The organism is Aminobacter anthyllidis, assembly GCF_018555685.1.
GTDB lineage: Bacteria > Pseudomonadota > Alphaproteobacteria > Rhizobiales > Rhizobiaceae > Aminobacter > Aminobacter anthyllidis.
In genome coordinates, this window is the sequence record NZ_JAFLWW010000003.1 from 622,079 (window position 1) to 677,295 (window position 55,217).

The 55,217-nt window shown below is 63.6% G+C and carries 59 protein-coding genes (2 of these 59 running past the window's edge); 27 read left to right on the plus strand and 32 right to left on the minus strand.

Features of this window, described 5'->3' with window-relative positions; translation table 11 throughout:
• From carB to J1C56_RS12560, 3 genes are all read left to right on the plus strand, one after another.
• Window positions 1-107, plus strand: the 3' portion of a protein-coding gene (gene carB, locus J1C56_RS12550) for a carbamoyl-phosphate synthase large subunit (protein ID WP_214389544.1). 3,379 nt of this gene lie to the left of the window's left edge; 107 of the gene's 3,486 nt are visible here — the last part of the coding sequence; the start codon falls outside the window, past its left edge; it ends in the stop codon at window positions 105-107.
• A gap of 191 nt (window positions 108-298) precedes the next feature.
• Window positions 299-673: a hypothetical protein gene (locus tag J1C56_RS12555; protein WP_214389546.1), complete on the plus strand. Its 375-nt coding sequence runs from the start codon at window positions 299-301 to the stop codon at window positions 671-673.
• Between the two features lie 338 nt (window positions 674-1,011).
• The gene (locus tag J1C56_RS12560) at window positions 1,012-1,374 is read left to right on the plus strand and encodes a hypothetical protein (protein WP_246591325.1); all 363 of its coding nucleotides are present in this window, start codon (window positions 1,012-1,014) and stop codon (window positions 1,372-1,374) included.
• 24 nt (window positions 1,375-1,398) lie between these two features.
• Here the strand turns inward: J1C56_RS12560 and J1C56_RS12565 are convergent, their stop codons facing one another.
• From J1C56_RS12565 to J1C56_RS12585, 5 genes are all read right to left on the minus strand, one after another.
• Window positions 1,399-2,382, minus strand: coding sequence for a hypothetical protein (locus tag J1C56_RS12565; RefSeq protein WP_214389548.1), 984 nt, complete (start codon window positions 2,380-2,382; stop codon window positions 1,399-1,401).
• On the minus strand, window positions 2,360-3,040 hold the full coding sequence (locus J1C56_RS12570) for a 3'-5' exonuclease (protein ID WP_338001430.1): 681 nt from the start codon (window positions 3,038-3,040) through the stop codon (window positions 2,360-2,362). The genes J1C56_RS12565 and J1C56_RS12570 overlap by 23 nt, the downstream gene beginning before the upstream one ends.
• Window positions 3,041-3,968: 928 nt before the next feature.
• The gene (locus J1C56_RS12575; protein WP_246591326.1) at window positions 3,969-5,627 is read right to left on the minus strand and encodes a peroxidase family protein; all 1,659 of its coding nucleotides are present in this window, start codon (window positions 5,625-5,627) and stop codon (window positions 3,969-3,971) included.
• Window positions 5,628-5,736: 109 nt separating this feature from the next.
• On the minus strand, window positions 5,737-6,225 hold the full coding sequence (locus J1C56_RS12580) for a GNAT family N-acetyltransferase (protein ID WP_420797383.1): 489 nt from the start codon (window positions 6,223-6,225) through the stop codon (window positions 5,737-5,739).
• Between the two features lie 2 nt (window positions 6,226-6,227).
• Window positions 6,228-7,250 carry a lytic transglycosylase domain-containing protein gene (locus tag J1C56_RS12585; protein WP_214389552.1) on the minus strand — a complete coding sequence of 341 codons (1,023 nt, stop codon included), beginning with the start codon at window positions 7,248-7,250 and terminating at the stop codon, window positions 6,228-6,230.
• 172 nt (window positions 7,251-7,422) lie between these two features.
• On the opposite strand from J1C56_RS12585, the gene J1C56_RS12590 reads away from it, so the two are divergent.
• Window positions 7,423-8,004, plus strand: coding sequence for a methylated-DNA--[protein]-cysteine S-methyltransferase (locus tag J1C56_RS12590; protein ID WP_214389554.1), 582 nt, complete (start codon window positions 7,423-7,425; stop codon window positions 8,002-8,004).
• An 89-nt stretch (window positions 8,005-8,093) separates the two neighbouring features.
• Here J1C56_RS12590 and J1C56_RS12595 read toward each other — a convergent pair whose 3' ends face one another.
• On the minus strand, window positions 8,094-8,420 hold the full coding sequence (locus J1C56_RS12595) for a hypothetical protein (protein ID WP_214389556.1): 327 nt from the start codon (window positions 8,418-8,420) through the stop codon (window positions 8,094-8,096).
• Window positions 8,421-8,743: 323 nt separating this feature from the next.
• Between J1C56_RS12595 and J1C56_RS12600 the strand changes: the two genes are divergently transcribed.
• Window positions 8,744-8,953, plus strand: coding sequence for a cold-shock protein (locus J1C56_RS12600; protein WP_109575191.1), 210 nt, complete (start codon window positions 8,744-8,746; stop codon window positions 8,951-8,953).
• A 300-nt stretch (window positions 8,954-9,253) separates the two neighbouring features.
• On the opposite strand, the gene J1C56_RS12605 is transcribed toward J1C56_RS12600, so the two are convergent.
• The 3 genes from J1C56_RS12605 to J1C56_RS12615 form a co-directional block, all read right to left on the minus strand.
• Window positions 9,254-9,865 (minus strand): glutathione S-transferase family protein, encoded by a 612-nt coding sequence (locus J1C56_RS12605; RefSeq protein WP_214389558.1) that lies wholly within the window; start codon window positions 9,863-9,865, stop codon window positions 9,254-9,256.
• 103 nt (window positions 9,866-9,968) lie between these two features.
• On the minus strand, window positions 9,969-10,805 hold the full coding sequence (locus J1C56_RS12610) for an EAL domain-containing protein (RefSeq protein WP_214389560.1): 837 nt from the start codon (window positions 10,803-10,805) through the stop codon (window positions 9,969-9,971).
• The gene (locus J1C56_RS12615) at window positions 10,798-11,709 is read right to left on the minus strand and encodes an EAL domain-containing protein (protein WP_214389562.1); all 912 of its coding nucleotides are present in this window, start codon (window positions 11,707-11,709) and stop codon (window positions 10,798-10,800) included. The genes J1C56_RS12610 and J1C56_RS12615 overlap by 8 nt, the downstream gene beginning before the upstream one ends.
• A 283-nt stretch (window positions 11,710-11,992) precedes the next feature.
• Here J1C56_RS12615 and J1C56_RS12620 point away from each other — a divergent pair, with 283 nt between their 5' ends.
• The 4 genes from J1C56_RS12620 (at window position 11,993) to J1C56_RS12635 (ending at window position 16,310) form a co-directional block, all read left to right on the plus strand.
• Window positions 11,993-13,195, plus strand: a complete 1,203-nt coding sequence (locus tag J1C56_RS12620; RefSeq protein ID WP_214389564.1) for a pyridoxal phosphate-dependent aminotransferase — start codon at window positions 11,993-11,995, stop codon at window positions 13,193-13,195.
• Between the two features lie 264 nt (window positions 13,196-13,459).
• Entirely contained in the window at window positions 13,460-13,807 is a 348-nt protein-coding gene (locus J1C56_RS12625) for a hypothetical protein (RefSeq protein ID WP_214389566.1), read from the plus strand.
• A 119-nt stretch (window positions 13,808-13,926) separates the two neighbouring features.
• Window positions 13,927-14,097: a type II toxin-antitoxin system antitoxin gene (locus tag J1C56_RS12630; protein ID WP_018428911.1), complete on the plus strand. Its 171-nt coding sequence runs from the start codon at window positions 13,927-13,929 to the stop codon at window positions 14,095-14,097.
• A 326-nt stretch (window positions 14,098-14,423) separates the two neighbouring features.
• Window positions 14,424-16,310: an MFS transporter gene (locus J1C56_RS12635; protein WP_214389568.1), complete on the plus strand. Its 1,887-nt coding sequence runs from the start codon at window positions 14,424-14,426 to the stop codon at window positions 16,308-16,310.
• A 73-nt stretch (window positions 16,311-16,383) separates the two neighbouring features.
• Here the strand turns inward: J1C56_RS12635 and J1C56_RS12640 are convergent, their stop codons facing one another.
• Window positions 16,384-17,277 (minus strand): NAD(P)/FAD-dependent oxidoreductase, encoded by an 894-nt coding sequence (locus J1C56_RS12640; RefSeq protein ID WP_214389570.1) that lies wholly within the window; start codon window positions 17,275-17,277, stop codon window positions 16,384-16,386.
• 187 nt (window positions 17,278-17,464) lie between these two features.
• Here J1C56_RS12640 and J1C56_RS12645 point away from each other — a divergent pair, with 187 nt between their 5' ends.
• The gene (locus J1C56_RS12645) at window positions 17,465-17,911 is read left to right on the plus strand and encodes an Rrf2 family transcriptional regulator (RefSeq protein ID WP_214389572.1); all 447 of its coding nucleotides are present in this window, start codon (window positions 17,465-17,467) and stop codon (window positions 17,909-17,911) included.
• A gap of 131 nt (window positions 17,912-18,042) precedes the next feature.
• Here J1C56_RS12645 and J1C56_RS12650 read toward each other — a convergent pair whose 3' ends face one another.
• Together J1C56_RS12650 and J1C56_RS12655 are read right to left on the minus strand one after the other, a co-directional pair.
• Window positions 18,043-18,489 (minus strand): DEAD/DEAH box helicase family protein, encoded by a 447-nt coding sequence (locus tag J1C56_RS12650; protein WP_214389574.1) that lies wholly within the window; start codon window positions 18,487-18,489, stop codon window positions 18,043-18,045.
• Between the two features lie 272 nt (window positions 18,490-18,761).
• Complete coding sequence (locus tag J1C56_RS12655; RefSeq protein WP_214389584.1) at window positions 18,762-20,255, minus strand: MFS transporter; 1,494 nt, start codon at window positions 20,253-20,255, stop codon at window positions 18,762-18,764.
• Between the two features lie 96 nt (window positions 20,256-20,351).
• Between J1C56_RS12655 and J1C56_RS12660 the strand changes: the two genes are divergently transcribed.
• Entirely contained in the window at window positions 20,352-21,017 is a 666-nt protein-coding gene (locus J1C56_RS12660) for a winged helix-turn-helix transcriptional regulator (RefSeq protein ID WP_214389586.1), read from the plus strand.
• A gap of 116 nt (window positions 21,018-21,133) precedes the next feature.
• Entirely contained in the window at window positions 21,134-22,048 is a 915-nt protein-coding gene (locus tag J1C56_RS12665) for a pyridoxal-phosphate dependent enzyme (RefSeq protein ID WP_214389587.1), read from the plus strand.
• Window positions 22,049-22,111: 63 nt separating this feature from the next.
• Here the strand turns inward: J1C56_RS12665 and arsK are convergent, their stop codons facing one another.
• Window positions 22,112-23,299 carry an arsenite efflux MFS transporter ArsK gene (gene arsK, locus J1C56_RS12670; protein WP_214389589.1) on the minus strand — a complete coding sequence of 396 codons (1,188 nt, stop codon included), beginning with the start codon at window positions 23,297-23,299 and terminating at the stop codon, window positions 22,112-22,114.
• Window positions 23,300-23,599: 300 nt separating this feature from the next.
• Window positions 23,600-25,189: an ABC transporter substrate-binding protein gene (locus tag J1C56_RS12675; RefSeq protein WP_214389591.1), complete on the minus strand. Its 1,590-nt coding sequence runs from the start codon at window positions 25,187-25,189 to the stop codon at window positions 23,600-23,602.
• Window positions 25,190-25,486: 297 nt separating this feature from the next.
• On the opposite strand from J1C56_RS12675, the gene J1C56_RS12680 reads away from it, so the two are divergent.
• Both J1C56_RS12680 and msrP read left to right on the plus strand, forming a co-directional pair.
• Complete coding sequence (locus J1C56_RS12680; protein ID WP_214389592.1) at window positions 25,487-27,538, plus strand: elongation factor G; 2,052 nt, start codon at window positions 25,487-25,489, stop codon at window positions 27,536-27,538.
• 293 nt (window positions 27,539-27,831) lie between these two features.
• Complete coding sequence (gene msrP / locus J1C56_RS12685; RefSeq protein ID WP_214389600.1) at window positions 27,832-28,791, plus strand: protein-methionine-sulfoxide reductase catalytic subunit MsrP; 960 nt, start codon at window positions 27,832-27,834, stop codon at window positions 28,789-28,791.
• Between the two features lie 36 nt (window positions 28,792-28,827).
• On the opposite strand, the gene J1C56_RS12690 is transcribed toward msrP, so the two are convergent.
• Window positions 28,828-29,259 (minus strand): GFA family protein, encoded by a 432-nt coding sequence (locus J1C56_RS12690; RefSeq protein WP_214389602.1) that lies wholly within the window; start codon window positions 29,257-29,259, stop codon window positions 28,828-28,830.
• A 792-nt stretch (window positions 29,260-30,051) separates the two neighbouring features.
• On the opposite strand from J1C56_RS12690, the gene J1C56_RS12695 reads away from it, so the two are divergent.
• Window positions 30,052-30,561 (plus strand): methyltransferase family protein, encoded by a 510-nt coding sequence (locus J1C56_RS12695; protein ID WP_214389604.1) that lies wholly within the window; start codon window positions 30,052-30,054, stop codon window positions 30,559-30,561.
• Window positions 30,562-30,567: 6 nt separating this feature from the next.
• Here J1C56_RS12695 and J1C56_RS12700 read toward each other — a convergent pair whose 3' ends face one another.
• The 5 genes from J1C56_RS12700 to trxB form a co-directional block, all read right to left on the minus strand.
• A complete protein-coding gene (locus J1C56_RS12700) occupies window positions 30,568-30,984 on the minus strand; it encodes a GFA family protein (RefSeq protein ID WP_214389606.1) in 417 nt (138 codons plus the stop codon).
• 29 nt (window positions 30,985-31,013) lie between these two features.
• Entirely contained in the window at window positions 31,014-31,478 is a 465-nt protein-coding gene (locus tag J1C56_RS12705) for an SRPBCC family protein (RefSeq protein WP_214389615.1), read from the minus strand.
• A gap of 2 nt (window positions 31,479-31,480) precedes the next feature.
• Window positions 31,481-31,795 (minus strand): ArsR/SmtB family transcription factor, encoded by a 315-nt coding sequence (locus J1C56_RS12710; RefSeq protein ID WP_214389617.1) that lies wholly within the window; start codon window positions 31,793-31,795, stop codon window positions 31,481-31,483.
• Between the two features lie 314 nt (window positions 31,796-32,109).
• On the minus strand, window positions 32,110-33,006 hold the full coding sequence (locus J1C56_RS12715) for a LysR family transcriptional regulator (protein ID WP_214389618.1): 897 nt from the start codon (window positions 33,004-33,006) through the stop codon (window positions 32,110-32,112).
• A gap of 32 nt (window positions 33,007-33,038) precedes the next feature.
• Complete coding sequence (gene trxB / locus J1C56_RS12720; protein WP_214389620.1) at window positions 33,039-34,013, minus strand: thioredoxin-disulfide reductase; 975 nt, start codon at window positions 34,011-34,013, stop codon at window positions 33,039-33,041.
• Between the two features lie 253 nt (window positions 34,014-34,266).
• On the opposite strand from trxB, the gene J1C56_RS12725 reads away from it, so the two are divergent.
• Window positions 34,267-34,737, plus strand: coding sequence for an Lrp/AsnC family transcriptional regulator (locus J1C56_RS12725; RefSeq protein ID WP_214389622.1), 471 nt, complete (start codon window positions 34,267-34,269; stop codon window positions 34,735-34,737).
• 20 nt (window positions 34,738-34,757) lie between these two features.
• Here the strand turns inward: J1C56_RS12725 and J1C56_RS12730 are convergent, their stop codons facing one another.
• The 5 genes from J1C56_RS12730 to greA form a co-directional block, all read right to left on the minus strand.
• Window positions 34,758-35,549 (minus strand): glycosyltransferase family 25 protein, encoded by a 792-nt coding sequence (locus J1C56_RS12730; protein WP_214389624.1) that lies wholly within the window; start codon window positions 35,547-35,549, stop codon window positions 34,758-34,760.
• A gap of 45 nt (window positions 35,550-35,594) precedes the next feature.
• Complete coding sequence (locus J1C56_RS12735; protein WP_214389626.1) at window positions 35,595-36,377, minus strand: glycosyltransferase family 25 protein; 783 nt, start codon at window positions 36,375-36,377, stop codon at window positions 35,595-35,597.
• Between the two features lie 12 nt (window positions 36,378-36,389).
• On the minus strand, window positions 36,390-37,289 hold the full coding sequence (locus tag J1C56_RS12740) for a glycosyltransferase family 25 protein (RefSeq protein WP_214389628.1): 900 nt from the start codon (window positions 37,287-37,289) through the stop codon (window positions 36,390-36,392).
• 259 nt (window positions 37,290-37,548) lie between these two features.
• Complete coding sequence (locus tag J1C56_RS12745; protein ID WP_246591328.1) at window positions 37,549-38,634, minus strand: glycosyltransferase family 4 protein; 1,086 nt, start codon at window positions 38,632-38,634, stop codon at window positions 37,549-37,551.
• 43 nt (window positions 38,635-38,677) lie between these two features.
• Window positions 38,678-39,151 (minus strand): transcription elongation factor GreA, encoded by a 474-nt coding sequence (gene greA / locus J1C56_RS12750; protein WP_214389630.1) that lies wholly within the window; start codon window positions 39,149-39,151, stop codon window positions 38,678-38,680.
• A 285-nt stretch (window positions 39,152-39,436) separates the two neighbouring features.
• Between greA and J1C56_RS12755 the strand changes: the two genes are divergently transcribed.
• Window positions 39,437-40,570, plus strand: a complete 1,134-nt coding sequence (locus tag J1C56_RS12755) for a PQQ-dependent sugar dehydrogenase (RefSeq protein WP_214389633.1) — start codon at window positions 39,437-39,439, stop codon at window positions 40,568-40,570.
• A gap of 81 nt (window positions 40,571-40,651) precedes the next feature.
• Here the strand turns inward: J1C56_RS12755 and msrA are convergent, their stop codons facing one another.
• The 4 genes from msrA to J1C56_RS12775 all read right to left on the minus strand — a co-directional run bounded on the left by msrA (window position 40,652) and on the right by J1C56_RS12775 (window position 42,968).
• Complete coding sequence (msrA, locus tag J1C56_RS12760; RefSeq protein ID WP_214389635.1) at window positions 40,652-41,158, minus strand: peptide-methionine (S)-S-oxide reductase MsrA; 507 nt, start codon at window positions 41,156-41,158, stop codon at window positions 40,652-40,654.
• A 147-nt stretch (window positions 41,159-41,305) separates the two neighbouring features.
• On the minus strand, window positions 41,306-41,842 hold the full coding sequence (locus J1C56_RS12765; protein ID WP_214389636.1) for a tetratricopeptide repeat protein: 537 nt from the start codon (window positions 41,840-41,842) through the stop codon (window positions 41,306-41,308).
• A gap of 126 nt (window positions 41,843-41,968) precedes the next feature.
• Entirely contained in the window at window positions 41,969-42,556 is a 588-nt protein-coding gene (locus tag J1C56_RS12770; protein ID WP_214389638.1) for a tetratricopeptide repeat protein, read from the minus strand.
• A 61-nt stretch (window positions 42,557-42,617) separates the two neighbouring features.
• Window positions 42,618-42,968 (minus strand): DMT family protein, encoded by a 351-nt coding sequence (locus J1C56_RS12775; protein ID WP_184766911.1) that lies wholly within the window; start codon window positions 42,966-42,968, stop codon window positions 42,618-42,620.
• Window positions 42,969-43,120: 152 nt separating this feature from the next.
• On the opposite strand from J1C56_RS12775, the gene J1C56_RS12780 reads away from it, so the two are divergent.
• From J1C56_RS12780 to J1C56_RS12800, 5 genes are all read left to right on the plus strand, one after another.
• A complete protein-coding gene (locus J1C56_RS12780; protein WP_214389640.1) occupies window positions 43,121-43,546 on the plus strand; it encodes a DUF3775 domain-containing protein in 426 nt (141 codons plus the stop codon).
• Window positions 43,547-43,651: 105 nt separating this feature from the next.
• Window positions 43,652-44,608: an extensin-like domain-containing protein gene (locus J1C56_RS12785; RefSeq protein WP_214389641.1), complete on the plus strand. Its 957-nt coding sequence runs from the start codon at window positions 43,652-43,654 to the stop codon at window positions 44,606-44,608.
• A gap of 122 nt (window positions 44,609-44,730) precedes the next feature.
• On the plus strand, window positions 44,731-45,732 hold the full coding sequence (locus J1C56_RS12790) for an extensin-like domain-containing protein (protein ID WP_246591329.1): 1,002 nt from the start codon (window positions 44,731-44,733) through the stop codon (window positions 45,730-45,732).
• Between the two features lie 137 nt (window positions 45,733-45,869).
• The gene (locus J1C56_RS12795) at window positions 45,870-46,574 is read left to right on the plus strand and encodes an LssY C-terminal domain-containing protein (protein WP_214389643.1); all 705 of its coding nucleotides are present in this window, start codon (window positions 45,870-45,872) and stop codon (window positions 46,572-46,574) included.
• A gap of 95 nt (window positions 46,575-46,669) precedes the next feature.
• Complete coding sequence (locus tag J1C56_RS12800; protein ID WP_214389645.1) at window positions 46,670-47,980, plus strand: hemolysin family protein; 1,311 nt, start codon at window positions 46,670-46,672, stop codon at window positions 47,978-47,980.
• Between the two features lie 67 nt (window positions 47,981-48,047).
• Here the strand turns inward: J1C56_RS12800 and J1C56_RS12805 are convergent, their stop codons facing one another.
• Window positions 48,048-48,653 carry an NADPH-dependent FMN reductase gene (locus J1C56_RS12805; protein ID WP_214389646.1) on the minus strand — a complete coding sequence of 202 codons (606 nt, stop codon included), beginning with the start codon at window positions 48,651-48,653 and terminating at the stop codon, window positions 48,048-48,050.
• A 102-nt stretch (window positions 48,654-48,755) separates the two neighbouring features.
• Between J1C56_RS12805 and J1C56_RS12810 the strand changes: the two genes are divergently transcribed.
• On the plus strand, window positions 48,756-49,124 hold the full coding sequence (locus J1C56_RS12810) for a winged helix-turn-helix transcriptional regulator (RefSeq protein ID WP_214389648.1): 369 nt from the start codon (window positions 48,756-48,758) through the stop codon (window positions 49,122-49,124).
• Window positions 49,125-49,569: 445 nt separating this feature from the next.
• On the opposite strand, the gene J1C56_RS12815 is transcribed toward J1C56_RS12810, so the two are convergent.
• Complete coding sequence (locus J1C56_RS12815) at window positions 49,570-49,962, minus strand: acyl-CoA thioesterase (protein ID WP_184766904.1); 393 nt, start codon at window positions 49,960-49,962, stop codon at window positions 49,570-49,572.
• A 181-nt stretch (window positions 49,963-50,143) separates the two neighbouring features.
• Here J1C56_RS12815 and J1C56_RS12820 point away from each other — a divergent pair, with 181 nt between their 5' ends.
• From J1C56_RS12820 to J1C56_RS12835, 4 genes are all read left to right on the plus strand, one after another.
• A complete protein-coding gene (locus J1C56_RS12820; protein WP_214390266.1) occupies window positions 50,144-51,760 on the plus strand; it encodes a GMC family oxidoreductase in 1,617 nt (538 codons plus the stop codon).
• A 178-nt stretch (window positions 51,761-51,938) separates the two neighbouring features.
• A complete protein-coding gene (locus J1C56_RS12825; RefSeq protein WP_214389650.1) occupies window positions 51,939-53,150 on the plus strand; it encodes a mandelate racemase/muconate lactonizing enzyme family protein in 1,212 nt (403 codons plus the stop codon).
• Between the two features lie 8 nt (window positions 53,151-53,158).
• On the plus strand, window positions 53,159-54,070 hold the full coding sequence (locus J1C56_RS12830) for an NAD(P)-dependent oxidoreductase (RefSeq protein ID WP_214389653.1): 912 nt from the start codon (window positions 53,159-53,161) through the stop codon (window positions 54,068-54,070).
• A gap of 111 nt (window positions 54,071-54,181) precedes the next feature.
• Entirely contained in the window at window positions 54,182-54,403 is a 222-nt protein-coding gene (locus tag J1C56_RS12835; protein WP_214389655.1) for a DUF6500 family protein, read from the plus strand.
• A 266-nt stretch (window positions 54,404-54,669) separates the two neighbouring features.
• Here the strand turns inward: J1C56_RS12835 and J1C56_RS12840 are convergent, their stop codons facing one another.
• A protein-coding gene (locus J1C56_RS12840; RefSeq protein ID WP_214389664.1) for a diacylglycerol/lipid kinase family protein crosses the window boundary here: on the minus strand, window positions 54,670-55,217 show its 3' portion. The gene runs 391 nt beyond the window's last position; only the last 548 of its 939 coding nucleotides appear in the window; its start codon lies beyond the right edge, outside the window; the stop codon is at window positions 54,670-54,672.

Here is a 55,217-nt window from a genome sequence, read left to right on the forward strand (position 1 = left end):
TGCCCTACTACACCACGCTCTCAGGTGCCGCCGCCGTCGCCGAAGCCATCGCCGCCCTCAAGGCCGGCTCGCTCGAAGTCCGTCCGCTGCAGGACTACTTCAAGTAAGGGCTAGCTTTCTTCTCCCCGTTTACGGGGAGAAGATGCCGGCAGGCAGATGAGGGGCAGCGCCAACCTCGCCTGCGCACACCATCGCAAACCCAGCGCGGAGAAAAACGCATGTTTTTCTCCAACACCCACCTTCCCACACGCATAGAGTGCAGCTAAATCTTCCTCATTCACTTGGGGGAGTTTGGGGAATGAAACTGAAAACCGTGCAACTGGCACTGGCATCGGTGCTGGCAGGACTTCTGGTTGCGGCCGTGCCCGTCGCGGCAGTCGCCAAGGACAAGGGCTCGCTGGCCGGCCAAGCCGGCAAGAAGCGCTATCCGCTCCAATTCCAGCAGACCGAAGGGCCTTGCCAGAAGGCCTACAAGGAATATGTCGCGGCTTCCGGCCACTCGGCCTACGCGCAGACGCATCTGGGCGCCGTCGAAGCCTTCTACTGCGGCGTCTCCCTCAACGGGCCAACCGCGCAGGCGACCGAAAAGCAGGCGCTGGAAAGATGCAACTCGGTCGGCAAGAAGTACAAGCTCAAGACAACCGGCAAGTGCGCCATCTACGCTTCGAAGTGAGGCAGCGCTAAACTTACCCTCCCCCTTGTGGGGAGGGTCGATCCGCAAGGCGGATCGGGGTGGGGGTGCCCCGAGGCAGCGCACGGTCCCCGATCGTTGCTGACTGGCGCTGCGCCAGTCCCTGCCGGCTGCTGCAAGAACCACGAGTCGATCCGGGAAACCATCGCCACCAAGCCCGCCGCCCTCGTCATCCCGCGCCCATCCCGCTACCCTGCCCACTACAGCGCCGCGCGTCCTTTAGGACGCGCAAAGGACGCTGTAGCAGTTTGAATCCGTGCATGATCCTTTCCAAAAATCGATTCCGATTCTCGGGGTCATGCACCAGCAGGAACCGCCGCATGCCCATCGCCTACGACCCGTTCGACGAAATCCGCCGCGAGGCGTCGGGCACAAGCCTGATCCCGCCGCAGGTGGTCGCCGACAACGCCGCCAAAGGTCTGGCGCTCAGAAAACAATTCGGGCGCGGCGGCACCGAGATCGGCGTCGGCCGCGCCGAGGAGCTTGTCGCCCGCACGGAACTTTCACCCCACACCATCAAGCGCATGGTCAGCTACTTCGCCCGCCACGAAGTCGACAAGCGCGGCAAGAACTACGGCAACCAGCAGAACCCCTCCGCCGGCTACATCGCCTGGCTGCTCTGGGGCGGCGACGAAGGGCGGGAATGGGCGCTGGAGATGAGGGGGCGGATAGACGGGAATTAGATCACATCACGTCCACTCAGCTACTTATACCAGTATAAGCCGATGAAATCTGTTACCATTTCCAATGGAGCCTATTGCCTCAAACATCGTCTCGCCGAAATCATACGCGCTCCGGAAGAATTTTTCGTCGATGGTTCGGTCTAGTATCTTCTGCACCAGGTCCGCTTCAGGAACATCCGTCATCATCAGAAAATCCTCATACTGCGCAATAAGCTTCCCTACGACAACATGCGATGCAGCAAAATCCTTTTGGCCAACGATCCACTCCAAACGCTCAATTGGCGTCATCAGGATCATATCCTTCGCGTCTCTTGGCGAAACAGCCCCAATTCTGCCGAAAATTGCCAAGAGATGCAAAATAGCGGAGTAACAAGTTAGTATCCTACTATGTTTAAGCTTATAGTTCTTTAGTTTTCTCTTGGCCTTCTTTTCCTCAGGTTGCTTTTCAGTTCTCGCCTCATAGTTGACGCAGAGTGTTCTCCAAAGCCTCAATATGTCGTTCACTAGGAACGCTGGCACAAAATCCTCTTTGTGATCCTCATAGTCTCCCCAGTAGGCGGATATTACTCTGTCTATCGTTTCCGAATGTATTTCCGGACCAACGATCGGCCTGCTCTCCAAGAGAAGGAGAAGTCGGGCCGTGAATGTATTTGTCAAATCGTCTTCAGGCTTTCCAAGCGTATCAACAAGGTCATGAACAGTATAATGTATAAGATACTTTCCCTCCCCATCAAACTCAGGAAGACCAAGCTTACGAATTGAGGATATCAAATCAGCTTTAATACAAATTTCATCAAGGCGCCCCAAAAGACTCCCGCCTTTTCCATCATCCTGGCCGACTATATATAGATCAAGATCACTATTCTTTCCGGCTTCCACGCGACCAAATGACCCCGTAGCATAGATGCACGCCCGATCTTCGGCGAGAGCCTTAGCATCTATTAGGCTGGACTGAAGTTCAGCGACGCGCTGCGTCGTGTACTGCCTACGTCGCTCTATTTCCCCCACCACGTCCCTCCCATTCAAATATATTCGCAAAAATCTCCGCCTGTTCGATGGCATCGTCTACTGCGTGATGAGTGTGCGCACGCGCAGAAACGAGATTAGAAGGCAATCTAGAACGACCAGATTGAGAAATCGGAAGGCCCGATTTGACGGCCAACGCGGTCTTTATGTCATAGCAACGCGAGTAATCAAAGGGGGACCCATCTCTAGAAAAACGAACAAAATACCAATACAGCCAAGTCCAATCGAAACTCAATGGATAGGCAACGAGGACTGGGTTTGCGTCACCAGATAGATCTTTGACCCACTTAAAGGCCTGGTCCATCACGACACTTGGCAACTCTCCTTCTAACAACAGGCGTCCGCGATCCAACCCGTTTATACGCAAGGCCTCTTCCTCATAGTCCTCGGAAATAGGCCGAAGCTCCCTATAAAATACCTTGTCGTACTCCTTTGGCCGATCGAAACGCGCGCCGTCATAGGTTCCGGCAAAAACCAAAGCAAATGAGAGTATGGAAAACGGCCCAGGTATGGGCCCATCGGTTTCAACATCCGCAGAAAAGTACACATCTGTCCGGCTGGCGCGCTCCGAACGTTTTGGTCCGAGAGGACCAAGCAACTGATTCATGTTGTGATGAGATGTAGGGTTCAATTCATTCACTCAATGGTCCCCCTCTTTGTACCGTGGAATGCGCACGCCAGCCAACAAATACGTCTGCCCTCCCTCTCAAATGGACAAGCGTCCCGTCTCTGTGGGCGAACTCGATACACAAGACTCGGTATTTCGCGACATTGGCATCTCGCTTACCGAGATGCACGCGATATCCGGCCCACGCACCAAAGGCCGCGATTTCACACTGGCATGTTGCAGTTTGAACACCTGTGCGACGACGAGCAAGCAACCATTGTCACCATCTGTCAGCAATCCGCGTGGATAGACCCACCCCGCTTTTCCACGCCCCGAAAACCTCCCGTACAATCCATGCCAGTTCCTCCCGCGGGAACGCCGGTCGCGACGGTGGCATGCGGGGAGGAACCGGCGCCTCCGACCATGGGCTAACGTGGCCCGCGGTCCGGGGAGGTTCCGTCCAAGGGTTCCCCTCCGGGCACTACGGTCCGGGTGCGCTGGACGAGCGCTAGGGCGGGCAAGGGCGCCAATGCCCCGGCTCCAGGAAGCGGAACGGACGGGAACGGAAATCGCCGGCGGGACGCGAGGTTCGCGCCACATACTCACATTCGGCAGGCCCGGCCCTCGCGCCCCGCTTCCCGGATTTTCTCCCTGACCAGGGAGTGCTCTTTGACAATGGCCAGGCGCGAAAGCGAGCGTGGCCGTGAACAAGCTTGGCGCCCACACCGACGCCGTCATCCCGGAAACCGGAGCGCAGCGGAGGTTATCCGGGACCCATTGGCTGGACCATCGCCTGATACGGCCGGGTCCTCGTCTTGGCAGACTTCAAGAATGCAACCGCGAACCCACACCACGGCCGCGCTAATCAATGGGTCCCGGGTCTCGCTGCGCTCGCCCGGGATGACGAGCTCGCCCTGCCGCAAGGCCGGCGCTCACCGGACACAAGAAGCCCCGCATCCCCTCAATCGCCGACCGGGTTCAGCGGATCGGCCACGCCGTTCGGGTCACCGGCCGCCGCCACGAACTTCAACAGGTCGGTCATGAAGAACGTACCCGGCGTGGCCGCCGGCAGATGCGGCTTCCAGCCGGGCTGCGACAAATAGGAGGCCGCGTCGCCCTGGACGATGCCGATGAAGGTCTCGGCGATGATGCGCGCGCCCACCGGCCCGAGCTTTTTGCCGCCGCCACGGATGCTGGCTTCCTTGAGGATGTAATACCACAGCGGCGTCTTGTCGTGGAAACCAAGGCTCTTCGCCACCGGTCCGTCGGGCCCGTCGGCGGCGATCTCGGCCGCCGAGATCGGGTCGAAGGCGATCTTCTCGCGCATCAGGGCGGCGACGTCCTGGCCCGAAGGCAGGCCGATCTGCACCCCGCGCCTGAGGTTGCGGAAGGCGAGGCTCGCCTTCTCAGGTGTGTCGGAGCCGGGCAGCCTGCCAAGCTCGCTCGCCAGCAGCGCGTCGAGCCGGCGCGAATGGTTGAACTCGGCCTTGATCGCCGGCGGCGCCGGCAGGTCGAAATAGCGCCGCCAGTCGATCGCCCAGTTGCTCGGGAAGGTGCCCTGACCCGGCGTGCCGCTGTCGAGCCCGCCCGACAGATTGGTGAAGCGGAAGAAGAAGTTGAACGTGCCTTCCGCCAGATGCGGATCGGGCGAGCGGAAGATGCGGTTATGGTTGTAGCGCGGCCGCACCATCGAATGGCCGAGCCGGTAGGCGGCACCCGAGAACTCCCACGGCATGAAGGGCTTGGTCTTGAAGCGGTAGAACTTGCGGCCCTCGTGCAGGATCCTGGCGACGATGCCCGTCTCGGTCAGCCGCTCGACCCAGTCATGCAGCACCATCCACTGGTAGTGCCAGCGCACGGTCTTGCTCGCCTCGTTGAACAGCTCGTTGTCGGGCACCGTGCCCCTGAGATGTTCCACCACCGCGTTGTGGAACTTGAGGAAGGCAAGGTGCAGCTGCGCGACGATCAAATTCTCGTCGTTGCGGTGGTCGCCGATCAGCGCCACACCTTGGGCATTGCGCGGCAGGTCGTGGCCAACCAGCTGCTTGACCTGGCTGCCCGCCGGCTTGTCGACATTCTCGCGCGTGGCTTCCGCCGTCCCGAGCAGAAGTTTCGGCGTGTCGACCATCTCGCCGCTGGAATTCGGCGCCCGTTCGAACAGGAAGCGGTGCGGTCCGGGCCCCGCGCCATAGACGCAGTCGAGATCGAGCCCCGGCGTGCGGAAGTTGCGCGTCATCTCCGGGTCGGCCTGCGCATCGGCCAGCGGCGTCAGGTCGAGCGTGATGTCGTGGTCGACGAACTGGCCGAGATAGGTGAAGCCGGCCGGAATGGCGGGATTGTCGAGCGCGGCCTGGCCGGGATCATTCGCGGCAAGGTCGGGTTCGACCATCGCCTTGGCCAGCTCGAACAGCGGCGCGTCATCCGCCTTCAGCCCCTTGCCGCGCAATTCGCCGAACATGAAGTCGAAGAAGGCCTCGCCCTTGGCGCCACCGACCGCAAGCGGCGCGAAGCCCTCGGCGCCAGCGCCCTGCTGGGCCGCGGCGATGGCGGCGTTTTCCGCCACCACCTGGCGGCTGACGAAACCGTGTCCGATACGTTGCCTGAGATTCGGCCCGGCCATGCTGATCCCTCCCCTTGGCTGCGTGAAGGAGACAGCGTAACGCCGTTCATGTATTCATGCAATCTAAAATAGAATATTCAAAGTCAATTCTATTTTTGGTTGCATCCAATTACCCACCCCAATCGACCTCGCTCATGCCGAGCCTGACATAGAGCCGGACAGCGGCGGCGTTGTCGATCAGGTTGGTCTTGAGGTCGATGTGGCTCACGCCCCGCGCGGCGAAGGTGGCAAAGATGTGCCACAGCAATGCTTCGGCGATACCCTTGCCGCGAAAGGCGGGGGCGACGGCAAGGTCTTTCAGGAAGCCGCTGGTCCAGCTCAGGGCGGCCCCGGCCAGCCGGCCCTCGCCGTCGAAGACCAGGAAGCAAAGTTCGGGATCGAAATCAGCATCGGCAGACAGCCTCGACCACCACTGGTCGAACGGGCCGTTCATGCCGTCGTCGAAGACGCGTTCCAGCAGATCGTAAAGTGCAACTGCGTCGGAGGCCTGGAACGTCCGCATCGCAAATCCGGCGGGCCAGCGCGGCGGCTGCAGGTCACCGGGCAACACCCTGCGCAGACGGACGTCGTTCTCCCCCTGCGGCGACGGCATCGGCAAGTCTAGCCGCGATGGCGGGCGCGGTCGCGGCCCAACCCGGTCTCGTCGAGCAGGCCCTTGCGCTTGGCGTGGTAATAGTAGCCGCTCTGGTAGAGCTTGTCGGCCTGGTCCTCGTTGCCGTCGGCCACCATCCAGGCGCCGCGCAGGTATTTGACCGCGTATTTCAAATTGGTCTCGGCATCGAACAGGCCGCGCGCCGGGCCGTCATAGCCCATGCCGCGCGCTGTCGCGTGCTTGATCTGCATCAGGCCCCAATGGCCCCTGTTATAGGCCAGCGGATTGAAGGTGCTTTCGCGGTTGACCACGCGCCGCACCAGCCGTTCGGGCACCTCGTAGAGGGCCGCGTATTTCGAGATCAGCTCGTCGATCTTGCCGCGCGACGCAAGCGCCGGGCTGTCGGGCGCGGCATAGGACGAGGTGGCAAAGCTTTCGGGCGCGACATTGCCCAGCGACGCGACCTGGTAGCTCGCCGGCACCGGCGCGCTGGCCGGCAGGGCATGGTCGGCGATCGTCGGCGCGGATGGGAATTCGCCGGTCAGCTTCGGCGCTCCGGCAACAACGACGACATCGCCACCAGCCATCGGCACCGACATCGGGTCGACCGGTGTCTTGGCCAGAGCCGGAGTTGCAGGTACGGCGGCAGCAACGGCGACAATCTTGGTGGCATCCGCAGCAGGCACCGTCGGCGCAGCGGCCACAGTCACGGCAGCGGCTTCGCCTGCCGGCACAGTGGCGTCAGCTGCAACCGCGACATCCAAAGCCTCGGCTGTGGGGGCAGCAGCAGCCAGCACGGCTGTCGCCGCCGACGTTTCGGCGGAAGCGTATGAAGTGGGGACCACCGCCACGGTTTCAGGCAGCGTGAGGTCGGCAACGGTGGATGATGCAAGGGCCGTGTCGGCACTCAAGGCGACGTCGGCACCCGTCGAGAGATCGGTGCTGAGGGCCGCTGTGTTGGTCTGGCAGCCCGACAGCAGCGCCGTCGCCAATACCGCCGAGATCAGCAGGTGGGTCTTTATCGCCGGCAAATGCACACTCTGTTAATGATTTCGTCCCGCCCGAAACTCTCTACAACAACGTATGAGCCCGGGCAATCCACAGGCAGATGCGGTTTTCGGGTGGCATGCGGTCGCAGATCATGGCAAATTGTTCCCTCTTTGTACCGAATTCACGCCTGCCGCGAGGACGAAAGGAACGGTCATGGACGCCTCTATCTCTTACCCCCTGCCCGCTCATGCCGTATTCGAAACCGCGCTCGGTTTCATGGCGCTGGCGTGGAGCGACAACGGCCTGACCCGGCTTTGCCTGCCCGAGAAAACCCATGCCGCCGCCGAGCGCCGGTTGCTGCGCCTTGCCGGTCACGGCGTGGTGGCAGGCGATCGCACGCCGCCGTTATGGATCACCAACCTGATCGCCGACATCAGGCGTTATGCCGATGGCGCAGACGTCGACTTCTCCGAAGTGCCGGTCGATCTTGCCGGCGTCGACGATTTCCGCCGCGACATCTACGCCGCCGCCAGAAACCTTCACTATGGGGAAACCACCACCTATGGCGGACTGGCGGAAAAAGCCGGCCGCAAGGGACTTTTCCGCGAAACCGGCTCGGCACTGGGCGCCAACCCGATTCCCCTTGTCATCCCGTGCCACCGCATCCTGGCCGCTGGCGGCAAGATCGGCGGCTTCTCGGCAACGGGCGGCTCGAACATGAAGGAAAAGATGCTGGTGCTCGAAGGCGTGCGCGTCGGCCCGCCTCAAACCACCCAGGCGTCGTTCGGGTTCTGACAGCGATCGAATCGCTGCTGCCGACATGGCGCAGCAGAGCCATATGTCGTGCTCTGGCGCGCCGGACCGTTCAACCTCTCAGAGTGAGTTCAGTGGCGCAGCGGAAACAGCCGGCGCTTGAAGAAGTCGCGCTCGATTCGCTTGCAGTTATAGACCGGGCAGGACCGCGCGTCGGCGGTGGGCACATACGCCCGCTGCGCCTCTTCGCCGGCCGAGCAGAAATGGTCGTTGGCGACATAGCGGTCGTAGCGCGGCACGCCCGACGTCGGCGATGTCCAGCGCAGGATCACCGCCCCCTGGTTGCGCACCACGCTCTGCGTCTGGGCGCAGCTCATTTTCGTCGATACATAGCGCGAGGCGGCCTGCGCATCGGCGGCCAGCAGTGTCAGGCACGCGGCAAGCAATATGGCTCTCATGATGACCTCCCGAACTTCGTACGCCGGTTGAACGTTACAGCGCCTTGCCTAGCATCGCCTGCAATGCCGCGGCGCCACGCAATATAACACCCTGCGCCCGCCATGGTTGCATGGCAATTGGGGCCGGTTTCAGGCATCCACTATTTGGAAGGGCTTGCACTTGGCGCCGATTGCCCTTATATCGGGCACGTTGATATTTCGGCCGACAGATCCGTGCCCCGCGACACTCTCGCGTTTGCAGACGTCTCTCCCCAAAATCTCGATACAACGACTGGGCATGCTCGCTTGGTCAAGAATAACTGCAAACGACAAGGATATTCAAAATGGCAACTGGCACCGTTAAGTGGTTTAACGCAACCAAGGGCTTCGGCTTCATTCAGCCCGACGCCGGTGGCGCGGACGTTTTCGTCCACATCTCCGCTGTTGAGCGTTCGGGCATGGGCTCGCTGGCTGACGGCCAGAAGGTTAGCTTCGAGATCGAGCAGGACCGTCGTACGGGCCGCTCGTCTGCCGGAGCTTTGAAGGCAGTCTGATTTAAGGCGCGCGGGAGCGAAAGCTCCGATTGCGTTGCAAGTCACGCATGTACTGGCGGCCGCGCGACAAGCGCGCCGGAACCAGGACCCGGAAGGACGATGCGGCAGATTGCCGTGAGCCTCGGGTCCATGGAACCAGGATCAGCTGCTGACAGCGGAAGGCGGGGTTACACCCCGCCTTTTTCTTTTTGCGCTTAGGCACGATATGGCGACAAAGTTATCTCGACGCTGAGCGCGACATAAGAAAAAGGCCCGAAGATCGATCCGATCTTCGGGCCTTTTGCATTCATAGGCGCAATTTCAGGGCAGCCAGGTGAGCGGCACATGCCCCTCATCGGCCGTCACCCGGGCAAGCCAGGCTTTGACGTCAGGAAACGCGTCCAGGTCATAGCCACCGACTGTCGCATCATGGGTGTAGGCATAGAGAGCTATGTCGGCGACACTCATCGCATCGCCCGCCAGGAACGGCGTCTTCGCAAGTTGCACCTGCATCACGCCGAGCGCCTTGTTGCCGCCCTCGAGCAGCGCTTGCATGCGCTCCGGCGTCGCCTGGGCGGCGCGCTCGGGGTAGAGAAACATCGTCCGCCGAACGGCAACGAAGGGTTCGTGGCTGTATTGTTCGAAGAACAGCCATTGATAGACCAATGCCCGCTGGTAGGCGTCGGTTGGCAGCAGCCGGGTCCCCTCGGCCAGATGCAGCAGGATCGCATTGGACTCGGCAAGGAAGCGGCCATCCTCGAGTTCGAGCAGTGGCACCTTGCCGTTGGCGTTCTTGGCGAGGTAGGCGGCCGTGCGTGTCGAGCCGTCGCGCGAGCTGGTTTCAACATGCCGGAACGCCCGGCCGAGCTTGGCCATCAAAAGCCGCGGCTTGTAGCTGTTGCCGCTGTCGCTCATTCCATAGATCGTGATCATCGCGTTCACCCCGTTTGGCCAGCGATTATCGTTTTCGGGGCGAGTCGATCCAGCGAATTGTTCTGGTGCGAGGCATCAGCTTTCGTGATGTTTCGCCTTGATGTCAGCCGAACAGCGGCACCACCACGCATTCGCCGCGGCGATATTGCGATGTCTCGCGCGGCCCTTCGGCGAAGATGCTGCCGACCAGCTTTGCCGGTTCGAGCAGGTCGCCCTGCAACAGGTCGACACCGGCACCAAGGGCGATCTCCAGACGGCTCTCATTGTCGATGCCCTCGACAAGCACGTCCGCACCAAGCGTCTTGAGTTCCGAAACCACTGGGCGCAGCAACCGCCCGGTCGCGGCATCGGCGCAGAAACGTTCAAACGAGGCACGATCAAGCCTGACAATGTCAGGCAGCACGCGCTTGACCGCGTCGCCGTCCTGCTGCGCTGCCCCATGATGGCCAAGTGCGACGCGCATGCCCAGCGCGCGCAGCGAACAGGCGAGCTGTTCGTCGCCACCAATCTCGCAGATCAGTTGCGATGCCTCAAAACCTTCGCCCTTAAGCCGTCGAACCATGAAGCTGAGATCATCGAGATCAGGGGCATCGTCGTTGATGTCCTGCCTGAACAACAGCGCGATGCCCTTGAGGCCCATGTTGTGGACGTTGGCGAGCGGCAACACCGCCCAGGCGCGTCCTACGATCGCGCGCTCTTCGTCAGCCACCTCGGCGAGGAATTCCGCGGCAGCCACCGGTCGGCCCTCGCGGTAAGGCACGACGCGCGCGTCGGCCGCAATCGGCGTCAGGCGGCCATCCTCATGCCTGAAGATCGGCTGGATCGCACAACGCAAGCGAAACTCGCCGTGGACGCCAAACTCCAGTCCAACTTCGTCAGCGACGATTCTGGCGGTCAGATCCTGAGGCAGTTCGCCAAACCCGAAAGACGCGTCACTCATGCAATGTCCTCTTGCCGAAGCTTCGGCTTGATCGCGGCGCGCGAACTGCAACCGCATCGGCAACACCGGCGGGCACAAGCGCCGCCCTGTGGTCTCCGGCGGCTTCGGGCGCCACCGGTTCGAAATGGGAAAAGTTCGCTGGCACGATTTCCGGCAGCGCAAGAACAAAGCCCTGCACCATCGAGGCGCCGGAGCGCTCGGCCAACTGCAGCTGCCAGCTTTCCTCGAGCCCCTCGAAAACCGTGCGGATGCCCTTGTCCTCGAAGTTCGCCACCATCTCCTTGAGCAGCGCGAACCCGGCCCCCGATTCCATCAGCCGGCTGATCCAGTGGGCGTCGAACTTGACGATGTCGGGCTTGATGTCGCGGATGCGCTTGATGTCGGATTCGTCCGAGCCGAAATCGTCCACGGCGATGCGGAAGCCGCCGCCCTTGAGCGCCCTGACGAATTCGAACAGCGCGTCTTCCGAAGCCGGTTTCTTCTCGGTGACCTCGCAGACGATGCGGCGCGGATCGATGCCGGTTTCGTTGAGCACCTGGCGCATGTCGCGCAGCGCATGCTCCGAGATCGAACGGTCGAGAAAGACCGACGGATCGAAGTTGATGAAGATCGACGCTTCCTTGGGCAGGAACACTGCCGCGTTCAGCAGATGCAGCGTGCGGGTCAGCGTTTCGACATGCAGCCGCTCGATGCCTTCCACGCCGGCGAAAAAGATGCCCGGCGGCACGGCCTCCGTGCCGCGAAACGGCCTGATCAGCCCTTCGAAAGCGGTGACCAGCAAGCGGCCAGACTGAAAGGCGAAAATCGGCTGAAACGCGCTGCGCAGGGCATGCACGCCCCAGACGCCGGACGCGGATCCGTCGTCGTGCCGGATGATTTGGGCGAGCCCGATGCTCTTCGACACGGTCCGTCCTATTTCCGGAATGCTTGGCGAAATTGCTCTGCCAAAATCTCATCGAAGATTTGATCGGCGGTTAACGCAATGCCTCAAACTTGAACGACCGCCGCCCAGCCGACTGTTTATGCACAGCTTCCACCCTGCCCCTGGACCAGCACATCGAAGGCGCCGGAAACGTCAATCCGCTTGCGATTCCCTGCGTCATGCGACATTACAGCGCCGCGCATTCCGTTGGATGCGCAAAGGCGGTCGAGCGACCGCGTCCTTTCCGAACCGGAGACCTGAAGTCATGGCCTTTCTTGCCGATGCCCTTTCCCGCGTTAAGCCTTCCGCGACCATCGCGGTCACGCAGAAAGCGCGCGAGCTGAAAAATGCCGGCCGAGACATCATTGGCCTGGGCGCCGGCGAGCCCGACTTCGACACGCCCGACAATATCAAGAACGCGGCGATCGAAGCGATCCGCCGCGGCGAGACCAAGTATCCACCGGTTTCCGGCATCGTGCCCCTGCGCGAGGCCATCGCCAAGAAGTTCAAGCGCGAGAACAATCTCGACTACAAGCCCGAGCAGACGATCGTCGGCACCGGCGGCAAGCAGATCCTGTTCAACGCCTTCATGGCGACGCTGAACCCGGGCGACGAGGTCATTATCCCCCGCCCCTACTGGGTCAGCTATCCCGAGATGGTGGCGATCTGCGGCGGCACCTCGGTGTTCGCCGAAACCTCGATCGACAACGGCTTCAAGCTGACGGCAGCGGAACTTGAGCGCAGGATCACGCCGAAGACCAAGTGGCTGCTGATGAATTCGCCGTCGAACCCGTCGGGCGCCGCCTATACGGAAGCCGAGCTGCGCGCCATCGCCGACGTGCTGCTCAGGCATCCGCATGTCTGGACGCTGACCGACGACATGTACGAGCACCTCACCTATGGCGACTTCGTCTTCAAGACCATCGCCGAGGTCGAGCCCAAGCTCTATGACCGCACGCTGACGATGAACGGCGTGTCGAAAGCCTATGCCATGACCGGCTGGCGCATCGGCTATGCCGCCGGTCCGGTACAGCTGATCAAGGCAATGGACATGATCCAGGGCCAGCAGACCTCGGGCGCCTGCACCATCGCCCAATGGGCTTCGGTCGAAGCGCTCAACGGTCCGCAGGACTTCATCGCCAAGAACAAGGCGATCTTCCAGAACCGCCGCGACCTCGTCGTGTCGATGCTCAACCAGGCACGCGGCATCACCTGCCCGTCGCCGGAAGGCGCGTTCTACGTCTACCCGTCCTGTGCCGGCCTGATCGGCAAGAAGACGCAATCCGGCAAGGTCATCGACGGCGACGAAACCTTCTGCTCCGAGTTGCTCGAAGCCGAAGGCGTGGCGGTGGTGTTCGGTTCGGCCTTTGGCCTCGGCCCGAATTTCCGCATCTCCTACGCCACGTCGGAAGCACTTCTGGAAGAGGCCTGCACGCGCATCCAGCGTTTCACCGCCTCGCTTGCCTAAGCAGGCCCGATGGGCGAACGGGAACCCGGCTTCGGCCGGGTTTTCATTTGCCGGTTGCATAAAGCAACCTGAAATTGTATGCAGACGTCAACAGAAACATTCTGAATCTCATACGCTATCATACATTTGCATATTGCCGTGCCGGTCTAATCTGTTACTCTAAAATAACTATATCCGCCCTGTCAGGCGGAGGTATGCAGAGGCAGTCAGAGGCAGCAATTGTATCAGCGCAGACAGCAGCAGCAGGGACGAAGGAGCACAAGTTTGCTCACGCGCCTGTTGTTATTGCTGTTGCCGGTTTTTGCTGCCCTCACGGCCTCGGTTGCATCGAGCCACGCTCAAGCTGGCGGCTATCATCCTGAAGCACGCCTGTCGGCCCCCGATAGCTCCCATCGCCTCGCGGACGACCCGTTTGCACTTCCGGCCTGCAGCGACACGTGCCTGCCCCTCGCCGAAAGCAACGGCGACGGCAGTGACGACGGCGCCTTGCTGCGCGTCTCCAGTGCCGTTCCAGCCGTCGACCTGATCGGCGGTTCGCAGTCGATCGACCCGCTTTTCAGCTTCCTGCGCTACCGAACCAGCGAGCCGCGCGCGCCTCCAGTTCGGGCCTGACGGCGCAACGCGCCCCACCTGCGCCGCATGACCTGATGACCGCGACCACGCCTATGGGCCGTCGCCGCCATCTGGCCCTCATCCCCCGGGACACTCCCGAAACAGTCTCAGGAATTATCATGTCTAAGACTCATCCTCTCGGATTCCGTATCGAACGCGACCTCAAGGAGGCGCTCGTCAAGGCGGCCAAGGACGACCACCGCTCGGTGTCGTCGATGGTTGAAATCATCATCGCAAGGTGGCTGCGCGATCGCGGCTACCTCGTTGAAAAGGAAGAGCGGGCCGCCTAAGTCCGCTTCCCTACCAGTCTGCCCGGCGACGCAACTCGGCGCCGGGCAGCATCGGCCAGAATGTTTGAAATTGGCGGCCTGCCCATACGGGCCGCGCCAAGCTTGCGGCCCGCCTCTTCTCGGCCAAGCCCCTGCATCGTCGTTTGCAACGCAACATGATGGTCGAAATGACTTCGCGTTTGCTTCTACGACCAAAGTCATAATCCCAAAGCAGCGATGGATAATGCCCGTCTTGCGGCGTTATCAATTCGACGTGGTTAGGTCAGGCGGATTCGCGCGGAGATTGCTCTCCACCCTTACCGCCGGCACTCTGGGAGGAGACATCTATGGCAATTTCGGCAACAGCCGACGCCCGCGGGCGCGGCATGACGCGAGAAGAGAAGAAGGTCATCTTCGCTTCTTCGCTCGGCACCGTTTTCGAATGGTACGACTTCTATCTCTACGGGGCCCTCGCCGCCTTCATTGGCGCTAACTTCTTTACCCAATATCCGGAAGGGACGCGCAACATCTTCACGTTGCTCGCCTTCGCTGCGGGCTTCCTGGTACGCCCCTTCGGCGCGCTGGTCTTCGGCCGCATCGGCGATCTCGTCGGCCGCAAATACACCTTCCTGGTAACGATCCTGATCATGGGCATGTCGACTTTTCTGGTCGGCCTGCTACCCGGTGCGGCCTCCATCGGCATCGCCGCCCCGATCATCCTGATCGTGCTGCGCATGCTGCAGGGCCTGGCGCTCGGTGGTGAATATGGCGGTGCCGCGACCTATGTCGCCGAGCACGCGCCCGACGACCGTCGCGGCTACTACACCTCGTGGATTCAGACCACCGCAACCCTCGGATTGTTCCTGTCGCTGGTCATCATCCTGGTCATCCAGGGCATGATGAGCAAGGAAGAATTCGCCGCCTGGGGCTGGCGCGTTCCATTCCTGCTTTCGGCCGTGCTGCTTGGCATCTCGGTGTGGATCCGGCTTTCGCTGTCGGAATCGCCGACTTTCCAGCGTATGAAGGACGAGGGCAAGGGCTCCAAGGCGCCGCTGTCGGAAGCCTTCGGCCAGTGGAAGAACGCCAAGATCGCCCTGCTCGCACTGTTCGGCCTCACCGCCGGCCAGGCAGTGGTGTGGTACTCGGGCCAGTTCTACGCGCTGTTCTTCCTGACCAACGTGCTCAAGGTCGACGCGCAGTCGGTCAACATCATGATCGCCATCTCGCTGGCGCTCGGCACGATGTTCTTCGTCGTCTTCGGCTGGCTGTCCGACAAGATCGGCCGCAAGCCGATCATCATGGCAGGCCTGGCACTCGCCATCGTCACCTACTTCCCGCTGTTCAAGGCACTGACCTGGGCCGCTAACCCGGCACTCGCCACCGCACAGCAGAACGTGCGGGCAACGGTGACCGCCGCCCCCGGCGATTGCAACTTCCAGTTCAATCCCGTTGGCACCAGAAAGCCATTGACGTCGTGCGATATCGCGACGGACTTCCTGACCAAAAGCTCGGTTCCTTATGACATCGTCGCGACCGCCGCGGCCGGCACAGCAGCTACCGTCAAGATCGGCGAGGAAACCGTCCAATCCTATGATGCGGTCGCCGCAGGTGCGGATGCCGCAGCAAAGAGCGCTGCGTTGGCAAAAGGCATCAACACAGCCCTTCAGGACGGCGGCTACCCGCTGGTCCGCGACCCGGCCAAGGTGGTTGACGCCAAGCTCGATGCACTGGTTGCCGGCAATCCGAAACTCGCGCTCGACGCCGCCGCAATCCGCGCCGGCGACAAGGCGATGGTTCCAGTCGACAAGGCCATCAAGGACAAGCTGATCACTGCCGAGGAGGCAGCCGGCGCGACCGAGGTGGCTGTTTACACCGTACCCGGCGCGGGCGCCTTCAAGATGGTTGCTCCCGCCGACCAGGTGAATTGGCCGATGGTCATCGCTATTCTGTTCGTGCTGGTCATCTACGTGACCATGGTCTACGGCCCGATCGCCGCGATCCTTGTCGAGATGTTCCCGACGCGTATCCGCTACACCGGCATGTCGCTGCCTTATCACATCGGCAACGGCTGGTTCGGCGGACTGCTGCCCGCCATCATCTTCGCGATGAGCGCAGCGAAAGGCGATATCTACTACGGCCTCTGGTATCCGATCGCCATTGCCGCCATGTCGCTGATTGTCGGCACGCTGTTCGTCAAGGACACGCTCGGCACCAACCTCAACGCCAAGGACTGATTGCGGTCATTCCTGACAACAAGAAGCCCGGCAGGTTCGCTCCTGCCGGGCTTTTTCTTTGGGCGCTCAAGGCTCAGTCTGCCTCGAACATCAGCGAACGATGCGTGGCCGCCCCGGCCATGGCGCCGTCACCAACCGACAGCGCGACCGAGCCGGCCGCGCGCGCAATATCGCCGCAGGCGAACACGCCTCGCACTGTTGTCTGCTTCATCGCATCGGTCCTGATGAATGGCCCCATCGGCCCGGTCTCCAGTTCGCAGCCCAGCTGTTCGACCCAAGGGATCTGGAGCGATGTCCTCGGCATGGTGAACAGCCCGTCCAGCGCGACCACGCGGCCATCATCGAGCACGACGTCAGCGCCCTCGCCCCTGACCTCTCGAACCAGCGCCGTCTCGACTGCCGTGCCCCGCGTCGCAAGCTGGCGCAACTGATCGGCATCCGGAACGAAAGCGCCGTTGGTGAACAGCGTCGTCGTGCCCCAGTCCGGCAGCATCAGGCCGTGATGCATGGAATGCTCCGACACGGCGAGCACGCCGATCCGGCCCTGGTCCAGCTCGTAGCCGTGGCAATAAGGGCAATGGAACACGGACCGCCCCCAGCGCTCGCGCAGGCCGGGTATATCGGGCAGGCTGTCGGAGACCCCCGCCGCCAGGATCAGCCGCCTGCCGATCTCGACATGGCCGCTGCCGAGGCCAATGGCGAAGCCACCTTCTTGCCGCCGCGCGCCCTCCGCCCTGCCCTCGATCCAGGTGACATCAGGGTAGCGTTCGAGTTGCGTCCGCGCGTCGGCGGCAATCGCTCCCGGTTCCCGGCCATCCTGGCCGAGGAAGCCATGGGACTGCGCGGCGAAGCGGTTGCGGCGCTCACCCGCGTCGACCACCAGAACCTTGCGCCGGGCACGTGCAAGCTGCAGCCCGGCCGAAATCCCCGCATAACTGCCCCCGACAATGACAACGTCGAAATTCATGACCGCAGTTCCTTGATGTGTTGCACTTGCCCGGCAGGCCTGATGGCCCTTCGGAATATCACGATACTTCATAAGTTACATGATCGACGACGTCAAGTTTCACGCAACTCCTGTTGTTGCGTGATCGCGCATCTGTTAGGTCTGCTCAGCCGCCGAAGGCGACTGAACCGCGCGAAAGAAGACTGCGATGAGACCCGACACCCGCCTCTCCCGCATGCTGCATGTGCTGATCCACATGCAGCACCACGAGGGCACCGCCACGTCAGATGCCATCGCGACGATGCTCGGCACCAACCCGGTGGTCGTGCGCCGGACCATGGCCGGACTGCGCGACCAGGGCTATGTCCGCTCGGAGAAAGGGCATGGCGGCGGCTGGGTGCTGGCGCGACCGCTGGAGGAGATAACGCTGCTCGACATCCACAAGGCGCTCGGCGCGCCGCAGCTCTTCGCCATCGGCCTCGCCGGCGACAACCCGAACTGCACCGTCGAAGAGGCGGTCAATGTCTCGCTCGCCGAGGCGATGGACGAGGCCGCGACGATCCTGCTGGCAAAATTCGGCAAGGTCACGCTGGCGGAGCTAGCCGCAGGCGCCGCAAAGGCCTCCAAGGGCAAGCTCGCGATGGAGCATTTCTAAGAGCTCGGGCTCGGGCAAATATGCCGCGCAGGCGGCCCTAAGCTATCGATGCGCGAGGTTTGGTGCGGACCAAAGCCGAAGGCATCAAGTGCCCGTCACTTTCCCTTGTCGAGGCCGCGTCTGCAGTCCGTCTATTTGCCGGGGCCTTCCTGGATGGTGACGACCTTTGCGTCGAATTCCTTGCAGGCGTTGTCATGGCAGATGCCATTGATCCATACCTGCCCGTCGCCGAACATGATGCCCTTGTAGTTGACGAACAGGTCCTCGTACTTCTGATCGGTGACCGCCTTGGTGATTGATGGCGTGAAAATCCCGTCATAGTGCTCGGCAAACGCCTTCGCCGACCTGATGTGGGTTTCCTTGCCGTTGACGCTCACGCCGATCGGGTAGCTCACAAGCTCGGCCACGCCCGCCGCGTCATGCGCCGCAACCGCCGTCTGCAGGGCCTTGATCACGGCCTCGTATTTGGTGTGATCGCCGAGCTGTTGGTCGATGGCCTGGTTGGTCGTTTCGCTCTGCGCGCCCGCGGGGGCGGCCCAGACCAGGGCGACGGAGGTTGCAAGAAGTACGTGCCGCATCGAATTTAGCATGTCCGCAGTCCTTTCAATTGCCATTGCAGTTTGGATCTGTTGGATCGCAGTTCTCAGGCTGGCCTCTACAGGGGCATCCGCAGGATTTCACAGTCAACGCGATCGGGCAACGCGGCAACACTTGGACCAACTGCTGTCACCGCCGACACTTCCATTTATGATGAATGATGCATCGCTGATATAAAGGGCTGTGGCAAAGCCAGCAGGCGCGAACCTGCCGGGCCATATATGGGCTGCGGACGATGCCCCGCAGCCACGCCTCAGGTGCCTTGCGTTTCGGTCAGCAGGCCGTCGCGCTTGCGGATGATCAAGGTCAATGCAGCGCCGCAGACGGCGATGGCGCTGCACAGATATGCCGTCGTCTCGAGCGCCTGCCCCAGGGCTTCACGCGCCGTCTCCAGATGCGCACCCGAGCTGTCCGGCCCCAGTGCCGCGCTCATCGGCAGATCGGCGAGTTGCGGATAGTCGGCGAGCGCCAACTGGTAGAGCATCGTCAGCAGGCTGCCGAGCACGGCAATGCCGAAGGCGCCGCCGAGTTCGGTGCTCGCCTCGGACAAGCCGGCGGCGGCACCGGCATGCGATGCCGGCACCGAGCCGACGATGATGTCGGTCGTCATGGTGAAGACAGGGGCAAGCCCGAGCGAGAACAGGCAGTAGGCAGAGATCATCAGCATGAGGTCGCCGCTCGCAGCAGCGGCACCCGCCAGCGCGAAGCCGGCTGCGGCGACGACGAAGCCGAGCGCCATCAGCGGGACTGTGCCGATGCGTGCTGCAATCGCCGGCGCGGCAAGCGATCCAGCGATGAAGGCCACGCCCGACGGCGCCGAAGCCAGCCCGGCCTGCAGCTCCGTCAAGCCGAGGCCGAGCTGGAAGTAGAGCGCCACCAGCAGGAACATGCCGAAGGCGACGAAGAAGCCGAAAATGTTGATCGTCAGCGCCGCCGAAAAGCGCGGCGAGGCAAACATGTCTAGGTCGAGGAACGGAACCGTGAGCCGCCGCTGCCGGCGCAGGAACAGCGCCGTGGCGACGATGCTCAGCGACAGCGCAAGGCCGGCCTCGCCGCTCCAGCCGTCCATCGCCACCTTCTTGATCGCATAGACCAGGCCGAGAACCGCCACCAGCAGGCCGAAAGCACTCGCCATGTCGGGGCGCGGCGCTGTGCCGTCGCGGGCCTCCGGCAGCATCTTCGGGCCGAGAACCAGAAGCAGCGCCATGACGGGCAGGTTGATGAGGAACACCGAGCCCCACCAGAAATATTCGAGCAGCACGCCGCCGACCAGCGGACCGACGGCGCCGCCGGCGGAGAAGCTGGCGATCCACACGCCGATGGCCTTGCTGCGGTCCTCTGGATGCGGAAACAGGTTGCGGACCATGGACAGGGTCGACGGCGCGAGCGTCGCCGCGGCGATGCCCATCAGTGCGCGTGCCGCGATCATCATCGGCGCCGAACTGGCGAAGGCGGCGAGCAGCGACGCCACGCCGAAAGCGAATGCGCCCCACAGCAGCAGCCGCCTGCGGCCGACGCGGTCGCCGAAAACCCCCATCGGGATCAGTGCTGCCGCGAGGATGAAGCCGTAGATGTCGACCATCCACAGCAGCTGGGCGGGCGTCGGATCGAGGTCGGCAGCAAGCTCTGGAACGGCGAGGTTCAGCACCGTCAGGTCCATCGAATAGAGCAGGCATGGCAAGGCCAGGATTGCCATAGCCGCCCATTCGCGCCGCCCCGCCCGGGGCATTTCGTCATGCTCGTCCATCATCGTCTCCCTGGAGCGCTTGATCGTCAGGCGCCTGCGTGACAAGGTAAATATGTGTGAACTATCTAGTCCTAAAAAGCAACTACTGAGTTTTTAATGCGAACCACGAAGAGCCGAAGCTACGATGACGGGTGCGCGACCGCCCATGCGCTCGATCTGATCGGCGAGCGCTGGGCGCTGCTCGTCGTGCGCGAACTGCTCTTCGGACCGAAGCGTTTCACCGACCTGCGCACCGACCTGCGGGGCATCAGCCCCAACGTGCTGACGCAGCGCCTGGAAACGCTGGAGGAGACGGGCATCGTGCGCCGGCGCAAGCTGCCGCCGCCCGCCGCGTCATGGATCTACGAACTGACCGAATGGGGCAGCGAGCTCGAGGACACCATCGTGACACTGGGCAAATGGGCCGCGCGTTCGCCGTTCCTGGAACAGGGTCTGCCCATCAGCCGCGCCGGACTGCTCCTGGCGATGCGGGCGATGTACACGCCATGCGACAACGGCAGCTTCTGCGTCTGCCTCGACATGCCCGACGGCACGGCGGTCGTCTCCGGAACGCCTGAGGGGCTCGACATCCGGTTCGGTGACGAGGCCCTGATGTCGGCGCAGGCAATATTCTCGGGCACGTCGAGCGTGCTCGACAGCATCCTGTTCGGCGGCGTCAGCATCGATGCGGCGGTGAAATCAGGCGATGCCCGCATTTCAGGCGACATGCCGGCCGTGGACAGGTTGCTGCAGGCGTTCCCGATACCGCAGGCAGCGCCCTGACGGCATCTGCCGGCGGCTCAAGGGCGCTGGCTCGGTCGTTTCCCGCACCTGCTTGCTGGCGCGGGTCTTTTACATGGCTCATAAGCGCCAGACATCTTCCCCGAGGTCTGAAACCCATGCCCCTGCACATCAACACGCCTCTGCTCGAATCCCGCCCGCTGAGCCTGGCCGGCGGTCGGTCGATCTGGCTGAAGATGGATGCGCTGCAGCCGCCGGGCTCGTTCAAGATTCGCGGCATCGGCGCTGCCTGCGAACATCATGCTACGGGCGGCAAGCGCCGCTTCGTCTCGTCCTCTGGCGGCAATGCCGGCATCGCGGTCGCCTATGCCGGCCACCGGCTCGGCATCCCCGTCTCGGTCTTCGTTCCCGAGACGGCAACGGAACTGGCCAAGTCCCTGATCCGCCAGGAAGGCGCCGAGGTCATCGTCCATGGCGCCTCCTGGCAGGAGGCCAACGAGCGCGCCATGTCGGCGCTCGATACGGACACCGCCTTCATCCACCCCTTTGACGATCCGCTGCTCTGGACCGGCCATGCGACGATGATCGACGAGGTCGTCGCCGAAGGGCTGTCCTTCGATGCCGTCGCCGTGTCGGTCGGCGGCGGTGGGCTGATGTCGGGCGTCGTCGAGGGCCTGGCGCGCAACGGCCTGGCGCATATCCCCATCGTCGCGGTCGAGACCGAGGGCGCGGCTTCGCTGGCAGCGTCGATCAAGGCGGGTGAACGCATACAGCTTCCGGCGATCACCAGCATCGCCACCTCGCTTGGCGCCCGCATGGTCAGCGAGCGCGCCTTCGAGGTGACGCAGAACAGCGCCGTCGACAGCGTGGTGGTCAGCGACCGCACCGCCGTCGAGGCCTGCCTGCGCTTCGTCGACGACCACCGCGTTCTGGTCGAGCCGGCCTGCGGCGCGACGCTCGCGCTTGCCTATGGGCATGCTGGCGCGCTGGCTCGCTTTGAGCGCGTGCTGATGATCGTCTGCGGTGGCGCCACGGCATCGCTCGCCCAGCTGCAGGCCTGGCACGCCGCCTGACCTCATCCCGAGACGCCGCCGGCAATCGTCCTCGGCCTTCGCCCGGCTCGTCGATGCCCTGCGCTACGGGCGGCCGGCAAGCCTGCCGATCGCGGCGAAGATCACCAGCGCTGCCACGCCGAGCAGCATGGTGAAGGCCAGCGACCACGAAATGCCTATTTTGGCCATGGCGAAGGCCAGCGCGAACGGCGCGACCGCCGACACGATCAGCCGGGCCGACATGGCACGGCCCTGGAGCCTGCCATAGCCGTCGCTGCCAAACAGCGCCAACGGCAGCGCGCCGGTGACGATGCTGAACAGGCCGTTGCCCATGCCGAAGATGATCGCGAATATCATTGCGCCCGCGATCGATGGAGCGGTGGCCACCAACACGCCGACGCCAGCGGTCATCAGCGCCGCCGAAATCGCTGCAAGCGTCAGCGGCGGCAGGTTGATGCCGACCACCATGTTGATGAAGCGGCTGAGCACCTGGGCGGGCCCGAACAACGTGCCGACGACCGCAGCCGTGGCGCCAAGCCCCAAGCCGGAGAGCAGCGGCACCATGTGGACAAGCACCGCCGCGCTCAAGAGATTCTGCACCGAAAGCGCAATCACCATCAGTGCGAAACCGAGCGGGCGCACGGCAGTCGCAAGCGAGCCCTCGACATGCTGGTGCGGTTCGCTTGCGGCCTGGCCTTGTCCCCTCCGGCGAAACGACAGCCAGGCATGCAGCGGCAGGCAGACGGCCAGGTTGAGGACGGCAAAAACGAGATAGACTGATTGCCACGACATCTGCGCATGCAGCGCCGAGGTGATTGGCCAAAAGGCGGTCGAGGCAAAACCGGCGATCAGCGTCAGATAGGTGATGTTGCGCTGGGCCGCCCGTGGCGCGATCTGGACGAGCAGCGCGAACGCGGCACCATACTGCACGAGGTTCGATGCGACCTGCACCGCCACCAGCGCAATGACGAAAGTGGCCGCGTCGGGGGCTGCCGCGCAGCCAACCAGTGCTGCTGCGGCAGCGGCCGAACCCGCCATCATGATCCGGCCTGCGCCGTAGCGGTCGATCCAGTTGCCGAGCCAGGGAGCGGTCAGCCCGCCGACGAGCAGTGCCGCCGAAAGCGCGCCGAACAGCCACTCGACCGGCCAGGACAAGTCCTTGGCCATGTCGGCGGCGAGAATGGAGAAGCTGTAGTAGAGCGTGCCGTAGCCGATGATCTGGGTGATGCCGAGGGCGATGACGGCGGCAATCGGCGAACGCTCGGCGGTCATTGGGAATTCGGCTCGCTCTCGGGCTTCGCTGCGCCCTCCATCCGATTTCCGACCCGACAGGTCAAGCAACATCGCACGCTGGCATAAACTGCACTTCGGCGCACCGATCCAGGCTACGCCGGGGCCCGGCCCGTCATCGAAGCAAAGTCACGATGAGATGTTCGACAGCCCCGTACCGGGTCTCCCGGCCAAAGACTGGGCGGGCCGGCACTCACTGGTGCCGAACCCTCGACGCAATGCCCAATCGATATCAGACGCCTGTCCCCCGCGTCACGGGGAACAGGCGCGCACTGCCTTGGCCTAGGCGTTGACCCAGCATTTGGTCAGCGCGTGGCCGCCCATCAGGTCGCCATTCGGGTCGTCGACCCAGCCGCCGACCCTGGTGCCGGTCGCATCGATGTAGTTGTTGAACATCGGCACGATGACCCCGCCCTCGTCGCGCAGCATCACCGCTGCCTGGCGGTAGAGGTCCTTGCGCTTGGCCTGGTCGAGTTCGCCGCGCGCCGCAAAGATCAGCTTGTCGAAGTCCTCGCGCAGGAAGCGCGTGTCGTTCCACTCGGCCTTGGAGAGATAGGCGATCGAATAGACCTGGTCCTGCGTCGGCCGCCCGGTCCAGTAGGACATCGAGAACGGCTGCTTGTTCCAGGTTTCCGACCAGTAGCCGTCGCCCGGCTCGCGCTTGACCTCGATCGTGATGCCGGCCTTGGCGGCACTTTGCTGGTAGAGCTGGGCGGCATCGACGGCGCCGGGGAAAGCGACGTCGGAGGTGCGCAGCAGCACCGGCCCGCTGTGGCCCGACTTCTTGTAGTGGAACGCCGCCTTGTCGGGATCGTATTTGCGCTGCTCGATGTCGTCGGAGAACATCGCATAGGCTTTGGTCACCGGCATGTCGTTGCCGACCGAGCCGTAGCCGCTCAGGATCTTCTGCACCATCTCCTCGCGGTCGACGGCGTATTTCAGCGCCAGCCGGAGGTCGTTGTTGTCGAACGGTGCGGTGTTGCAATGGGCGATGAAGACATAGTGCCCCTTGCCCGGCACGTTGCGGATCGTCACGCCCGGCACGCGTTTGATCAGGTCGACGATCTTGGGTTCGACGCGGTTGATCATGTCGACCTGCCCGCCCTGCAGTGCCGAGGTACGGGCCGTGGCGTCGTTGATGACGACGATCTCGACCTGGTCGGCATGACCGCGCTTGTCCGCTCCCCAATAGCCCTTGTGCAACTCGCCGACATGGCGCACGCCCGGCTCGTTGACCACCACCTTGTAGGGCCCGGTGCCGATGGCTTCGGTCGGGTTGTCCTTGCCGCCGTTGGGCTGGATCATCAGGTGATAATCACTGACCACGTAAGGCAGGTCGGCATTCGGCTCCTTGAGCGTGATGACGACGGTATCGCCATCGGCCTTGACGGTGTCGAACTGCTGGACGAAGGCAAGCGCTGCCGATTTGGAATTGGCGTCGGCATGGCGCTCCAGCGTCGCCACGACGTCGGCGGGTGTCAGGTCCTTGCCGTTGTGGAAGGTCACGCCCTTGCGGATCTTGAAGGTCCAGGTCTTGGCATCGTCGGAGGCGCTGTATTCCTCGGCAAGCCGGTGCTCGATCTCGCCGGTCGGCGACGTTTCCAGCATCTGCTCGCCCCAGCAGCGGCCGATGGTGTAGGGCACCTGGCTTGCCCAGGTCGCCGGGTCCTGGCTGTCGGTGGCGGCACCGCCGACCATGCCGGCCTTCAGTATGCCGCCCTTGACAGGCGCTTGCGCCAGCGCGGCACTGCTAAGCAGCGTGTTGGCCGACAGGGCCGTCACGCCAAGTGCGGCGGCGCGGCCGAGAAAGTCGCGGCGCGACAGCCGGCCACTGACAACGAGGCGGCTGAGATGATCGAGTTCACTGGACATTAGACTGCGTTCCTCCAGATGGGCGCGACTTGATGTCGTCATGGTTCCCCAAGGGAATATTGAGTGTGGCACCTGCTACCCAATGGGCTAGATGCGACATCAGATGCCGCTTTTGGAGCGCGGCGCATTTTGCTTGCGCCTGCCTCAGGCACAGCCTTGCGATCCTCTTGCCCTGCCTTCAAAGCCGTGTGACGATGTGGGCGACGGGAGGAAGTCCACAGACGTAGTTGCCCGCGACGGCCGAACAGGCCGGCCGCCGCATTCAGGGAAAAAATGCCTGAGTGGAGGTCAGCTCTTATGGGTAGTCGCGCCGGAGGAAGACGCACGGGACCGAAGTGCATCGCCATCGTCGGTCCCTTCGCCAGCGGTAAAACCACACTTCTCGAAGCACTTCTCGCCCGCACGGGCGCTATCCCCAAGCAGCATCCGGTCGCCTCCGGCAACACGGTCTCAGACCACTCCGCCGAGGCCAAGGCGCATGCCATGAGCGTCGAGGCGGTCTTCGCCACCACCCAGTTCATGGGCGAGAGCATCACCTTCGTCGACTGTCCCGGCTCGGTGGAGTTCGCCTTCGAGGCTGATCCCATCCTTGCCGCCTGCGACCTCGCCGTGGTCGTTGCCGAGCCCGACGAGAAGAAGATTCCCGCCTTGCAGCTGATCATGCGCAAGCTCGACGATCTTGGCGTGCCGCGTATCCTGTTCCTCAACAAGATCGACAAGGCGCCGGCTGGCGTGCGCGATACGCTGAAGCTGCTGCAGCCGGTCAGTCGCACGCCGCTGTTGCTGCGCCAGATCCCGCTGCGCAAGGACGGCGTCATCGTCGGCTCGATCGACCTGGCGCTGGAGCGCGCCTACATCTACCGCGAATACGCCGAGAGCGAGATCGCCGAAATTCCCGGCGACGAGAAGGCGCGCGAGCTCGAAGCCCGCTTCGCCATGCTGGAAACGCTGGCCGACCACGACGACCAGTTGATGGAACAGTTGCTCGAGGAGATCGAGCCGCCCAAGGACGAGATCTTCGACGACCTCGCCGCAGACCTGCGCGACGGCTCGGTCACCCCGGTCCTGATCGGCTCGGCCGAAAAGGGCAACGGCGCGCTGCGCCTGCTCAAGGCGATCCGCCACGATGCCCCCGACATCGAGGCGACGCGCAAGCGGCTCGGCCTTGCCGATGGCAATGCCGCCGTGGTGCAGGTGATGAAGACCATCCACACCTCGCATGCCGGCAAGCTGTCGGTGTCGCGCATTCTTTCCGGCCAGGTCACTGATGGCGCCGAACTCTGGCTCAACTCAACCGACACCGCCAAGGTTTCGGGCATCTATCGCATGCTCGGCAAGGACCAGACGAAACAGCCCAACGCCACGTCCGGCGACACGGTCGCGCTCGGCAAGCTTGAAAATGTCGCGACCGGCCAGACACTGACTTCGGCCAAGGGCGGCATCAAGCCGCTGGTCAGCCTCGAGCCGCCGAAGCCGGTCTATGCCTTTGCCCTGCGCCCCAAGGAGCGCAAGGACGAGGTCAAGATGTCGGCGGCGATCCAGCGGCTGGCGGAGGAAGATCCTTCGCTATCCCTGCATCACAACCAGGATTCCGCCGAGACGGTGCTGTCGGGCCATGGCGAGATGCATCTGAGGGTCGTGCGCGAGCGCCTCGAAGGGCGCAACCAGATCGCCGTCGAGGGTCACGCGCCGGCTGTGCCTTACCGCGAGACGATCCGCAAGGCTGTCCAGCAGCGCGGCCGCCACAAGAAGCAGTCGGGAGGTCACGGCCAGTTCGGCGACGTCGTCATCGAGATCAAGCCGCTGCCGCGCGGCTCCGGTTTCGAGTTCACCGACACCATCACCGGCGGCGTCGTGCCCAAGCAATACATTCTGTCGGTCGAAGCAGGCGCGCGCGACTTCCTCAAGACCGGCCCGCTCGGCTTCCCCGTCGTCGACATATCGGTCAACCTGTCCGACGGCTCGTTCCACTCGGTCGACTCCTCCGACATGGCATTCCAGATGGCCGCCAAGATCGCGATGAAGGAAGGCATGCCGAGCTGCTCGCCGGTGCTGCTAGAACCGGTCATGAAGGTCGAGATCTTCACGCCGTCCGACGCAACGGCCCGCATCATCGCGCTGGTGCCGCAGCGCCGTGGCCAGATCCTGGGCTACGATGCCCGCGCCGACTGGCCCGGCTGGGATGTCGTCGAGGCGACGATGCCGCAATCGGAGATCGGCGACCTGATCATCGAACTGCGATCGGCGACAGCGGGTGCTGCGACCTACCGCGCCGAGTTCGACCACATGGCCGAACTCACCGGCCGCCTCGCCGACGAGGCGATGCAGTCGGGCGGCAAGGCGGCGTGACGGCCGGCGTGTGCCGCCGCCAGGAGGCCCTCCTTCTTGTGGGGAGGGGTTAAGGGGTGGGGGTATCTTGACTTGCCTTGCGGCCGACACCCGGTAGTGCCTTAGACAACCCCCACCCTCTATCCCTCCCCACTAGGGGGAGGGAGGACACCAGCCCCACTGCCCTGGATTTTCACTTTCTCTTGATGGACGGCGCCGTAACACGACGACGTTCCCACGCGTATGTGAACGTGACAGCGTTGATTTCGCCGTCCGCAGGGGCGACCTTGCGGTCGGCCTATTGGAGAGCAAGCATGGCATTCATTCACCGCCGCCCGTCCTGGGCGATATCGGAAGCGCTGGCGACGCCCGAGCACATCTTCCTCAACCGGCGCAGCATTTTGGCCGGCATGGGGCTGGGCCTGGCGGCCGCTGCCCTGCCCCGTAGCGCGCGCGCCGAGGAGGCGGATCCGACCGCCGATCTCTATCCGGCCAAGCCGAATGCCGCCTACAAGCTCGACCGTCCCCTGACGCCCGAAGAGATCAACGCCAACTACAACAACTTCTACGAATACGGCACCTACAAGGAGATCGCGGCGAGCGCCCAGATGCTCAAGACGCGGCCTTGGGAGGTCCAGATCGGCGGTCTCGTCGACAAGCCGATGACGCTCGCCATCGACGACCTGATCCGGAAGTTCCCTCTGGAGACGCGGCTCTATCGCCACCGCTGCGTCGAGGCCTGGTCGATGACGATCCCGTGGAGCGGCTTCCCGCTGAAGGCGCTTGTCGCCATGGCAAGCCCCAAGGCGGACGCGAAATTCATCCGTTTCGAGACCTTCCTCGACCCTGTCATGGCGCCGGGCCAGAACGACTTCGTCTATCCCTGGCCCTATGTCGAGGGCGTCACCATCGAGGAGGCGGCACTCGACCTGCCCTTCCTCGTCACCGGTGCCTATGACAAGCCGCTGGCCAAGCAGTTCGGCGCGCCGCTACGCCTGGCACTGCCGTGGAAGTATGGCTTCAAGTCGATCAAGTCGATCCGCAAGATCGACTTCGTCGCCGAGCAGCCGGTCGGCCTGTGGGAAGCGATCCAGCCGAGCGAATACGGCTTCTGGGCCAATGTGAATCCCGAGGTACCGCACCCGCGCTGGAGCCAGGCCAAGGAGCGTGTGCTGGCGACGGGCGAACTGGTGCCGACGCAGCTGTTCAATGGCTACGCCGCCGAGGTCGGCCAGCTCTATGCCGGCAAGGACCCCGCAAAGCTCTATATGTGATAAAGAGCTGGCCTGGTGCGCGCGTCCAGTTGCGCCCTAACCCGCTTTCGCCTCGACATGCCACCATTTCGGCCGCCCGCCCTTGAACGAGTGGCCGGTCGGCATGAACTCGATCGCGCCGGGCTTGTCGAAGACGCCGAGCAGCAGTGCCACCACCGGCGCGTCGTCGAGCGCGCCGAACGAACTGCCGCAGGCCGGGCAGAAGGCGCGGCTGGAATAGTCCGACGAGCGATAGACCGCTGGCGCACCGCCCGGCCCGGTCCACGTCACCCGGTCGCTTGGAAACTCGACCCACGCAGCGGTCAGTGCGCCGGTGTGGCGCTGGCACATCCGGCACGAGCAGGTATGCGGCTTGCCGGCCGGGCCGATCGCCTCGAAGCGGACCGCGCCACAAAGGCAGCCGCCGCTGTAGACCTTGGCCGCGCCCGCCTTGGCCGCGCCCGCCTTGCCCACACCTGTCTTACTCATGAATGTCCCCCAAGAGATCGTTACGGCCATGTTTGGCGAAACATGGATTCGCAGGAATGTCGCCCAGCCTTGACCGGCCGCCGACAAAATAAAAGCGGCGCCCGAGGATATCCTCGGACACCGCTTTTTGCGGACCGTTCCGCGGGAGGCGGGACGGCAGGTCCGCCGCTACGTGGCCAACGCTTGGGTCGTTGGCAATCTGCTGGACGCGGCGCGTTGCCTAAGCCCGGCACGTTCGGGTGATGCCCCCATCTCCCGACGCACCATCACCGCGTCCATGTAAAAGCTAGGCGCGTCGCGAGGTCCGGGGAATGTTACCGGGGGTTACATGTCACTGTTACGCGGGAGATTTGGCCTGTTTCAGGCAACAAAAAAGCCGGATCCAAGAAGATCCGGCTGAGTTTGTTTGGAAGTGCCGATTAAGGCTAACCTCCAGAGGGGAACACTCGAGGGCGCTAATGGGAGGAGGAACGCGCCCTGGAGATGATCAATATATGTGCTCTCCTTGCCCAACAAACAAGCATCTATTTTGCAACGCACGCATGCAAAAACATACAGGCTGTGGTCCAACAGTGTTAGAAGGCCGATAGGACCAGTTTTGGCCCCGAAAATCGACTTTTGGCCATGCTGCAGTGCACACTCCGCGTCATGTCGGGGTCAAAACCGGCGCCAAATGCCCCTCACCGAGCGATGCTGGCAAATCGGGCACGACAAGATCAATGTTGCGGCGGAAGCAACGGCAATAGGCAACATGCCCTGAATTCGACCTTGGAGATCAAGAGGAGTGCAGGCTTGCGAAAACCATCCGCCATCCTCGGCAGCGCCGTCTTCTTCACCGCGGCACCTGGCGTCGTCGCCGGACTCGTCCCCTGGCTGCTGAGCCGGCACTACGGCCTGCCGCTGGCCCCCTGGCCGCTGGTCGGTGCCGGGGCGATCCTCGTTGCGGCCAGCCTCGGCGTGCTGCTGCACGCCTTCGCGCGTTTCGCGCTGGAAGGGCTCGGCACCCCCGCCCCGATCGCGCCGACCGACAGGCTGGTCATCGGCGGCATCTACCGCCATGTGCGCAACCCGATGTATGTCGCCGTGCTGTCGATCATCCTCGGCCAGGCGCTGATCTTCGCGGCCTGGCCACTCGCGGCCTATGCCGCGCTCATGGCCGCGACGATGGCGACCTTCGTCCGTCTCTACGAGGAGCCGGTACTCCTCAGGCAGTACGGTGCCGAATACGAAGCCTACCGCGCCAACGTTCCGGGATGGCTGCCGCGCCTGACGCCGTGGCGCGGAGCCGGGAGCCTGAAATGAACAGGCCTAGCCGTGCGGCATTCGCGCAAACATCTGCAACGCCGGATCCAAAGTGTCCCAGCCATGGCCGCGGATGGTGTATGTGACCGCCTGCGGATGGAACTGACCCGGGTCATCAAGGCTGGTCGCGTTGATCGCGATCAGCTCCGGCATGGCGACGAATGTCAGATAGACCGGCGTTCCGCAGGTCGGACAGAACGCGTGCACCTTTTCGCTGCCGCTGTCGCTGGCGACCCGCCAGGTGCTCGCTTCGCCCGTGATCGCCATCTCGGCGCGCCGGGGGAACGTCAGGTACGATCCGTGCCCGGTGCCGCTTCGCTTCTGGCAGTCCAGGCACTGGCAGTGGTTCTCGAAGATCGGCTCGTTGCTCGTTTCATAGCGGATCGCGCCACAGGCGCAGCCGCCGGCATAGACCTTGGTCATCGTCATTCTCCTGCTGGCCTGCCGAAGCGTCAGGCCGCTTTCGGCTTGGCAAAAATGTCGAGCGGACGACCTGTTTCGAGGAAGGATTTCAGGCTCGACAGCACAATCGGCCAGCCCTTGCTGATGCCCTTCGCCATGCCGCTTCCGGCTTCGAGTTCATCATGGGTGACGGTGAGCCGAACCATGTTGTCGTATTCCTCGATGTCGAACGCCACCCGGCTGTAGCTTGCCGGATTTGCAGCCTCGGACGGGTCTGCCCAGGTGATGACGAGGCGGCTCGGCGGCGCGGTCTCGACGACCTTGCCGACAATCTTGACTGCCCGCTCATCATCGGCCTCGACATGTTCCCATTTCGATCCGGCACGCCAGTCGGAGACGTTTTCGTGGCCCCAATAGCGCCTTGCAAGGTCCGGTTTGGTGATGGCTTCGAACACTTTTTCCGGCGTCGAGATGATGTAGGTCACATAGACAAAGCTGGTCTTTTCCTGGGTCATTGTCATTCTCCTTCGAGCTCTTTCTTCAGATCGTGCAGCAGGCTGAGCCGCTGGATTTCGAACTTGCGCACCCACCGTTCGTAGACCTCGTGGATCGGAACGGGGTTGATGAAATGCAGCTTTTCGCGGCCACGCTTGACCGTGCTCACCAGATTGGCCGCTTCCAGGATGCCGAGATGCTGCGTAGCCGATTGCCGGGCCATATCGAGGTTTGCGCACAACTCGCCCAGGGTCTGCCCGTTCTTCTCGTACAGAAGATCGAGAAGCTTCCTGCGTGTCGGGTCGCTCAAGGCCTTGAATACGTCGTCGGCGTCCATCGTCCTCACTCACTTGCGATTGTTAATATGCAGTCATTTACCTGCATGTCAAGTGATGCAGGCAAATACCTGCATATCAAGCGGCAAGATGCCCTGCCGGACGCGAAATCGGCGTCAGCATGTCGATGGCGCGGCCGAAGGCTACGGGTTTCGCCGGTCGATGTGATGGAGCTGATGTGCGCCTGGAGCGCCAGCATGCGCGCGCCAATGAGATCGACGCCGTAGATCAGGCCGCCGCGGGCCAAAACGACATCGCCCTGCCCTCGCCGATACGAGGGCAGTTCACGGCAGGCATGATTATCGCGGATGCGAGCCTAGAAGGCCCAGCTGCGGGCCTTGGCGATGACGAAATCGCGGAACACGTGCAGCTTGGCCTGCTCCCGCATCGCATCGGGATAGGCGAAATAGGTGTCGAAGGATGGCACCTCGGTTTCGGGCAGGAGTTGCACCAGTCCTGCATCCTTGCCGATGACGTAGTCGGGCAGCATGGCGATGCCGGCACCTGTCTGCACCGCCTTCTTGATCGACAGGATGTCGTTGATCTGCAGCGTCGGCACGCGCTGGCCGCCCTCGAAGTCGCCGACCGTCTCCAGCCAGTTGAGCTCGCTCAAATGTGTCGGCACCGGCACGCCAAAGGTGACGATGCGGTGGTTCTTGAGATCGGCGATGGATTCGGGCTTGCCGTATTTGTTGACGTAAGCGGGCGAGGCATAGAGGTGGAAATGCACGGTGAACAGCCGGCGCTGGATCAGGTCCGGCTGCTGCGGCTGGCGCAGGCGGATGGCGCAGTCCGCCTGGCGCATGGTCAAGTCCAGTTCCTCATTGGCGAGGATCAACTGGATGTGGATGTCGGGGTAGAGTTCAAGAAACTCCTGGATGCGTTCGGTGAGCCAGCCGGCGCCGAGGCCGACAGTCGTCGTCACCTTGAGCACGCCAGACGGACGGTCCTTGGTTTCGGTCAGCCTGGTCTTGATCGTCTCGAGCTTCATCAAGACGTCATGCGCGGTGCGAAACAGCATCTCGCCCTGCTCGGTCAGCACCAGGCCGCGCGCGTGGCGGTGGAACAGCGGCACGCCGATGTCGTGTTCGAGCGCGCTCACCTGGCGCGAGATCGCCGACTGCGACAGCCTCAGCGTCTCCGCTGCGTGCGTGAACGAGCCAGCCTCCGCCGCTGCGTGGAACACGCGCAACTTATCCCAATCCAACGCCATTTTTCCCCTCTTATGTCAGGCGTTTGGTCGGCCTATTCGGCCGCTTCGCGATGCACTTCAACTCCGGCCAGGTACTTTTCGGCTTCAAGTGCCGCCATGCAGCCCAGGCCGGCTGCCGTCACCGCCTGGCGGTAGATGTCGTCGGTCACGTCACCGGCGGCAAACACGCCCGGCACGTTGGTGCGGGTCGAATTCGCCTCGGTCCAGAGATAGCCGTTCGGCTTCTGCTTGAGCTTGCCGACGAACAGCTCGACCGCTGGCGCGTGGCCGATCGCCACGAACACGCCATGCGTCGCCATCTCGGTGATTTCACCGCTATGAACGTTCCTGAGCCTGACACCGTCGACCGAAGGCGGCAGCGGCTTCTTGGCCGGCGCCCCGACGATTTCCTCGACGGCGTGATCCCAGATCACCTTGATGTTGTCCTTGGCAAACAGCCGCTCCTGCAAGATGCGTTCGGCGCGGAAATGGTCGCGCCGGTGCACCACCGTCACCGTCTTGGCGAGGTTGGAAAGATAGAGCGCTTCCTCGACCGCCGAATTGCCGCCGCCGACGACCACCACGTCCTTGCCGCGGTAGAAGAAGCCGTCGCAGGTGGCGCAAGCCGAAACGCCAAAGCCCTGGAACACCTGCTCGGACGGCAGGCCAAGCCATTTGGCCTGGGCACCGGTGGCGATGATCAATGCGTCTGCGGTGTAGATGGTGCCGGAATCGCCGATGGCGCGGAACGGCCTGACATCGAGATCGACCGCGGTGATGATGTCGTGGACCATCTCGGTGCCGACATGCTCGGCCTGCGCCCGCATCTGCTCCATCAGCCACGGGCCCTGGATCGGCTCGGCGAAGCCGGGATAGTTTTCGACGTCGGTGGTGATCATCAGCTGGCCGCCCTGCTGCATGCCGGCGACGAGCATCGGCTTGAGCATGGCGCGCGCCGCGTAGATCGCCGCCGTGTAGCCGGCGGGACCCGAACCGATGATAAGAACTGGCGCATGTTTGGCGGTCATCGAAGGGCCTTCATAGTCGATGGAAAAACGGCATCCCGTCAAACGGGCCGCGGGTCGTCCCTAATCTAGGTGTTCACCCATACCCCGCGCAAGGCGGCAAGATGTTACTCCCCCGAAAGCTTGACTGCCTCGCCTCCGACACGTCGCCGAACGCAGCGTGATTTGCATTTGGGTCGGGCTCGGGTTCCCCAACCGATGCGAGTAGTTTAATTACGTGAATGCGCAAGATTCTTGCGCGAGTCCCGGAGCGCACATGCCCATCAAGGCCGATCTCGACGCCATCGATTGGAAGATCCTGCGCGAGCTTCAAGACGACGGTCGCATGACCAATGTCGAACTGTCGCGCCGCGTCGGCATTTCGGCGCCGCCGTGCCTGCGCCGCGTCAAGCGCCTCGAGGACGAAGGCATCATCCAGCGCTACCGCGCTTTGCTCAACGCCCCGGCACTCGGCATGGACGTCGTCGCCTTCTGCCTCGTCGGCCTCAACCGCCAGTCGGAAGTCGACCTCAAGGCCTTCGCCGACCGCACGCGCGGCTGGCCGATCGTCCGCAGCGCCTGGATGGTATCGGGCGAATCCGACTTCATGCTGCACTGCCTGGCGCCCGACCTCGGCACCTTCCAGACCTTCGTCATCGAGGAGCTGACGTCCTCACCCAATGTCGACACCGTGCGCACGGCGCTGACCATCCGCCAGGTCAAGGACGACGGGCTGGTGTCGATTTAGGGGGCGCTTCGGCGCCGGCCCTAGCCGAACGGCACCCGCAGACGCTGCAGGCCGCGCATCCGCGAATCCACGAACCACCAGGCCTTTTGCAGCGGCCTGATCAGCTCGCGCAGCGGCTTGCTCATCTTCTTCTTTGAGCTTTTCAGTTCGGGTCGCTCGTTGTCGAGGGTACTGGCGATCCGCCCGGCCACACCACCGGCTTCAAAGAACATATCCTGGATACAAATGGCGGGTGCCAGCTGGTAGGTCGTCAGATGAGCCCAACCGGTGCAGGCCGGATTGAACATGAACTGGTCGACCGGGTCGGCGAAGTCCTTGCTCAAGTCAAACAGCTTCCGTGCTGCGGCCTTGGAGATGATGTAGCCGCTGGTGCCCGTGTGAGCCGCCCTTAATCTTTTGAGCGACCGCCCAGCAGGCGCCTGCACGTGCTTGCGTTCGATCAAGGTGTGCACCCTGGTGGTTTCAAGCTTCACCACGTCGGCATCGGCGGGAATCCAGTCGTCTCGGCTCAGCAGTTCGACGAGACCGGATCCGAAGTGGACGTCGTCCTCGAAGACCGCCGCGTGATCCTGTTCGGCGCTCGCGATCGCCTCCCAGCACGCCCTGTGGCTGAGAAAGCAGCCCGTTTCACCTGGTCCGAGCTGGTAGATCAGCCCTGCCCGTTCTGGCTGGCGCAGCTTGCCCTCGGCGATCAGCTTCGCCCCGTCGACAGCCGGAATCCTTGTGAAGTCCAGGCCGAGACCGCCGAAGATCGTGGCCATGCGGGCCAGCCGCTCCGGAGAGCGATCCAGATTGATCAGGTAGATGTTCATTGCACGATCGTTCACGTCTTGCCCCCAGTAAGCCGCCGGCGCTGGTCAACGGAACCGCACCTTGCCCCATCGCTGTCCCCGGAGGCTTGCGCCGACGGACGCGGCGAGGCGTCCCAGCGGTCTGCCAATCTCCTTCATCAGCTTTTCCGTGCCACGCGCCTTTTCCTGCACCGGCCGCTCGTGCTTGAGCCCGCTTGCGAGGGCATCGGTGGAACCGTCCTTGCCGACGACCACCTCCTGCACGCAGATCGCAGGATCGACCTGGTAGATAGTCAAAGCATTCCAGGCGACGGAGACCGGATTGAACATGAACTGGTCGACCGGGTCGGCGAAATCCGTGCTCAGTTCCAGCAACTTGCGCGCGCCTTTCCGCGAAACGATGTAGGCGCCCGTCCCCGGATGTGTTTTGCGCAACCGCCGCACCGACCGGTCGCCTGCGCGGGCTACGCTAGCGCGGTCGACCAGCGTGCGCACGAGTGTCGTTTCGAGCTTTACCACGTCGGCATCCGTCGGAATCCAGCTGGTGTCCGCAAGCAATTCTCGTGCCCCGGCCCCGAAGTGAACGTCATCCTCGAAGATCGCGTTGTACTCGGCCACATCCTTCGCCGCAGCGTCCCAGCACTTGATGTGACTGAGAAAGCAGCCGATCTCGCCGTTGCCGAGGTCGTAGTACATGCCCTTCCGGGCGCCACTCGCCTGCTGGTCCGTCAGGTCGCGGCCGTCGACGGCAGCCACCCTGGTGAAGTCGAGCCCCAGTTCGCCAAACAGCGACGCCATGCGCTCGAGGCGCTCGGGTGCACGGTCCAGATTGATGACAAAGATCTTCATTCCCGCGTACGCTTACCTTGCACGCTGAGTATCTGATTGCGTGGTCAAGTCGATGGACACCTTCTTGAAGACCGACTGCCTGGCAGTCGCCAGCAAGGCCATGCGGAAGGGCCTCGCCAGCTGCCGCCCGACGCGCCAGAATTCATGCGTGAGCTTTGCCATCCCGCGCCGCCGTGCGGAACGAGGATCGCTGCGGTGGAATTGGCGTCGGTCCTGGGCAATCTGGCTCGTCAGCGAGCCGCCAACGGTAGCGTTCAGCGCCCACATGTCCTGAATGCAGAATGCCGGCATCAGCTGCAGCACCACGAATTCTCCAAGCATGCCATCCTCCGGCGAATAGAGAATGACGTCGGCCGGCTCGCAGTGGCGTTCCGTGTGGTCGAGCAAACGGCGCGCGGCACTCCTCGACACGAAATAGCCAGCCGATCCCAATTGCGCGGACTTCAGCCTGCGCAGCTCATGTCCGGCAGGCTCGCCCCAGGTCTTGTGGGACAATTCGGCCCGGGCCAGATCCGTTTCGGCCCTGACGATATCCACCCCCGCCGGAATCCACCGATCTGAATTCAAAAAATTCGCCGCATCGGCCGAGAAATGGATGTCGTCTTCGGCGACGAACGCCCAGTCATCCTCGCCTTCGGCGACCAGTGCCCACGCCTTGCGGTGGCTGAGCAGGCAGGCCATTTCGGCGGGCGACATCGAATTGACGCCGGAGGACAGGCGCCGCAGGCGCTCGAATTCCTCGTCGGGCAGTTGCTTGGCGTCGACCGCCGGCACACGGACCGTCGCGACGTCCACGCCGGCAACCTGCGCCATGAACCAGTCGAGCCGGCCTGGCGACCGGTCGAGGTTGATAAAATAGATATTCAAAGCACGATCTCTACCATAATCGTGCCCCCGGCCCGCGGTTGCCATAAGGCAAGCGAGGGCGCGCAGCAAGCCGGGGGCGCATGACGGGTCAACATAGAGCAACCCCGTCCAGGAATTCAGCACTATTTCAGGCGACCAAGTGTTCTCCCGCACAAATTACGTTTTGCTGCAGCCCCTGGTGGAGAAACGGAAAGCAGAACGACCGCAATGCGAGAAATACCAAATACTTAAGCGGCACTTGCATTAGGATGTTAAGGGACCCGGCAGTCACTACAGCAGCCGGCACGCACCCCCGAGGCCCCCGCTAGCCCTTCGCCCATACCAGGTCATAAGCCTCGCGCAGCCCGGCGGCCTCGTTTTCGAGCCGAAACCGCTTCGACACATCCTCTAGCCCGGCAGCGCCATGGGTTTCGGCCAGTGCCGGGTCGACGAAATAAGGCCTGATCGCATCGCGCAGCGCGTCGCCATCGTTGGCGGCAACAAAATCGCCGGTCACGCCAGGTGTGATGATCTCCGAATAGGACCCGGCGTCGCTGGCGACGACAGCCGTGCGCGAGGCCATCGCCTCGAGCGGCGTCAGCCCGAAACCTTCGTTGCGCGACGGCGCGACATAGAGCGTCACGCGCCGGTACCACACCGCCACGTCGGGCACCTCGCCGAGCAGCAGGATGCGCTCCGAAAGCCCGGCGGCGGCAATCCGCTGCCTGAGTTCGTCGGCGAATCCCTTGTGCTCCGCTGTAACCCGGCCGGTGATGACGGCCGTCCACTCGGGATGCTGCGGCAGAAGCGAAATCATCGCATCGACGAACAGGTCCGTGCCCTTCGAATGACGCACGCGGCCGAAGCAGCCGATGGCATGTTTTCCGGGCAAGCCAGTCGCTGCAAATTCATCGTCAGCGGTACGCGGCGGGTGGAATTTCTCAAGATCCACACCGTGCATCACCACCTTGTGTGGCACTTCGAGGAAACGCCCCGATAGTCGACTCGTCGCGATCACGCCATCCATCTGGCGGATCAGCCATTTGGTGAATGGCCTATGGTCGCGCTGCGCGGCGGAGGTGAAAACCAGCCTGATCTGCGCCCGGAAGATGTGGCGCAGCAAAAGCCCTGCCACCATCTCGGTGTTGCGCCTGGCATGCCAGATCCGCGGTCGGCCGGATGCCGGCCGCCTGAGCAGCGACGGCAACTGCCACCAGCGCATCCTGGGCAGGTCGTCGGGCAGGCCCGGCCCGAGCACGGCAATGCCGAGCTCGCGCGCCTGCACCGGCACCAGCTGCACGATGGTGCTGGTGACGCCGGAAAGCCGCTGCTTGAGATTGGGCGCGATGACTTCGATTCGCGCCATGTCGACCGCGCCGGCATTCTCGGCGCGGTTGTCTGCCTTGTTCATCGTGTCTGATCCGGCATCGCCACAGCCAATGCCGCCTGTTGCCTCAGATGAACTGGACCTGGACGATCTCGTAGCCGCGTGCGCCGCCCGGCGCGTTGACTTCAATGGCGTCGCCCACTTCCTTGCCGATCAGCGCGCGCGCGATCGGCGAGGAGATCGAAATGCGGCCCGACTTCACGTCGGCTTCCTGGTCGCCGACGATCTGGTAGGTCTTTTCTTCCTCGGTGTCCTCGTCGAGCAGCACGACAGTAGCGCCGAACTTGATCTTGTCGCCATTGAGCTTGGCAACGTCGATCACCTCGGCGCGCGCGATATAGTCCTCGAGCTCGTTGACCCGGCCTTCGTTGAGGCTCTGCGATTCCTTGGCCGCGTGATACTCGGCGTTCTCCGAAAGGTCGCCGTGCGAACGCGCCTCGGCGATGGCCTCGATGATGCGCGGGCGCTCTTCCTGCTGGCGCCAGCGCAGCTCTTCCTTCAGCGCGGCGAATCCACCCGCCGTCATCGGAACCTTGTTCATAGTCGACCTCTCCTGGCCTTTGCCGCGCGGTTGCCTGTTGTTGCCGCGAGGCACAAAAAAAGAAAACGGTCCGGCAGCCTCGGCCAACGGAACCGTCTCACCTCTATCTCCACCGAATATAGCAATCCTGTCGCAGAATTCACGTCAAAAAATGCGTTAACCACCATAGACCTTTTGGCGCAGATAACCTGCCCCCACTCATACTCACCCGCTTGTGATTGAACCTGCGCCGCTTTGATGCTCTGTCAGGGTTGCCACGCCAGCCATTGCACCTATGTCGGATAGATGAGCAACAACACACCGCTATTGGCATTCCTGTTCGTTTTGGCTGGTTCGCCGGCCCTCGCCCAAAGCCAGAGCTTCAATACCGAGAACGTCACCTTGCGCGCCGATGTCGTCGCCAAAGGTCTCGACCATCCCTGGGGGCTCGATTTCCTGCCCGGCAACGAAGCGATCGTCACCGAGCGCACCGGCGCCATCCGCATCCTGTCGCAGGACGGATTGTCGGAGCCGGTGTCGGGCGTGCCGGACGTCGCGGCTCGGGGCCAGGGCGGCCTGCTCGACATCGCCGTGGCCCGCGATTTCGCCCGTTCAGGCACGATCTTCTTCACCTTCTCCGAGCCTGGCCGTGGCGGCGCGGGCACGGCACTTGCCCGTGCCAAGCTGGTCCGGGACGGTGCCAAGGCGCGGCTCGACGACGTCAAGGTCATCTTCTCGATGAACCGCAAGACCGGCACCAGCCATCACTTCGGCTCGCGAATCGTCGTCAACGACGACGGCACGCTGTTCGTCACGACAGGCGACCGCGGGCAAGGTGACCGGGCGCAGGACATGCAGGACCATGCGGGTGCGGTCATCCGCATCAACGCGGATGGCTCCATCCCCGCGGACAATCCTTCGCCCGACGGCAAGGCCATGGCGGCAGAGATCTGGTCGAAGGGCCATCGCAACCTCCAGGGCGCGACATATGACCCGGTGCTGGGTGGCCTCATCACGGTCGAACACGGCGCCCAGGGCGGCGACGAATTGAACCGGCCGAAAGCAGGCAAGAACTACGGCTGGCCCGTGATCACCTATGGCCGCGACTATTCCGGCGAAAAGATCGGCATCGGCACGTCGGCCAAGGGCTACGAGCAGCCGCTGTACTATTGGGATCCGTCGATCGCACCTTCCGGCCTCGCCAGCTACCAGGGCGAGATGTTTCCCGAATGGAAGGGCGACCTCCTGGTCGGCTCGCTGAAGTTCGAGCTTCTCAGCCGCCTCGACCGCGACGCCAAGGGCAACATCCTCGACGAGGAACGCATCCTGGACGGCGCCTTCGGCCGCATCCGCGACGTCATTGTCGCCCCGGATGGCTCGATCTGGCTTTTGACCGACGAAGGCGACGGCGCCATCGTCAGGCTGTCGCGCGGCGACTGAAAGCAGGCATTCAACGAAAAAGGGACCGGGCAGCGCCCGATCCCTCCTTTGATCAGTCCGGCGTGTCGACAAATGCCGCCGTCAGGCAGCGTCTCGACGCGGCAGCTTCCAGCCCGGGCGAACGAAGTGGCAGGTATAGCCGTTCGGGAAACGCTCGAGATAATCCTGGTGCTCCGGCTCGGCCTCCCAGAAGTCTCCGGCAGGGACCAGTTCGGTCACCACCTTGCCCGGCCACAATCCCGAGGCGTCGACGTCCTTGATCGTCTCTTCGGCGACCTGGCGCTGCGCGTCGGAGGTGTAGAAGATCGCCGAGCGATAGCTTGCTCCGCGGTCATTGCCCTGGCGGTCCCGCGTGGTGGGATCGTGGATCTGGAAGAAGAACTCCAGCATGTTGCGGAAATCCGTCTTGGACGTGTCGAAAACGATCTCGATCGCCTCGGCATGGCTGCCATGGTTGCGATAGGTCGCGTTTTCCACGTCGCCGCCCGAATAGCCCACGCGGGTCGAAACGACGCCGGGAAGACGCCGGATCAGATCCTGCATTCCCCAAAAGCACCCGCCAGCCAGAATTGCCTGTTCGGTCGTCATGAGGCTTCTCCTTTGTTCGTGATGGGCCTTAGATAGTGTCGGGAGGCCGCATTTGCGAGCAACAGCACCGAGCGAGTAGGGAGTAGCTGCTGCCATCCCCCTACTCGCTATTCGCTGCCCCCTATTCGCTACTCCCTATTCGCTCACTTACCCCCTGAGATAGCTCTCGATGTGCTCTTCCAGCATGCCGTATTCGCGGCAGCCCTTGCCGCAGCGCTTTTCGATCTCCGACAGCTGCACGCGGGCAGCGGCGACGTCGCCGAGCATCAAATGCGCCTCGCCCATGTATTCGCGCACCAGCGTGTAGTCGGGGTTGTTGCGCAGCGCTTCCTGGTAATAGCCGAGGCCGACGAGCACACGGCCGGCCTTGCGGTGCGAGTAGCCGAGATAGTTGAGGATGCGCGGATCGGTCTTGTCGGAAGCGAGCGTCAGAACCTTGATCGCCTCGTCATACTTGCCATCCATGGCAAGCGCGCGGCCAGCTGAATAGAGGCTGTCGTCGTCGATCATGCCCGCCTTGGGCGGTTCGCATTTCTTGGTCTTCTTGTTGTAGACCTCGCCATTGTTGCATTTCACCTCGTCGCCGCTGCTGCTCCCGCCGCTATCGGCCGAAAACACCGGCACCGCAAACAATGGCAGCGCCACGAAAGCGCCAGCCACAAGCATCAGATATCGGGACTGCATTGCCACCTCCTGAGATTGCCCATTCGGAAGCTAACGCATTTCAGGCCACGTTTCATCCAGCCTGAACGCCGGAAAATGCGGATGCTTGCGGCGCGTCGCGAAAATACGCCGACGAGCGCCGGCAAGCTAGCCTTTGACGTAGCTGTCGATCTGCCCGGCCAGCAGGCCGTATTCACGGCAATTCGTGCCGCAGCGCCTCTCGATCTCGGTCAGTTGCAGCCGCGCGCCGGCCACGTCGCCAAGCGTCAGGTGCGCCTCGCCCATATACTCGCGGACGGGCATGTAGTCGGGATCGTTGAGGATCGCTTCCTGGTAGTAGCCGAGGCCGACGAGGATGCGCCCCGCCTTGCGGTGCGAATAGCCGAGATAGTTGAGGATGCGCGCATCGGACTTGTCTTGGGCAAGCGTCAGAACCTTGATCGCGTCATCATATTTGCCGTCCATGGCCAGCGCCCGTCCGGCCAGGTAGAGGCTGTCGTCGTCGATCATGCCGGCCTTGGGCGCTTCGCACTTCTTGGTCTTCTTGTTGTAGACGAGGCCGGTGCGGCATTTGACCGGGTCACCACCGCTGCCACCACCGCCACTGCCGCCCATCCCGCCGCCGTTTCCGCCTCCACCGCCGCCGCCTCCTCCGTCAGCGGAAATCACGGGAACGGCAAACAGCGGCAGCGCCACCAGCGCGCCGGCCAGAAGCTTCAGATATCGGGTCTGCATGGCTAACCTCCACCGATGCGCCCCCCATCGAGGCAAACGCATCGGAACAGGTCTTTCGTCCTCAGCCGCGGAAAATCAGCGCCGCGCCGCCGGCGATCAGCGCGAAGCCCATGGCGTGGTTCCAGGTGATGCCTTCCTTGAGGTAGAACACCGAGAAGATGACGAAGACGCTGAGCGTCACCACCTCCTGGATCGTCTTGAGTTCCGCTGCGGTGTAGAATTCGTGGCCGATGCGATTGGCCGGCACCGCGAGCCAGTACTCGAAAAACGCGATCAGCCAGGAAAAGATCACCGCGGCGTAGAGCGGTGCGGTCTTGAACTTCAGGTGCCCGTACCAGGCGAAGGTCATGAACACGTTGGACGCAATCAGCATCAGCACAGGAAGAACCTTGGGCGAAAGCAGGAAAGCCATGGGAAATACCGTTTGGAGGGAGGAAGGCCGGGCTATTTCTGCCTCGCGGTGCGCCGTGTCAACCACGGCAACCACACCGCGAACATCGAGGCAGTGACGTTGCCGCCAAATGCGCTATCATCAGTCGGGGGGAAGGCAACAGGAGCACGCTCGTGCAGCAGCGGCGCGAAAAAGAGTGGGACCTGACCATTGGCCCGGACACCGTCCGGCTGTTCATCCTCAAGGCCAAGGCCATCAGTGCCGGCGTCAACGAGGATTATGAGGACGGCGCCGAGCACGAGGTCGAATATGACGGCGACACCCACGACAACCATCGTCACGACGGGCTTGCGGAGGAAGAGTCCGAAAACCTCACCGAAAAGGAACTGCGCGGCCTGATCGCCGACCTCAATGTCGACCAGGCCGCCGAACTGGTGGCGCTCGCCTGGGTCGGGCGCGGCGACTACGACGCGGCGGAATGGCTCGACGCGGTCAATGAGGCGCGGCAGCGTGGCAACCGCCGCACCGCCAAGTACCTGCTGGGCATGCCGATGTTGGGCGACTGGCTCGAAGAAGGGCTCGAGGCCTTGGGCGCATGAGCCGGCGCTTGGCCGCATCCGGCTGATGACAGCGCCGTCACCGAATTTGATCGGGTCCCCGGCGCGCCCTTTGCAACCGCATACCGCCAGCGACGTTGACTGGCGATGCACACATGCAAGTCTCGCCTGCTTTCCCTGATCCTTGTCTTGCCGCTGGCGTCTTTCGCAGCGCTCCCGCATGGCTTTGCCGAAGCGGTCAAGCCGCAGTTGCCCGATCGCGCGCCGGTGCCGCAGGCCGCCCCGGCGCCGGCCATTCCCGAAGCATCGCCTGTGCCGCCGCAGCCCGAGCAGGTGTCGATCCCCAGGCCCGAGCCACGCCCTGACCAGCCGCCCAGCCGGGAGATGTTCGGACCGCCGATACCGGACGCTCCAGCGAAAGCCCAAGCGGTACCAGCCTCCATCCCGATCCCGCCGTCCCGTCCTGATGGTACAGAAGCACAGCCCGGCCGCGAGATGTTCGGCCCGCCGGCGCCCAAAATGCTGCCCGACAAGCGCTCGAACGTTGCGCGTCCGGCAATGATGCCGATCGAGGAGACTGCCTGCCGCACACGCCTGAAGGTGCTCGGCGCCCAGTTCGAGGAATCCGCGCCGCAAAGCGACGCGGAGGGTTGTGCCCTGCCCTTTCCGCTCAAGCTGAAGCGGCTCTCCCTGTCGATCGACATCGAGCCCGACGCCGTCATCAATTGCGCCACCGCCGAAGCCTCGGCCCGCTTCGCAACGGCTGTCATCGCGCCGGCTGCGAAGGCGGCCTTCGGCGACGATCTTACGGCGGTCAGCCAGGCCTCGGCCTATGTCTGCCGGCCGCGCAACGGCACCAAAAAGCTGTCCGAGCATGCCTTTGGCAACGCCCTCGACATCGCGCGCTTCACGCTCGCCAAGGGCACGGCCATCAACGTCGAGCCGGCCCCGCCGGAGCAGAACGCGAAATTCCTCAATGACGTGCGCAAGGCCGCCTGCGGACCGTTCAAGACCGTGCTCGGCCCCGGCAGCGATGCCGACCACGCGCTGCATTTCCACTTCGACCTCGCGCCGCGGCGCAATGGCGGCACCTTCTGCCAGTAGCCCGCGGCCGTGGCAGCCGCCCGCCAGTGCCGCAATTCAGCCCCATCCGTAAACGCTGGCGCTGATCTTTCCTTTACCCTTGGCAGCTAGGCTTTGTTCTTCAAGGGGACAGGAGCCTTCGCATGGCCGCAGATTCGCGCGCCACCATCCCGGTCGGATCGCCGCGTGGGTCGCGCCAGCGCGCGCTGCTGCTCGCCACCGCCCTGGTCGCGGCTGGCCTCGGCCTAACCTCCTGCACATCGGGCGACGTCTTCGCGCTCCAGCCCGCCGTCGATGTCGGCTCGCAGACCGCGTCCTTGGGCCCTGTCGAAGCAGCCCCCGTGATGGTCGATCCGCAGTCCGACCCGGCACTGGTCGCCCAGGCAGATCCGGCGATCGAACCGACGCTCGATGCGCAGGCAGCGCAGTTCGAGGAGATTCAGCCTGACGCACCGCAGCCGGTCCAGACCGCCTCGCTCGCCCCCGCCCAGGGGCGCGGCATGCAGACGCTGGTGCCGTCCAACCCCTATATGGTCGCCTATCCCAAGCTCGATGACCCTTCAAACATGCCGCAGACCGCGCCGATGCGGCCCGCCGTCATGCCGGCGGACGAAGTCGATTGCCGCAGCGACCTGAAGAAGCTCGACGTCACCTATCGCGACCTGCCGCCGATCCGCGACGGTGCTGCCTGCGGCATCGACTACCCGGTCAAGGTTTCGGCCATCGGCTCGGTGCAGATGAAGCCCGCCGCCACCGTCACCTGCCAGATGGCGGCCAGCTTCGCAGCCTGGACCAAGCGCGACCTGGTGCCGGCAGCGCGCCTGCGCTACTTCTCCGGCGTCAAGACCATCCACCAGGGCTCGAGCTATTCCTGCCGCAAGATCGCCGGCTCGCGCACGCTGTCGGAACACGGCAAGGGCAATGCGCTCGACATCATGCGCATCGAGCTCAACAGCGGCCGCGACATCGATGTCGAAAAGCCCGGCCTGTTCGCCTTCCGCACGCGCGGCTTCCTCAACACCATCCGCGCCGACGGCTGCAGCTATTTCAACACCGTGCTTGGCCCCGGCTATAATTACGACCACCGCAACCATTTCCACTTCGACATCAAGCAACGCCGCAACGGCTATCGCGCCTGCCGCTAGGCCATTTTTCCGGCCAAAGGCACGATGCGTTTTGTAAAAGTTACTGCTAATACTTATTTTGCTAATGCAACCCATGGTCTGTTCCGAGTTCCGATGCGCGCCGCAAATCTGGCGCGGACCATCGGCAGCGGGGTTTGATGATACGGGGAAAGCTGCACCGACAGGCAGCCCTGTGGTTCGCCGCTCTATGCGCGAGCTATCTCGCGCTCGCCTATTTCGCAGCCCCTGAATTCTGGTCGTTCCGTTTCCTGCGCGACGGCCTCAAGCCCGAGGCGCTGCTGACCACCACCGAACAAGGCATCCCAGGCGACCCCATCAACGTCGGCCTTGTCGGCACCGAGCAGGACGTCATCGCCGCTTTCACCGCCGCCGGCTGGGCCCGCGCGGATCGTTTGACGGTGAAATCCGCGGTTGAAATCGGTGAAAGCGTGCTGCTCGACCGACCTTATGCCGACGCGCCCGTCAGCACGCTGCTGTTCAATGGCCGGCGCCAGGATCTCGCTTTCGAAAAGCCTGTCGGCGAGAGTCCAGACGTCCGCCACCACGTTCGCCTGTGGCTGACGTTCACGCCGGGCTCTGACGGGCGGCCAACCTGGTACGGTGCCGCGAGTTTCGACCGCGGCGTCGGCGTCAGCCACGACACCGGCGCGATCACCCACCACATCGGGCCGGACATCGATGCCGAACGCGATTCGCTGATCGGCGACCTGACCGCTGCCGGACATATCGAGTCGGTGAAGACGATAGCAGGCATCGGCCTGACCAAGACCGGCCGCAACGGCGAAGGCGACCCCTATTTCACCGATGGAAAGGTGCTGATGGCGGTGCTTGTGCCGGACTGATGGCGCCAGCCTCACCCCCTGTACTACCCCAGGGGAAGAGTATTTTTGATGCCGTCTTTCCGAAGGGGCTTGAGCAATGCTATGCAGCGACCATCATGTTATATGCTGAAATCGGTATCGTGGTCGTCCTCATCTGCGTGAACGGCCTTCTGGCAATGTCCGAACTTGCCATCGTTTCTTCCCGCCCGGCCCGCCTCAAGGCGATGATCGACCGTCACGTCAAGGGTGCCGGCCGCGCGCTCGAGCTCGGCGCCAACCCGGGCAAGTTCCTGTCGTCGGTGCAGATCGGCATTACGCTTGTCGGCGTGCTTTCCGGCGCCTTTTCCGGCGCCACGCTCGGCCAGCGTCTGAGCACCGTGCTTACTGCCAACGGTGTGCGCGACGGCCTCGCCGATGCCTTCGGCGTCGGCATCGTCGTTGCCGTCATCACCTATGGTTCGCTGATCATCGGCGAACTGGTGCCCAAGCAGATCGCCCTGCGCGATCCCGAAGGTGTCGCCGTCCGTGTCGCGCCTGCCATGTCGCTGCTCGCCAAGATCGCCGCCCCGCTGGTCTGGCTGCTCGACATTTCCGGCCGCGCCGTACTGTGGCTGCTGGGCCAGCGTGGCCAGAGCGAAGAAAAGGTCACCGACGAAGAGATCAAGATGCTGGTTGCCGAGGCCGAGCACCACGGCACCATCGAATCCGATGAGCGCCGCATGATCGCCGGCGTCATGCGCCTGGGCGATCGCGCCGTGCGCGCCGTCATGACCCCGCGCACCGAGGTCGACTGGATCAACCTGCAGGCCGAAGAGACGGCCACCCGCAAGCTCCTGATGGAAACCCAGCACTCGCGCCTGCCCGCCGGCGAAGGCTCGGTCGATGCCATGGTCGGTGTCATACAGACCCGCGAACTGCTTGCCTCGCTGCTTGCCGGCCGCGCCTTCGACCCGCGCAAGCATGTCCGCACCGCGCCGATTGTCCACGACCAGGCCGATGCGCTCGACGTGCTCGCCACGCTCAAGCAGTCCGACGTGCCGATGGCGCTGGTCCACGACGAATACGGCCATTTCGAAGGCGTCGTCTCGCCCGCCGACATTCTCGAAGCCATCACCGGCGTATTCCGCTCCGACCTCGACGAGGACGATGTCGACAACGCCGTCCAGCGCGAGGATGGCTCATGGCTGCTCGCCGGCTACATGCAGGCCGACGAGATGGCCGACCAGCTCGGCATCGACCTGCCGGAGAACCGCGACTACGAAACCGTCGCCGGCTACGTTCTCTCGCACATGCACCATTTGCCCGCGACCGGCGAACGCGTCGACGCGCAAGGCTGGCGCTTCGAGGTCGTCGATCTCGACGGCCGCCGCATCGACAAGGTGCTGGCGTCGCGCCTGCCCGGCACCCACCGCGAGCCGGTGCGGTAACGCGGCATGAAAAAGGGCGGCTCTGAGCCGCCCTGAAGTTCCTTGGGAGGAAACTGGCTGAAGCTGCTCAGGCAGCCTTGGCTTCTTCGTTGAGCACGTCGGCCTCGCGCGCGATCTTCAGCGCCTTGGCCCACCAGGCGATCTCCTCGATCAGCCCGTTTGCCGACTGGTTGAGATGGTCGAAGTCGGAGAGCTTCTTTTCGCCCTGGCGCACGGCCAGGAAATCGGCCCACACGATGTGCACGGCAGCCTTGGTCGGCGCCATCTGCAGTTCCACCGCATGCATGCGCAGCTGCTCGACGGCACGTGCGCCACCGACGCCGCCATAACCGACGAAGCCGGCCGGCTTCTTGTTCCATTCCTTGGCGGCGTAATCGAGCGCGTTCTTCAGCACCGCGGTAGGCCCATGGTTGTATTCGGCGGCGGTGAAGATGTAGCCGTCGAACTCGGCGACCTTCTTCTGCCAGCGCTGGGCGACCTCGTTCTGCGACGGCACCCAGGCGGACGAGGCGACCTCGTCGAAGAAGGGCAGCGGGAAATCTCTCAGGTCGACGATTTCGACCTCGATATCGGCGTGGGATTTTGCGATCTTGGCAATCCACTCCACCGGCGTGTCGGCGAAGCGGGCGGCGCGTGTCGAGCCGACGACGATGGCGATCTTGGGCTTGGACATTGAAGGAACCTTTCGGGCGTTAGTATCGAGGCGATACTGGTAACTAATGGATACCCACGCTATATAGGTGACTGAAAAACACGTGCACAAGGAGGCACTTTTTTGATACCGAGGCACCCGCACCGCACCGAGGATTGCCGCGCCGTCAGCGATATCCTGCAGCGCGTCGGCGACAAATGGACCGTGCTCGTGGTCGGCAAGCTCGGCGACGGGCCGATGCGCTTCAACGAGCTGCGCCACGCCGTCGGCGGCATTTCGCAAAAGATGCTGACCACGACACTGCGCGGGCTCGAGCGCGACGGCTTCGTCACCCGCACCGTGTTCCCCACGATCCCGCCGCGCGTCGACTACGAGCTGACCGACCTCGGCCGCGAGCTTCTGGTCCCGGTGTTCGCGCTCGGCGAATGGGCGCGGCTCAACCAGGGCCGCGTCGCCGAGGCCCGGACGAAGTTCGACGCGACGGTCGAGTGAAGTCGCCTTGGCGAACATGATGTTGCCCGGCGCAGTCTTTCGGCTGGTTTAGTGTCAGGGTGACGGCCAGAGACGGCGCGAACACCTGGACCGTCTCTGGCTTCTCCAACGTCACGGCATGGATTCCCGACACTCTCCGCTCCCTACGGTCGCTCGCGAGGTCGGGAATGACGGACCGCGGGGAGACATCTCGGCAAATCTCCGGCCGCGATTTGCGGTGATGGCACTGTCAGCTCGTCATTCCCGACCTCGTGAGCGAGCAACGCGAGCGGAGAGTGTCGGGAATCCATGCCGTGACGCAAATCCCGCTTGATACGGTGCCAGTGTCGAGCCAACTCACAGCCATGAGCCCGACAGGTCCATTCCTCATCCTGAGGTGCCAGCCCGGCACAAGGTCAAAAGTTATCGATGGCTTTCGCGGGCGAGCCTCGAAGGACGCACGCCTCTATTCAGCCGGCACCGGCTTCGGCTTGCCCTGCCCGTCCAGCGCCACCATGACGAAATCGGCGTCGGTCACCTTCTCCATCATGTCGGAGAGATAGCGCTGCGCCCAGGCCTCGACCTTGAGCGTCATGGAGGTGCGGCCGACGCGGTCGACATGGGTGTAGATGCACAGCGTGTCGCCGATCTTCATCGGCTTGGCGAAGGCCATTTCCTTGACCGCCGCCGTCACCACGCGGCCGCGGGCGCGCTCGGCGGCGCGGATGCCGCAGGCAAGGTCCATCTGCGCCATGACCCAGCCGCCGAAGATGTCGCCGGCGGCGTTGGCATCGGCCGGCATCGCCAGCGTCCTCAGCGTGAGTTCGCCCGTCGGCTGGCCATCGGCATACTGAACCATCGTCTTTTCCCTGAACCGTTCTGCTCCCCACCCGTAACTTTGCGGCAGCAGTCGCGTCAACGCCGCATCTGTTGCATCGCCCGGTCGCATTTTTCACAGGCCATGCCGTAACCGGCGCCGAAGCCTGTCGCCGAGGCGATAGTGTGGCCGCATCGAGGAATTCCGATTGGCCGCTATCAGCATGCAGACGTACGATTTCATTGTTGTCGGTTCAGGCTCCGCCGGTTCGGTGGTGGCCGAACGGCTGTCGGCAAACGGACGCCACTCGGTGCTGGTGCTCGAGGCCGGCGGCACCGACCGCCGCTTCTTCGTCCAGATGCCTCTGGGCTATGGCAAGACCTTCTTCGACCCCGAAGTGAACTGGAACTACGCCGCCGAGGCCGACCCCGGCCTTGCCGGCAACAAGGATCACTGGCCGCGCGGCAAGATCCTGGGCGGCTCTAGCTCGATCAACGCCATGGTGTGGATCCGCGGTGCGGCGGAGGATTTCGACGCCTGGCGCGACGCCGGCAATCCCGGCTGGGGTTTTGACGACCTGCTGCCGGCCTTCAAGGCGATCGAGGACAACCAGGCCGGCGGCACCGACCTGCGCGGCACCGGCGGGCCGATCCACGTCACCGACAACAGCAAGAACGTCCATCCGCTCACCCACCGCTTCCTGGCGGCAGCGCAAGCGGCTGGTCTTCCCCTGATTCAGGACTTCAACGGTGAGTCCCAAGAGGGCGTCGGCGTTTATCAAATCACCACCAGGGATGGTCGCCGCATGTCAGCCGCGCGCGGCTTCCTGCGCCCGGCAATGAAGCGCGCCAACGTCCGCGTCGAAACCAATGCACTGGCCACGAAAGTGCTGTTCGAAGGCACGCGGGCCATCGGCGTCGAGTATCTGCAGAACGGCGTGAAGAAGACGGCCCGCGCTGGCCGCGAGGTCATTCTCTCCGGCGGCTCGGTCAACACGCCGCAACTGCTGCAGCTGTCGGGCGTCGGGCCAAAGACCCTGCTCGGCGACCTCGGCATTCCGGTCGTCCACGCCTCCGAACAGGTCGGCCGCAACCTCCAGGACCACCAGGGCATCAACTACACCTGGAAGGCCAAGGTACCGACCCTCAACCAGGTCCTGCGCCCATGGTGGGGCAAACTTCTGGCCGGCATGCAATATCTCGCGCTGCGCACCGGCCCATTGTCGATGAGCATGAACCAGGGCGGCGGATTCTTCCGCTCCGACGCTGGTCGCGACCGCCCCAACATGCAGCTCTATTTTCAGGTCTTCTCGACCGTGCTGCCCAAGGCCGGCGAGCGTCCGATCCTGTCGCCCGATCCCTTCCCCGGCTTTTCCATCGGCCTGTCCAACTGCCGCCCGTCGAGCCGCGGCGAGATCATGATCCGCTCCGCCGATCCGATCGTCCACCCACGCATCACGGTCAACGCTTACTCGACCGACACCGACGTCGCCGAGATGCTCGATGCGGTAAAATTCCTGCGCCGGCTGGCCGCGCAGTCGCCCATATCAGACATCATCGCGGAAGAGGTTTTGCCAGGCCCGTCAATCACTTCCGACGCCGACTTGATTCAGGATTTCCGCAAGCGCTCGGGCACCGTCTACCACCCCGTTTCGACCTGCCGCATGGGCCCGGACCCGGCGACGTCAGCGGTCGACCCGCGCCTGCGCGTCCACGGCATATCAGGCCTGCGTGTCATCGACGCCTCGATCTTCCCCGACAACATCACCGGCAACACCAACGCCGCCTCGATCATGACCGGCTGGAAGGGCGCGGAGCTGGTGCTGGAGGATGTGGAGTGACCAGTTTCGAACGCCTGCGCAGCCCCTCACCCTTACCCTCTCCCCGTGAAGGACGGGGAGAGGGGGCGCCAGCGTTACGGCCAGCCTCCTTCTCCCCGTTCTTACGGGGAGAAGGTCCGGCAGGGGATGAAGGGCAGCGCCTGACGTCAACAGCTTCACGCTACCGGGAGGAACCCGCATGAAGATCACCGACGTCAAGACCTTCGTGGTCAACAACCCGCCGCCCGGCATCGGCGGCAAGTACTTCATCTTCGTCAGGCTCACGTCAGAAGGTGGCGTGGTCGGCTACGGCGAGGCCTACAACGCCACCTTCTCCGCCCATGTCACGGCGCGGATGATCGAGGACATGGCCGAGCGCTATCTGATCGGCCAAGACCCGCACGACATCGAAAACCTGTTTCGCCGCTGCTACTCCTCCGGCTTCACCCAGCGGCCCGACGTATCGGCCATGGGCTGCTTTTCGGCGCTGGAAATGGCCTGCTGGGACATCATCGGCAAGGAAGCCGGCCAACCGGTCTACAAGCTGCTTGGCGGCCAGGTGCACGAGACGCTGCGCTCCTACACCTATCTCTACCCGCATACGGGCAGCGTCCACACCGAGGACGTCGCGCCGAAGAATGTCTACAACGACCCCGACATGGCGGCCGAATGCGCGGCGCTTTATGTCGAACAGGGCTTCGACGCGGTGAAGCTCGACCCGGCCGGCCCCTGGACCGCCTTCGACGGCCACCAGCCCCGGCTGATCGACATCGACCTGTCGGCGCGCATGATGAAGGCCATTCGCGAGGCGGTCGGCACCCGCGCCGACATATTGTTCGGCACGCACGGCCAGTTCACCGCCTCGGGCGCGCTGCGCATGGCGCGCGCCATCGAACCCTACGATCCCTTGTGGTTTGAGGAGCCGGTGCCGCCAGACATGCCCGAGGTGATGGCCCAGGTCGCGCGCGGCACATCGATCCCGATTGCGACAGGTGAGCGGCTGACGACAAAGTTCGAGTTTGCGCGGGTCATCGAAAACCGCGCCGCCACCATCCTGCAGCCCGACCTCGGCCGTTCGGGCGGCATCCTCGAGACCAAGAAGATCGCCGCCATGGCCGAGGCCTATCACATCCAGGTGGCGCCGCACTGCTATTGCGGGCCGATCGTCGGCGCCGCCAACATCCAGCTCGCCGTCACCTTGCCCAACTTCCTGATCCTCGAATCGCTCAAGCAGTGGGACGGCTTCCACGCCACGCTGCTGAAGAAGAAGATCGAATGGCAGGACGGCCACGTCATCCCCTCGAAGGAACCGGGCCTCGGCGTCGAGCTCGACGAGGCGGTGTGCGAGGCCAATCCCTATGACGGTCCCCACCTGCACTTGCAGATGGTGCAGACCCCGTTGATGCCTTGAGCAAGACCATGCCGCTTGCCTACGCTTTCATCGGCCTCGGCCATCTCGGCGCCAACCTTGCGGCATGCCTCGTGCGCGGCGGCTTCGAGGTGATCGTCTACGACCGCAATCCCGAGGCCGTCGAACGTCTCGCCGCTTTGGGCGCGGTCGCCGCGACAGGCCCGGCCAACGCCGCCGCCCGCGCCGGAAACGCCATCACTTGCCTGCCCTCGCCGAAAGTCAGCGAGGCGGTGCTGACAGGCCCTGATGGGCTGCTCGCCGGCCTGCCCAAGGGCGGCACCTGGATCGAGATGTCGACCAACGGCCGCGACGAGATCCTGCGCCTTGCCGACCTTGCTGTCGAAGCCGGCGTCTACACGCTGGAATGTCCTGTCACCGGCGGCGTGCATCTCGCCGCCGAAGGCCGGATCACCGCACTTGTCGGCGGCGACGCCGCGCTCTACCAGCGCCACCGTCCCGCCATCGAAGCCATGTGCGCCCGCGCCTTCCTGATGGGCCCGATCGGCTCGGCGGCGGTGATCAAGGTCATCACCAACATGCTGGCCTTCATCCACCTCGTCGCCGCCGGCGAGGCGCTGATGCTGGCCAGGAAGGGTGGCCTCGACCTTGCCCAGGCCTACCACGCCATATCGGCCTCCTCCGGCAGCAGCTTCGTCCACGAGACCGAGAGCCAACTGGTGCTCAACGGCTCCTACGACATCGGCTTCACGATGGACCTGGCGCTCAAGGATCTCGGCTTCGCGCTCGACATGGCGCGCGAAGGCGGCGTCCCGCTCGACCTCGCCGCCCGCGTCGCCGCGATCTTCGAACAGGGCAAGGCGGCTTACGGCGGCGACGCCTGGTCGACCATGATCGTCAAGCTCTTGGAGGATGCGACCGGCACCGACCTGCGCGCGCCGGGCTTCCCGGCCAAACTTTAACAGCGGAAGCGCTCCTTACCCTCCCCACAAGGGGGACGGTAAACGCACGACCTGCCCTTTGACACCCGCCTCAGCTTGACTTAGCTCTCGCCACATACGAGAGGAATCTCCATGCGGCCGAGCCTGCGCACAAAAATACTCGATGTCTGCGCGCGCAAGATCGCGTCCAAGGGTCCCGATGTCGGGCTGTCCTTCTACGCCTTCTTCGCCAACCGCAACGACGATCCGGAGCTTCTGATGGAGGCCGCGGAATGGTGGATCCGCACCCACAAGCTCGATCATTTCGAAAAGGCAACGAAGATCGAAGCGATGGTCAGGGCGATGGAGGCCTGAGCGGGTTGCCCGACGAATTGCCCCTCACCCTTACCTCTTCCCGCGAAAAACGGCGAGAGGGAGGGCGTCAGCGACGCGGCCCCTCATCTTTCACTGCCCCCGGAGCGGCTGTCATGCGTCTCATGGTACGGCGAGGCAGCGCCGACGTTGCCGCATGTCCCTTCTCCCCGTTTACGGGGAGAAGGTGCCGGCAGGCGGATGAGGGGCGGCGCAAAGAAATCAGGCACATACGCCGACCTCCCGACTCTCCTTGTTAGCCCCTTGAATCAGCACCTCACCTGCAGCGCCTTCGCCATCATCTCGTAGGTTGCCGGAATATGCCCCGGCGACTCGCCGTCAATGTCGACGAGCGCGGCATTGGCCAGCGGATCGCCCATCGGCTCGACCGCCACCTTGCGCCCACGCATAATGGTGATCGCGGGATGGTTGCGGTGGCGCCCGCCATAGAGCAGGCGCAGGTCGAGGATCAGCTTGAGCTTGCTCGCGGCACGCAAGATGACGATGTCGAACTGCCCGTCGTCGGGCACGGCATCCGGCGCGATCATCATGCCGCCGCCGAAGAACCGCTCGTTGGCCACCGCCACCAGCGCCACCGTGGCCTCGACCGGCTCGCCGTCATCGACGGTGATGCGCACATCCTGGAAGCGGTAGCGAACGAACTCGATCACCGTGCGCCAGAAAAACAGCGCCTTGGCCGGTACCCAGCGCTTGCGCCGGTCGTTGTTGACCGCCCGCACCGTCGCCCCCGACATGCCGAGGCTCGCGATATTGACGAAATGCCGGCTCGCCAGCCGGCCATGGTCCTCGACGAAGG

Bases quoted from the DNA above. Each gene is read 5' to 3' on its own strand.
- J1C56_RS12555 (WP_214389546.1), top strand. From the start codon at position 299: ATGAAACTGAAAACCGTGCAACTGGCACTGGCATCGGTGCTGGCAGGA.
- J1C56_RS12560 (WP_246591325.1), top strand. From the start codon at position 1,012: ATGCCCATCGCCTACGACCCGTTCGACGAAATCCGCCGCGAGGCGTCG.
- J1C56_RS12575 (WP_246591326.1), bottom strand. From the start codon at position 5,627: ATGGCCGGGCCGAATCTCAGGCAACGTATCGGACACGGTTTCGTCAGC.
- J1C56_RS12590 (WP_214389554.1), top strand. From the start codon at position 7,423: ATGGACGCCTCTATCTCTTACCCCCTGCCCGCTCATGCCGTATTCGAA.
- J1C56_RS12595 (WP_214389556.1), bottom strand. From the start codon at position 8,420: ATGAGAGCCATATTGCTTGCCGCGTGCCTGACACTGCTGGCCGCCGAT.
- J1C56_RS12600 (WP_109575191.1), top strand. From the start codon at position 8,744: ATGGCAACTGGCACCGTTAAGTGGTTTAACGCAACCAAGGGCTTCGGC.
- J1C56_RS12605 (WP_214389558.1), bottom strand. From the start codon at position 9,865: ATGATCACGATCTATGGAATGAGCGACAGCGGCAACAGCTACAAGCCG.
- J1C56_RS12610 (WP_214389560.1), bottom strand. From the start codon at position 10,805: ATGAGTGACGCGTCTTTCGGGTTTGGCGAACTGCCTCAGGATCTGACC.
- J1C56_RS12620 (WP_214389564.1), top strand. From the start codon at position 11,993: ATGGCCTTTCTTGCCGATGCCCTTTCCCGCGTTAAGCCTTCCGCGACC.
- J1C56_RS12630 (WP_018428911.1), top strand. From the start codon at position 13,927: ATGTCTAAGACTCATCCTCTCGGATTCCGTATCGAACGCGACCTCAAG.
- J1C56_RS12635 (WP_214389568.1), top strand. From the start codon at position 14,424: ATGGCAATTTCGGCAACAGCCGACGCCCGCGGGCGCGGCATGACGCGA.
- J1C56_RS12640 (WP_214389570.1), bottom strand. From the start codon at position 17,277: ATGAATTTCGACGTTGTCATTGTCGGGGGCAGTTATGCGGGGATTTCG.
- J1C56_RS12645 (WP_214389572.1), top strand. From the start codon at position 17,465: ATGAGACCCGACACCCGCCTCTCCCGCATGCTGCATGTGCTGATCCAC.
- J1C56_RS12650 (WP_214389574.1), bottom strand. From the start codon at position 18,489: ATGCGGCACGTACTTCTTGCAACCTCCGTCGCCCTGGTCTGGGCCGCC.
- J1C56_RS12655 (WP_214389584.1), bottom strand. From the start codon at position 20,255: ATGGACGAGCATGACGAAATGCCCCGGGCGGGGCGGCGCGAATGGGCG.
- J1C56_RS12660 (WP_214389586.1), top strand. From the start codon at position 20,352: ATGCGAACCACGAAGAGCCGAAGCTACGATGACGGGTGCGCGACCGCC.
- J1C56_RS12665 (WP_214389587.1), top strand. From the start codon at position 21,134: ATGCCCCTGCACATCAACACGCCTCTGCTCGAATCCCGCCCGCTGAGC.
- arsK (WP_214389589.1), bottom strand. From the start codon at position 23,299: ATGACCGCCGAGCGTTCGCCGATTGCCGCCGTCATCGCCCTCGGCATC.
- J1C56_RS12675 (WP_214389591.1), bottom strand. From the start codon at position 25,189: ATGTCCAGTGAACTCGATCATCTCAGCCGCCTCGTTGTCAGTGGCCGG.
- J1C56_RS12680 (WP_214389592.1), top strand. From the start codon at position 25,487: ATGGGTAGTCGCGCCGGAGGAAGACGCACGGGACCGAAGTGCATCGCC.
- msrP (WP_214389600.1), top strand. From the start codon at position 27,832: ATGGCATTCATTCACCGCCGCCCGTCCTGGGCGATATCGGAAGCGCTG.
- J1C56_RS12690 (WP_214389602.1), bottom strand. From the start codon at position 29,259: ATGAGTAAGACAGGTGTGGGCAAGGCGGGCGCGGCCAAGGCGGGCGCG.
- J1C56_RS12700 (WP_214389606.1), bottom strand. From the start codon at position 30,984: ATGACCAAGGTCTATGCCGGCGGCTGCGCCTGTGGCGCGATCCGCTAT.
- J1C56_RS12705 (WP_214389615.1), bottom strand. From the start codon at position 31,478: ATGACCCAGGAAAAGACCAGCTTTGTCTATGTGACCTACATCATCTCG.
- J1C56_RS12710 (WP_214389617.1), bottom strand. From the start codon at position 31,795: ATGGACGCCGACGACGTATTCAAGGCCTTGAGCGACCCGACACGCAGG.
- J1C56_RS12715 (WP_214389618.1), bottom strand. From the start codon at position 33,006: ATGGCGTTGGATTGGGATAAGTTGCGCGTGTTCCACGCAGCGGCGGAG.
- trxB (WP_214389620.1), bottom strand. From the start codon at position 34,013: ATGACCGCCAAACATGCGCCAGTTCTTATCATCGGTTCGGGTCCCGCC.
- J1C56_RS12725 (WP_214389622.1), top strand. From the start codon at position 34,267: ATGCCCATCAAGGCCGATCTCGACGCCATCGATTGGAAGATCCTGCGC.
- J1C56_RS12730 (WP_214389624.1), bottom strand. From the start codon at position 35,549: ATGAACATCTACCTGATCAATCTGGATCGCTCTCCGGAGCGGCTGGCC.
- J1C56_RS12735 (WP_214389626.1), bottom strand. From the start codon at position 36,377: ATGAAGATCTTTGTCATCAATCTGGACCGTGCACCCGAGCGCCTCGAG.
- J1C56_RS12740 (WP_214389628.1), bottom strand. From the start codon at position 37,289: ATGGCAACCGCGGGCCGGGGGCACGATTATGGTAGAGATCGTGCTTTG.
- J1C56_RS12745 (WP_246591328.1), bottom strand. From the start codon at position 38,634: ATGAACAAGGCAGACAACCGCGCCGAGAATGCCGGCGCGGTCGACATG.
- greA (WP_214389630.1), bottom strand. From the start codon at position 39,151: ATGAACAAGGTTCCGATGACGGCGGGTGGATTCGCCGCGCTGAAGGAA.
- J1C56_RS12755 (WP_214389633.1), top strand. From the start codon at position 39,437: ATGAGCAACAACACACCGCTATTGGCATTCCTGTTCGTTTTGGCTGGT.
- msrA (WP_214389635.1), bottom strand. From the start codon at position 41,158: ATGACGACCGAACAGGCAATTCTGGCTGGCGGGTGCTTTTGGGGAATG.
- J1C56_RS12765 (WP_214389636.1), bottom strand. From the start codon at position 41,842: ATGCAGTCCCGATATCTGATGCTTGTGGCTGGCGCTTTCGTGGCGCTG.
- J1C56_RS12770 (WP_214389638.1), bottom strand. From the start codon at position 42,556: ATGCAGACCCGATATCTGAAGCTTCTGGCCGGCGCGCTGGTGGCGCTG.
- J1C56_RS12775 (WP_184766911.1), bottom strand. From the start codon at position 42,968: ATGGCTTTCCTGCTTTCGCCCAAGGTTCTTCCTGTGCTGATGCTGATT.
- J1C56_RS12785 (WP_214389641.1), top strand. From the start codon at position 43,652: ATGCACACATGCAAGTCTCGCCTGCTTTCCCTGATCCTTGTCTTGCCG.
- J1C56_RS12790 (WP_246591329.1), top strand. From the start codon at position 44,731: ATGGCCGCAGATTCGCGCGCCACCATCCCGGTCGGATCGCCGCGTGGG.
- J1C56_RS12795 (WP_214389643.1), top strand. From the start codon at position 45,870: ATGATACGGGGAAAGCTGCACCGACAGGCAGCCCTGTGGTTCGCCGCT.
- J1C56_RS12800 (WP_214389645.1), top strand. From the start codon at position 46,670: ATGTTATATGCTGAAATCGGTATCGTGGTCGTCCTCATCTGCGTGAAC.
- J1C56_RS12805 (WP_214389646.1), bottom strand. From the start codon at position 48,653: ATGTCCAAGCCCAAGATCGCCATCGTCGTCGGCTCGACACGCGCCGCC.
- J1C56_RS12815 (WP_184766904.1), bottom strand. From the start codon at position 49,962: ATGGTTCAGTATGCCGATGGCCAGCCGACGGGCGAACTCACGCTGAGG.
- J1C56_RS12820 (WP_214390266.1), top strand. From the start codon at position 50,144: ATGCAGACGTACGATTTCATTGTTGTCGGTTCAGGCTCCGCCGGTTCG.
- J1C56_RS12825 (WP_214389650.1), top strand. From the start codon at position 51,939: ATGAAGATCACCGACGTCAAGACCTTCGTGGTCAACAACCCGCCGCCC.
- J1C56_RS12830 (WP_214389653.1), top strand. From the start codon at position 53,159: ATGCCGCTTGCCTACGCTTTCATCGGCCTCGGCCATCTCGGCGCCAAC.
- J1C56_RS12835 (WP_214389655.1), top strand. From the start codon at position 54,182: ATGCGGCCGAGCCTGCGCACAAAAATACTCGATGTCTGCGCGCGCAAG.